This is a genomic window from Sphingopyxis sp. MC1, assembly GCF_000371385.1.
In the GTDB taxonomy this organism is placed as follows: domain Bacteria; phylum Pseudomonadota; class Alphaproteobacteria; order Sphingomonadales; family Sphingomonadaceae; genus Sphingopyxis; species Sphingopyxis terrae.
In genome coordinates this window covers 1-55,134 of the sequence record NZ_AOUN01000007.1, presented here as the reverse complement: position 1 = coordinate 55,134, position 55,134 = coordinate 1, and the positions used below count along the sequence as shown (strand labels likewise).

The window sequence follows — 55,134 nt, the reverse complement described above, 5'->3', positions numbered from 1 at the left end:
GCATCGTGGAGCGCATGGCGGCGTGCAACAAATTGCGATCTTCCGACGTTGCCGCCCAAGTCACTGGGACTTGGCGACCGTTAAGTGCTTCCACGATGTGAGTGCGCCTAGCTCCCGACAGCCGGTCAGCGATCTGGACGACGAGCAATGCAAACAGGCGCGGCATTTCGCGCATAACGAGGGCCGTGACATACGCGGCAATGACTACAGCAGTTAGTTCAACGATAAACATTCTATTTTCTCCTCCGACCTTCAGATCACCCTCTCCGCTCAATTTCTCTCCTGTTCTGGTTTGAAGACTTCGCTATCCGATCCTTCTGAAGCCAGAACAGGCAATGCGATATTCAGGGTGTTCGGCACCGGGCGTTACCGGTGCTCGGTGCCGACCCGATCTCAGCGGGATTTTTGCGCTGTCGCTGCCATGACATATTCGGGCGGGACGATTCCAGTACGGTCCCACCAACGCTCGGCGAGGCGCTTGCGAGAGTTGTCCGTCCGCAGCCAGTTCTGGCGAACCTTGCCGTAATCGCGGTGCTCCGGGTCATATCCTCGCAAGGTAATGAGGAAATGCACGTGCGGTGCGATTTCGGGCTGATCGTCGGTTTCCGCTTGGTGATGGATCGCCCAGTCGACGACCATGCCGCGGGCCACGAGATAGTCCTCGGCAAAGCCTTCGATCAGATTGCGCCAGAAGGCGAGGTCCTCATGGCGCGGCAGACTGCCAACGCAATGCGCGATGGTCGGCTCGTCGGGCCGATACCGGGCCGCATTCTCGTCCGCTTGTGCCCACAGCGCAATTCCCCCCAGCTTGGGTCCAGCGGCGCGGGCAGGAGCACATCGGCCCGCCGCCGCGAGGTCGGAGCGCGACGCCCAGTTCGGCGTCGGCCCCCATTCGTCGACGCTATTCTGGCGGTTGATGTAAGCGTAGCTCGCCTGCGCGGTTCGGTGCGTGCGCAAGAGTTCGGGGGTATAACGGCTTGAGCGTTCCCGGATCACATAGCGGGTGTTGAACGGGCGGATGTTGTGGATGGTCGTCATTTGGTACGTCTTTCTACAAAGGACAAAGGGACCGCATCGCAGCGGTCCGCTTGCTGATTTGGGTTTGATGGAGGGACGGAGAGACGGCGCCGCAACGGCTGCTGGACGTCGATTCACCGGATATTTAAAGCTGGTCGCTAGTCCGCGCCCTGACGGGCATGACAGCGGCTCGTCGCATGCGAAGCGTTGTGCATATGCACGCTCGCAGGCCTCGCTGCTCGCGCGACCCGAGCAGCGAGGCCATTTTGTCGTTCCATGGTGGGCTTACGAGTACGCTCGCTCATGTGTGGAACAGCCCGTCTTCGAAGCTAACCCATCTCGCGCTTTCGTCGCCCGCTGCAAGGCGTTGGCGATAGTCGCGATAATGATGCGCGAACGAGTCTGCACGGCGGATGGGGCGAGAGTTCCCGATATCGGCGAGCGCGGCTGTCAGATACTCGCTGGCATCGATCCAGTTGCGCAGCGCCAGCATCGTTTCGAAAAAGGGTTCCGGTCGCGCGCTGCGGAACGCCTCGACATGCGCCCACAGCATTAGCCGCGCGGTCGCGACGCGAAGCGCATGGTCTTCTGCTGCCGTCGGCGCGGAGCGCGACCAGGCAAGCTCGATGTCCACATCGCCGATCTCGGGCATCGGGATGGAGAAACGACGGCACGCAGTTCGCTCATCGAACCCATGGTCACCCATTGCGACGGGATCGATAGCTGTCTTGCCAAAGCAGAGTTCTGCAAGAGCCGGCTCGACGAAGAAGCGCCGGCTCATCGCGTCCATCGCCAACGTCATGCGATCGGCCGTGGACACGATCTGGACTGCGGCCGGCAACAGCGTCTTGTCGAGCAAGTGCGGCAATGGGATTTCCGACTTGCGCGCGTCGGAGACACAGATCGTGCTGACCCAGCGATGACCATCTTCTTGATCGACCATCGTCAGGACCGCCGCCGCAACCGGCCTGCGTGCCAGCGCCGGATGCTCGTCTGGTATGTCGTTGACAGGAATGCATGCCAGACCGATCACCTGCAAGCATTTGGGAAGTTGATACTCGTTCACGATATTCTCCTTTCGGAGGATCAGGGATCCGAGACAGAACTCCTGCCTCTTTTCCTTTCACCCTGTTCCTCGCTTCCCGCGTCAGCGTCTCCATTGTTCAGCGGGCGCGAAGGCGCGTCCCGCTTTTCCATCCGGCGGACATGCGAGGTCGGTCTGAGGCTGCGCCGCAGGCGTGATCGTCATTTTAAGAGAAGCAGACCCTCCCTGAGGGCCTGCCGATCAGCGTCCGCGGCCGCCGGGTTCTCGGCCGGGCAGCCCGCGAGCGGGCGAATGAAGGCGCTTCGACGACTTCGACCGCTTCGTCTTTTGCTTCGCTGTTCGCCGCTTGATCTCGAGCGACATGATCACCCCGGCGGCCGCCATATCCCCACCGGACCGCGCCGATGCCAGCGCGCGCTTCAACCGATCCGCCTCCTTCGGCGGATCGAACCGCACCGAACCGCGCTTGACCAGCAGCCACTCTTCGTCGAGCAGCGGATCGCCCATGTGCCGAAAGCGGTCCGCTTCGTTTGCCCGCGGCGGCGCTGCGGGCAGCAAGCCGGAATCGACCATAAGATCATGCAGGATATCGCTCCGCGTTTCCTGCTGAACCAACCAGGCGGCTCTGGTGCGGGCGCGTATGTCAGGCCGTGTCAGCCAATCGGCGCGGGGTCCGAGGGTGTTGCGCAGCGACTCCACTGTGTCCGGTGCCTTGGCATCCGCACGCCGCGCGAACAGGAAAGGGACAGGCGCAAGGCGCCACAGGGCGGCAGGGTCGGTTTCCTGATATGTGTCCATCAATTCGGCAGGGACCGGCGCGAGGTGCGTGGCAGGTCGATCAAGCCAAGATGCCCGTCGCTTCTGCTCCACGTCCCAAGCCGTTGGCCGGCGCGCCGGATCGATATCGGGCAGGTTCCTGAACATTTGCGCCCGCCTATCGACAATCGCAGAAAGCAGGTTCTGTCCCGCCTCGCTCCGGATGTAAGGGGTGTCGAACCACCCGCGGGGGTCGTCGTGCAGGTCGATCCGAAACGCGCCGCGCCAGTGCGCGATGCGGACAGGATAGGTCTCGATGACCGATTTTAGCGCTTGGAGCTGGTCGTTGGTCGGTCTGTCGGGAAATGGCCCATTGACTGGCGAGGCGGCGAGCCGCTCGTATAGATTGTCAAACTGTTCCCGCCCGTTGTTATGGATAGATAGATAATCGTCAGGGCGAACATCGCGTAGGGTCTTGGTCTGCTGCGCTGCGACAGGAACATATTCGTCGGCGGGAATATCATATTGTCGCGGCAGTTCTGCACGGGACGAAAGCTTGGCTGGCACTGGCTTTGGTTCGCGGCCGGGTGTGATCTCACCCAACCCCACCATGGCGAACCCGCGTGCGCCGAGCGATGCCATCGTCGGCAAGGGCTGATCGAGCGCGCGTGGCGGCGACAGCGCAAATTCTTGGTCGGCATCCCGAAGGCGGCCTGACGCGATTTCGCGGGTCGCCTGAATGCGCAGATCGCGCAATTTGATCCGCCGCCCAATCTCGGGAGTATCGCGCCAGCGCCTCACCGCCGCTTGCAGCCACGCGCTTTTGTCGACGAGATTATCATCATCCAAACCTGCCGGCCCGCGCTTGGTCAGCAACGCGCCGACTTGGGCGAGTTCCTTCTGCTGGGTATCGCGGATCGCCGGGAGCCGCTTTCGATAGGGTGCGGCATTCAAATCGACGCCGTGGATCAAATCCTGAGGATCGTCGACAGGAAGCACGACCAGGCGTCCATCGACTTCGCTGAGCAGGAGCGGCGTCTCGGCGATGCGCTTCATCACCGCATTGGGATCCAGCATCGTTGCGGAGCTGACCTCGTTGGACAGCATTGCGTCGACAACGCGGGTCGGCTCAGGGTTCTGGATCGCAAGTCCCAGGTCTCGATCGAGCCGTTCGCGAAGATCGGCGGCGGCGCGTTCGAGAAACTTCGCCTGCTCGCGGCGCTCGGCTATCGCGGCCTGTTCAACGACCAACTCCAGTTCGAGTTCATCGAGATAGGCTTCGGCCTCGTTACCCCGCCGGGTCCAGGCGTGCGACAGATAGGTATCGTGTCCGTCCTTACGCGCCTTGTCGGCATAGCCCGGGGCAAATCTCGCAACGATACGCGGATGGCTGCGCGCCATAGCGCACAGCGTTTCGATCTCGGCGGCCTCGGCGCGCAGCCGGATCGCGGCATGCTCGCGATCGCGAAGGTCGAGCGATAACCGCTCCAGCCGGTCGCGGTCGTCCGAAGTGCGGACTTCGCGCACGCGCGCTTCGCGTAATTCGAAAGCCGTATCGGCGTCCGCCAAATCTGCATCGCGCTTTGCTAACTGCCGCGCGAGCACGCGCGCCCAGCCAATCGCTGCATTGTCGAGCGACACATCCGGCGCGTCCCCGGCGCGTTCGAGTACGGTGGCCTTGCCGCCGACCTTACGCATGGTTTGCGCATCCAGCCCCATCTTCGCATAGGTTTCTGGCGAGAGGCGGTAATCAGCGTCAAACGCATCGAGTTCGACATTGACGAGACGGGCGATCTCGCACCGGAAGGGTTTCATGAAGCTGGTCGCTATTCGCGGCACGACGTGAACGTCGAACGCCAGTGCACCGTCGTCATCGATGGTTACCGCGCGCTTGCCGACCTGGAAATGCAGGTGCCAGTTCGTCAGATTATTGAGCGCGTCGGGTTCATGCCGCACGAACAGGGCGGGCACGACCCGATTTGCGTCAGCATCGCCGCTTTCGGATTTGGCGAGCGATTGCACCCAAGCGTTCGCGCCAACGAGAATGCGTTCGTGCGCCGCGCCGTCAAGATCGGCGGGCAGCTCCGCCTCGCCCGCGATGACCGCATAGCTGCCGCGACCTTCGCTGAGCTTCACCGGCGGATCCGCATCCGGCCAGCCGGGCAGCGCCGCGAGCCACTTCAGCGCGGCAGGCGCCTCCGGATCGATCCACGGCACACCAACCGACTGGCGCTTTTTGCCGAGCGCCTTGCCGCCATCCACCCGCCTCTGCTCGGCGTTGAGAATGTGACGCAGACCTTCGGGACAATCGGCGCGAAGCGCAGCGCCCGCCAGAAAAGCAGGCGCGATTTCATATTTGATGTTGAGACGCGGCGGCCCGGCGGATTTGTTCTGGCGCCGCCCAAACTCGTGCGCTTCGACCGCGTCCCACTGCCTGGCTCGCTTGACCGGATCCGGATCGAGCGTGGTGACAAGGATCTGGCGATGGTCATGGCCATGATCCTGCGTGTAGCGGTCGAACGTCGCAGCGGGCCGCTCCTCTGCCGCTATTTCCGGCTCCGCATTCGCATCGCCGATCTTACCGGTCGCATAATCATCGAACGCGGCCGCCGCTCGCTCGCGGGTTACGTTGCGCGCCAGGTGGAAGCTGCGCTCCCCCGCCGCGCTCGTTAGCCGGGATATGTCCGGCACGCTCGGAATGCCGAACCAGGCGCGCCGGGCGGGAGCTGCTTTCCCGCGCTCCCAGCGCTGCGCGGAATCGAGACTTGCCCGAACCTTGCCGCGCAGGAGCCCCAACGGATCATCGAGTTCGGTCTCCGCCAGGTCGAGCGGCAAGTCGCGGATGATCCGCTTTGCTGCGCGCCTGCGAAAAGTTCCGATCGGATCCATGATCTCCAGTCCACGCTTCCAAAGGCGGGCTGTGCCCGTCCTACCAGCCCGCGGCAGGCGCCCGCTCGGGAAGTCCCGAGCGAAACCGACCTTCCTAATCCGAAGGATATCATGTTGATGTTAGCTTCCACAATCGAAGAATGGGCAGCTAACCTATTTCGCAAAAAATATTCAGTTACTCCCGATATATTCTCGATATCTTATTCAGATATTATAGATACATTACCGATATTCCGAAAGCTATTTAGATAAGAGATTTTGAACTCGAACCGGATATCTCTCAGCATGAGAGAATATCGGCTTCAGATACTATCTGACTTGCAACGATACCGATCTCGGTGGCGGCGAAATCGTTCCAATATCCGGTATTTGGATATTTAAATGCTCGTTGTAATATCCATGCACCAATTTGCAGTGGAACAACGAGCTTGAATGTCAGGTTTTGGCGACGAACCGTGCCTTATCAGCGACAGAATGGCTCGTTGCCCATCGGGGCTCCAACCTACCAACCAAGCAAGGAGATAATCATGAAAAACTTGCTTGCAGAGGCCATAGCGCGCGTAATCGCTGAAGGTCTGACTGCGCATTCTGCTCAGATAGAAAAATTGACGCGCGAGCTTGAAGTCGCCATCATCCAAGCCGCCCAAGCGAGTGGCAAACCCGTCACGATCGAAACCATGTTCGCGGGCCAGGATCTGAATGGACCGGCTTTCGCCGACCTCCGCAAGACCTTGCGCAACCCTGGCCTGAAGCCTGAGGCGACGATCAGTGAATTGCGCAGGGCTGAAGGCTACTTCATACGAGCGCACGACGAATATATCGCCAAATATTCCGACGATCGGGCGAACGCCCTGCGTTGGGCGGAGCTCCGGCTTGCGATCGCACGACTCTTCTATGATGAGATGATCCGATCTTTACCTACTGCTTCACGTCCCCAAGCGCGGCCGAAGGCGGAGCGCTCAACAAGCGTCATCGGGTTCGAAATGGATGCTTTCTCTGCCGATGAGCAGGAAGCGCTTCGTCAAGCGATCAGTAATCGCGAGGATGCAATCAGGCAGTTGGAGACCATCATCCGCCGAGGCGACGCGACGTCGGACACTACGCACCTCATCTGTAGTTATTTGCGCGATCCGAACAAGATCGAGCAGGTAAACCGCTGGCTCACCGCCGAGCAGAGCAAGGCGCACCATAGCAACCCGGAACCTGAAAATGACGTCCAGCCGATGGCTGCCGTTGCCGAGCCGCTGCAGATGGACACTCCGCCGACCCGCAATGGTCAAGACAATGAAAAGCTGTGGCCGCCACGTCGGGAAGCACCTCGAACAGATCCGGTCGTTGCCCAGAAACTTGTCGAGTGGCTCCGGGTCGGCCCCAATAAGATTCGGAAACTGTACGCGCGGTCGTCTGCAGGGGATATTCGGCTTAACGCCCGACCGGACGCACCATCGGTCGCCGGCATGTTCGAGACCGCAGTTGACCACCCGTTGGTTCAAAATGAACTATCAGCAATATGCGCGCGTCTTGAGCTATAACACCCCTCGTTCGGCGCGGGTTGGGTCCTTTCACATACTTGCCTCTTTTGGAATTGGGCCGAGGCTGCCTAAGCTAGCGGGCGCGCAAAGTGATAGCGGCGCCTGCTTGTCGTGATAACGCCAAGACAGCACTAATTGCGCTACCGGATAGGGTTCAGCGAGACAGACCGCCCGCACCGATGATCGCCGACAACAGATGGCTTGTAAGCGCAGCCGCGCTCCTTCGGTAGGCGATTTCACCCCAATCATCCCAACGATGCACCCGCTCGGCGAGCCAAGCGAAGAGGTCATCACGCGATTTTGCATCGGCGAAGGACTGCGACCACGCGATATTGCGCGTCGGCATCCGCGCGCCAACCTTAAGTCCGGTCAACGTCACCAGGTATCGACTTCCCAAATCTTCGCGCGCGAACAGATGGCGACGAAACCCAACCTGCTGCTCAAAGGTGATCAGCGCCCGCTCTCGTGCCTCGGCGTCGAGCCCCTTGCTCGCACTGACCGCCGCCACAACCGCCGACATCGGCAGGCGCTCGAATTCCGGCTCGCGCGTGGCCTGCAGCATCATGAGGACCGACTTCCCCAATGAGCTCAATCCCCCATCGAAGACGTTCCTCCCCTCCGATGTCTCGACCATACCGATGCTGGCGAGCCAGCACTGATAGAATCGCCAGAACATCATGTCCCCGCCGAAAACATCGTGGTTGCTCTCCGTGCCAAACCAGCTCGCATTGATCGCGGTCATTACCCTCAGCATCAGTTCATGCTGTTCGGGTGCGAAGTGGACCGGCGGGAAGCCAAGTTCTCCTTCCCAGAAGGCGTCCCTGACGCTCGACCAATGGCGTCCCGCTGCATCCTCGTAGCCGCGCGGATTGGCTCGAAACCACCATCCCCATGGGAGCTCGCTGGCGTGGCGATCAAAGTCGGCCACGGCCACCTCCGCGACTGGGATCGAGGCCGATCGGCGGCGGCTGGTCGTCGCGCTGGGGCGCTGCGTCCCCCTCCGCGATCGCGCGCAGCTGGGCAGCGAGCGCAACCGTTTCCCGGACAACATAGGCATCGTCGCGATAGGTCCGTGCGAGTTCCGATGACTTGGGCCTGGAGGAACCCTGCGCATGCCTGGGAATGAGATCGTACGCATGATCGCAACTGAAGCCGAACCACCATGCGTGCGGGTCTTCGACCCGGTGATCGGTAGCGTGCGTTACCGGATGGTAGACCGCCGGGCGTAATGTCACGTGGCAGATACGGCGCGCCTCGACGGCTAAACGACGCGCCGGACTCGGCCCTTCCTCGCACAGTCTTGAATAGGTCAAACCGCCATGCACCTCGATCCCGATGTCCGACGGAACTGCGCCATTATCCCAGCCCCAGAGTGGGTGGTCGTGGGGAATGCCGACATATCCGGACAGAAAACCATCTTCCGTGTCACGCAAGATGATGCAGTCATAGCCACTCGCCTCGTCGCGCCAGCTGATCTTGTCCGCCTCTCCGAGCCACGGCCCCTTGCCATCGGGCCGCGCTGCCTGATCATAGAATATTTCTTCCGCGGGAACGACGCACGCGCGGGTCGCATAAGCGCGACCGGTTACGAGAACGACGCCGCCCTCTCGCATGACATCGCCTCCGTCGCCGATCAGCTTCGCCAGAGCGAGGTCGGAGCCGAGGATCGGCAGCAGTGTGCCGTCCGTGGCCGGCGCAACGGCAACCGTGGCTGCCTTTCGCATCACGGACGTCTTGCGCTGCCCAGCGGGCACTAGCGCCTTGGACTTGGTGGTTTTAGCCATTTCTTCTCTCCAGCTTAATCTGCGGCACGGATGCTGATCGCTTCCGGCTACGCGTCATGGTGCTGCCCCCGGGGCGGTCTCCGAGTGCGTATCATTTTCGCATGTCGGCCAAGCGATGATCGGTCCGAGACCCCAGGTTTCGCTGCCGAGTGGACTGCCCAGATGCGAGGGTGGGGAATGGTATCCCGACGGTGGTTCATGCGATGCCATCAGTAAGATTCGTAGTTACGTTATCGTTCGCTATATCAGACAACGACTAGAGTCAATCGGTCGGACGAAGTCGTTCGTTTGACCGAACGCTCTTTGATTCCTATGGCGTTGCTCTCATGTTAGGTTGTGTCGAGGGAGGTCATGGACATGTCGTTGGCGATGAGGCTGCAGAACCTTCGCACGGCAAAGCGGCAATCGCTTCAAACAGTGGCTGACGCCATCGGTGCGTCGAAGGCGCATATCTGGGAGCTTGAGAAAGGCACCGCCAAGAATCCGTCGATCGAACTTGTCCGAAAGCTCGCCGATCATTTTGAGGTATCTATCGCAAGCCTTGTCGGGGAGAAGCCGGACGAAGATAGCGATGACGAGCATTTGCTCGTCATGTACCGTGATCTGAAATCTCTCGATCACCAAGATCGCTTGGTTCTTGGAGACATTATAAAGGGAATGCAGAACCGTCGGTCCGGGCGGTAGCGGAGCGGGCGCTCTTAGCACTGGTTCTAATGCCCTACCCATACCGTCGTGGTCGTCACCGGCGCCACGTCCGCAGCAAAGGAGTTCGGCGCGGTCGGCGCTTTGGTCGATTCGGCTATTGCCGGTTCTGTCAGCCGGTCTTTGGGACGAATATTCGCATAGCGGACATTCGGCTCGATCGATCGAGGATGTTCAAGAAATTGGTAAGTTAACCGCGCTAGAATCCTTCCCATGAAATGGCTTTTTGTAATCGCACTCGCGCTGACCCCGCTTTCCGCGTCCGCGCAGGACATTAGTGGAACGGGCCGTGCAAAGGACGGCGACTCCCTCGACATGGCAGGGATTGCCGTCCGCTTACATGGCGTCGATGCCCCCGAGCTTTATCAGACATGTTCGCGGCAGGGTCAAAGCTGGGCATGTGGGAAAGAAGCGATGGCGAAATTGGGGCAATTGGTGAATGGTGCCGAATTGCGCTGTGAGCAGCGCGATGTTGATGACTATGACCGGATCGTCGCCAGCTGCACCGCGCGGCAGATAGATCTAGGCCAAGCCATGGTCGAAGCGGGCCTTGCAGTTGCGTTGCCTCAGTTTAGCGATCGCTATCTCGGCGCCGAGGCGCGCGCCAAGGCCCTCAAACTAGGCATCTGGAGTTCCGACTTCCAAAAGCCAGCGGACTATCGGGCCGCCAATCCCAGGGCACATCGGCCCAAGCCGCAGGCATCCGCCGTGCGTCAGCCTATTGCATCACCGGCGCCGTCCGGCGTCTATTACCGCAATTGCAATGCGGCATGGGCAGCGGGTGCTGCGCCGTTATACCGCGGTCAGCCGGGATATCGGCCAGAAATGGATGGCGACGGTGACGGGGTGGCTTGCGAGCCATTTCGGCGGCGCTGAGCATTTAGGCTGGGTTGAAAGGCCTTCATCCAAAGTTTCTGGCGCGGTGTTGCGACTTTGGGTAGGCCAACGACATGATGATGATCGGCACGAGAATCGAAGAGACGGGAACCTTGCTCCGCGACGCGGGCGGATTCTCGCTTCGCCGTGACCTTGGCGGTCGGTGGCGCCTCGACCTCCACCGCGTTCCGGTCGACCATATCGAAAAGCGTGTTCGCATTACCGGCATCGTGGTCGGTGAAGACCTGGTCGATGTCGACGGTGTGGCTCCCGAGAATATTGCTTCTTCGCCGCTGGCGGCCGGCGCGTAGCCCCACTGCACCACCTGCACCGCTAGAACAAATATTTGAGCGCCTGCCATGCCCCGACGAGGAATGAGCCACCCATCAACGCGGTCGCAATCCAGAATTCGATAGCGAGCGCCCGGTCGCGCCATTTGGTTCCGCGTACTTGCATAGGCTCGGCATGACAGCGCGAAATATTGTAGGAAAGCGATTAATCCACGCTTGGTGGCGACAAAATCCTACGGAATAGGCGACACCCCCCGAACTCACATTCAGGCGTGCGATACCGCCGACTCTGGCCGTTTTCGGTCAGGCCGCTTTCAGTCTGAACCGAAGAGAAGCGGACGTTCGCCGTGCGCCGGCTGGCCATGGGCGACTGCGGCTCGCACAAGCGATTCTCGATCTGGCGATTTCATCCGGGCGAAGATTTTGCGTTGCATATACCCCGTAGGTTGAGCAGCTCGCGCTCAACGTCGTCGGTCGAGCAACGACCAGCATACTCATTAGCTGAACGGCACATAAATTGTCGAAAACATTGAACCAACCAATAAAATCACTTAGTTCAATGGGTTATATAAAAATTATAGGCCTTCAAACTATTGAAACTATACCGACCGGCTATTGGACATCTCTCCCACGATGCTGGATGATCAGATACCATATATTGATTTCAAGAAGAGGACGGGTGCCGTGACTCCAGTCTATAATCAATCGTTTTTGAGCGTCGCGAGTGCGGCTTTCCTGCTATCGACACTTTCGGCTTGCGGCGGCGCATCAGGGGAAGGCGAGAAATCCGACAGTGCGGAACCGCGAACGCAAGCGGCCGTCGCTCGCGACCCCAATTATCCCGAGATCGATATCCCGCCCGTTTGGGATGCCAAAGGACAGCTGGTCCAACCAAAAGACTTTCGCGAGTTGGTCTTCCTCGGGGCGCCGCTGACACCGCACGGTCTTAACGGCGGGAAAGCGTCTTTTCCCGAGTTCCACAATGTCTACACGCAGCCAGCAGCCTTCAAGGCCTATCGGGCGACCGGCAAATGGCCTGAAGGCACCATGATGATCAAGGAACTACAGCTCGTCAGTGATCCGAAAGGCGAATTTCCTGACGGATCAACGACGGCACCATCCGGGCGAGGATATTTTCCCGGTCCGCCCAATGGCCTCGACGTTTCAGTCAAGGACAGCAAACGGTTCGCCGATTCAAATGGCTGGGGCTATTTCAACTTCAATCATTCCGCTCCGCCCTATCTGGCCACGGCAGCGCTCAAATCCGTCGACGAATGCGCGGGGTGCCACATCGCCAATGCAGAAGACATGGTCTACATCAAATTCTACAAGCCCATACTCGATCCGCTACCGCTCCCCCGCGGTTGACATGACGCTGCTGCAGCCATCGGCGTCTGCGGCGCGACAGGCGATGCAAGAGCAGCGGCCATGCTCAGTGCTCATAGGAACGACGATTTGCTGACCGGGAAGACCATTGCGGTCATCTGCGCCGTCGCGCTGTTCACCACAGCCTGCGGCAAAAAGAGCGATGCGGGTGCGCCCGACGATACTTACGCGTCGCTGGTCAACAAAGATGGGACGATCTCCTTTCCCGCAGACTTCCCCGAGAGTTACATGTTCATTGGCACCTGGTCGGTCACGGCGCCCTCGGGAGAGGCAGAAATTCATTCCGTCTATTCCCGACCGGCGGATGTTGACGCCTTTCGGAGCGCGGGGAAATTTCCTGACGGCGCAGTCTTGATCAAGGAAGTCACAATTGCGAAGAGCGCCGACCTCGTCACAGGCCGCGCATCCTGGGCCGGTGATCGCAAGATTTGGTTCCTCATGGTGAAGGATCGCAAGGGACGGTTCGCGGGCAACCCCCTCTGGGGTGACGGGTGGGGCTGGGCGCAATTCGACCCGACCGACACCAAGAAGCAAACGGCGACGAATTACCAAACCGACTGCAAATCATGCCACATTCCGGCCAAGTCATCCGAATGGGTTTACACCTATGCCTACCCAGCGCTGGGTGAGAAAGGCCAAGTCGGCCTGCCGGTGAATTCACATAGAGGTAACCCGCCCGGGATAGTTCCCGCCGTCGCAACGCAGGCCATGACGAGCGGCGTGGCTTCAGGCAAGATGGCTTTCGACAAGACTTGCAGGGCATGCCACTCCATAAACCCTGGTGGTGCCGGCATCGGACCAACGCTGGCTGGCGTCGTCGGCCGCAAGGCGGGCACCGTGCCAAACTTTGATTATTCGGACCAGATACGGAATTCCGGCATAACCTGGACAGCCGACAATATTGACAAACATATCGAGGCGCCAAAATCCTTCATTCCCGGGAATCGCATGGGAAATCTCTTCCCCAACGGGATCAAGGATCCGGGTCAGCGCCGCGATATCATCGTCTATCTGAAAAGCGTCGCACAGTAGTCGACGGCGGCTTCCCGCTCGCGAGCGGCGGTAAGACGCATGAGCCACTGAAGGTGGCTAGTCAGATTGATGCTTGAGGCACAAAACAACTCAACGGACTATTCAGCCAAGGGCGATTTTTTGCCAAGGCCCGAATGTCCTCAATCAAAGGAATGACACATGGCCAAACGTGATGCGGTTTTCCCCGCAAACCGACATGCTCTCTACGAAGAGCATGGATATTCCGCAGCGATCCGGTCGGATCGTTTGCTTTTCGTATCCGGCCAGGTCGGAAGTCGTGAAGACGGTTCGCCGGAACCAGAGTTCGCGGAGCAGGTTCGGCTGGCCTTCGCAAATCTGGAAGCGACCCTGCTGGCTGCGGGATGCGGATTTGACGACATCGTCGATCTAACGACTTTCCATACCGATCCCGAAAATCAGTTCGAAACGATTATGGCCGTGAAGAGCAAGATCTTCACTGAAGCGCCTTATCCGAACTGGACAGCACTTGGTGTGAACTGGCTGGCCGGATTCGATTTCGAGATCAAGGTAATCGCCCGCATTCCAGACTGACCGCAACCCGTGCTAGGCCAGTAAAATCCGAAACGAAAGAAAGTCGCGTCATCGCTGATTTCCTCGGAGCTGGCCTTTGGGGCCTGTTTACAGCCAGCGGCCTTTTGATCGGTGCCGTTGTCGCGGACCTGTTTTCAAACCGGCTGTCTCATCGCCTCATCGCGACCGTGATGGGGTTTGGCGGCGGCGTGCTTATCGCCATTGTCGCTGTCGAGCTTATGGGGAACGCAATCAAAACTGGCATGTCCGCCGCTGCGATCACAGCGTTGCTGGGAGGGGCGGCAATCTTCAGCGGCATCAACTGGTATCTCGCCACAAGCGGCGCGAAAAATAGGAAACGTTGCGGCGAATGCGTGAAGCAAACGACCGAAAATGAGCATGCCGGAAGCGGCGTCGCGATTGCTGTTGGGACGGTTCTTGACGGCATTCCCGAAGCACTCGTGATCGGCCTGTCTATGGTTGGCGGCGGGAAGATCGGGATGGGCGTCGTCGCCGGGTTTTTCCTCGCCAACATTCCTCAGGGACTCTCAAGCGCCTCGGGGATGAAGCTGGCTGGACGATCACGACGCTACATTTACGCGATCTGGGCGGGCATCCCGCTCCTGATAGGGCTCACAGCCGCCTTCGGGAATTTTGCTTTGGGATCAGTCTCAACCGACGCAACGACGGTCATTCTCTGTTTCGCTGCAGGCACGGTGCTGGCGATGCTCGCGGAAACCATGATCCCGGAAGCCTTCGATCACGCGCCGCCGATGATCGGTTTGATTACCGTGACGGGCTTTCTTTCGGCGTTTCTGCTGGTGCAACATCATGTTTGATATGCGGGGCGGGCTTGAATAGCAGATCTTACTGCAGCTTCATCCTTAGGTCAGGCCAGTTGGAAATACATCGCCGGCAGCGTAACTCGCTACGATAACAGCCTCAGGTGACGGCCCTTGGACCGCTGTAATATTGGAGATGGAAATTGGGACCGCATTCGGAGCGCAAGGAACAACGGCTTCTCCTGTTCTCCGCCACCGGCACCCTCGCCCTTTCCCTTGTTGGCATCGCTATTGGCCTGTTGAGCGGCGCAAAGTCGATCTTGTTCGACGGTGTGTACAGCCTTGCCGACGCAGGGCTTACGCTGGCCGCCTTTTTCGCCGCGCGGCTGATCGCGCGTGGCGCAGACCGCCGGTTCCAATATGGCTACTGGCACATCGAGCCGATGCTTGGGTTCGTCAACGGCAGCGTTCTGCTCCTCGCCTGCGCCTATGCATTGATTGACGGAGTAGACACCGTGATGATGGGAGGACGGAACGTGAGTTTCGGGCCCGGTATCGGATATGCCGGCGCGAGCGCGCTCATCGGCTTCGGGATGTATATTTATATCCGGCGCCGCGCTCGCGGCCTCGGGTCCTCGCTTCTGAATATCGACGCGGCCGCGTGGCTTTTCGGCGCACTTCTCAACGCCGGGCTGAGCGCCGCATTTGTCACCGCGGTCGTGCTCGAGGGAACGCAGGCGGAGAAGCTCTCGGCCTATTTCGATCCGGCAATCCTCATCCTCCTTGCAATCTTCCTGGCTCCGCTTCCCCTTCGGGCCTTGGCAGCGGCCGGTCGCGAGATACTGCAGATCGCGCCAGCCGATCTCGATGCGCAGGTCAGCAGCATCGCACGCGAAGTCGCGGCACGGCACGGCTTCGTCGAGCATCAATCCTATGTGACCCAGGTCGGCCGCGCAGGGTTTATCGAGATCGGCTTTGTCGGTGTCGCGGCATCGACCACGATGACGCTTGGCGAGCAGGACGCCATTCGTCAGGAATTTGCGGACGCGATGGGCGGGCTGCGCCCCGGATATTGGCTCACGATCGACTTCACGGCCGATCGCCGTTGGCTCTAAGCGCGAGCAACTCCGGGGCGGCTCACGGTAACGCGCAAACGGGCGCCCGCTGTTCGGCGGACGCCCGTTAGTTTCAGACGAGCATCTTTTCGCGCAGCAGCAAATCGAGGCCGCCGTCGGCATCGAGCGCCACCAGATCATCCGACCCGCCCACATGCGTACCGTTGATGAAGATCTGCGGAACCGTCCTGCGTCCACCAGACGCTGTCTGCATTGCACGGAACTGCACCGGATCATCTTCGACGTCGATTTCGATCCAGTCGGTCACCCCCTTGGCGCGAAGATGCGCCTTGGCCCGGTGACAAAAGGGGCAATAGTCCTTGGTATAGAGGGTTATGTTCGGTTTCATTTCATGTCTCCGATCAAGCTGCCTCAGACTGCTCGCCGGCCGATGGAAGGACCCAGGCGGCGCGCGGAAAGTGGCAGGTGTAACCATTGGGACGGCGCTCCAGATAATCCTGGTGCTCCGGCTCCGCCTCCCAGAAGGGGCCAATCGGCTCCAACTCGCTCGCTACCTTTCCCGGCCAGAGGCCGGATGCGTTGACGTCCGCGATCGTCTGCAACGCGGTTTCACGCTGCGCTTCGTCGGCATAATAGATCGCCGAGCGATAGCTCCCGCCGCGGTCGTTGCCCTGGCGATTGCGCGTGGTCGGATCGTGGATCTGGAAGAAAAATTCGAGGATCCGGCGGTAGCTGATCTGATCGGGATCGAAATTGATCTCGATCGCCTCGGCGTGCGTGCCGTGGTTGCGATAGGTCGCGTTCGGCACATCGCCGCCGCTGTAACCGACACGGGTGCTGACGACGCCGGGGAGTTTGCGGATCAGGTCCTGCATGCCCCAGAAGCAGCCGCCGGCAAGGATGGAACGTTCGGTCATGATCAATTCTCCTCGATCTGGTTCAGAAATTCGGAATAGCCCTCGGCTTCCATGTCATCGCGGTGGACGAAGCGGAGTGAAGCCGAGTTGATGCAGTAGCGCTGGCCGCCACGGTCGCGCGGACCGTCGGGAAACACATGTCCCAAGTGGCTGTCGCCATGAGCCGAGCGCACCTCGGTGCGGATCATCCCGTAGCTGTCGTCGCGTATTTCATCGACATTGGCGGGGACGATGGGCTTGGTGAAGCTCGGCCATCCACTGCCGGAATCGAATTTGTCGGTCGAGGCGAACAAGGGCTCGCCGCTGACGATATCGACGTAGATGCCGGGCTCCTTATTGTGCAGCAGTTCCCCACTGCCGGCACGCTCGGTGCCGCCTTCCTGGGTGACATGGCGCTGTTGGGGCGTCAGCTTCGCAATGGCTTCGCTGGTCTTGAGGTAGGTCATTCGATATCTCCTTTGTCTGACAGTTGCGGCACGTCTTTCCACCCCGGTGCGCCGCATGCGCGCCGGTGGAGACAGTCCCGAAATTCGAAATTTGGCTCAGAGGCGGTCGAGGATGCTCATGAGAACCGCCGGGTCGAGCCGGTTGCGATAATTGGGATCGAGAAAACTATATCTGATGATCCCGTCGGTACTGATCACATAGGTTGCCGGCATCGGAATGCGCCAGTCGGCGCCGTCGTCGCCTGCGACCATCCCGTCCGCAAGCGCCGCCCGGCGCATACTCTCGGGCAGTTCGAAGGCGAGGCCATAATCGCTCGCGACCGTCATTCCGCGATCGGCGAGCAACGGAAGCGTCATTTCCTCGGCCCGCGCCATTGCGATGCTGTCGGCGAGCGGCTGCGGGGAGATCGCGAGCAGGCTCGCTCCTCTATCCTCGACCGCTTGCGCCGCCTTCGACATCGCCCGAAGTTCGGCGCGGCAGAAGGGGCACCATCCGCCGCGAAAGAAACTCAGGACCACTGGTCCGCCAATCAATCGGCCACGCAGCGAGACTGTGCCGCCGAGGGCGTTTTCCAGCAGGAACTCCGGCGCGACATCTCCGGCCTGGACAGCCGAGACCTCGATGCCCATGGCCAGGATCTGCCGATCGCCTTCGGCGATTGCCACCCTCCCCTCGTCGCCGGCTGCCTGGAAATAGGCTTGCTCGATCATGCTCATGTCCGTTCGGAAGTTCATTCGACTCTTCTGCATCGAAAATTGGGGAGGGGAAAGGCTGGCGCGGCTCGCGCCAGCCTTTCCTTCAATGTCCACCTCGAGCCGGGCGCCGGGAGTCACGCCCAGCCCAAGGTGGATCGAGCGAAGCGACGAAGCCGGGAAGGGGAATTACCGGCTCGGACGTCGCGTCCGGGCTCGAGGCTTTTGCGGCGGTAAGGGAAGGCCGCCGCAACCCGCAAGGAAACGGACCCCGCGATCCAGGGCCGCGAAAGCGGCGTCGGTTCTGATCTGGCATTCATGATGGTCATCTCAAAACTCCAGGAGGCTTTGTCTCGGGTCCGTTTTTGCGGATGAGCCGTATTTAGGCTGTAGCGATTGCTTGCGGCAGATGGGTTGAGTCGATAGGACCTATTCCGCAGGGGAATGAAATGGATCGACTTGCCGTCATGGAGCAGTTCCTCGCCGTGGCCGAGGCGGGTTCCTTTTCCGCGGCGGCGCGACGGCTCAATGTCGGTCAGCCATCGATTTCGAAAGCCGTGGCGCAGCTTGAGGCCTATCTCGGCGTCCGGCTGTTCCAGCGCTCAACCCGCAGCCTGACGCTCACCGAGGCGGGCCGTCGCTACCGCGACGGCGCCGAGCGTGCGATTGCAGCCGCCGCCGCCGCGGAGATTGCCGCCAAGGAAGACGGGGGCCGTCTCGCCGGACCGGTGCGCGTCGTGGTCCCGACTTGCCTTGCCCGGCTGCATCTCGTGCCGTGTCTCCGGGAATTCTCTGATCGCTTTCCCGAAGTCACGCTCGATCTGGAGATCACCGATCGCGAAACCGATGTCGTGGCATCGGGCGTGGATATCGCGCTGCGAATTGGCACGCTCGCCGACACCGCGCTCGTCGCCTCTCGCATGGCGCGCACGCGGATGGCGCTGGTCGCGAACAAGGCCGAAAATGGTCTCGACGCCCCGCACAATTTCATGGGGCAGCCCGCGATCATCTCGCGCCTTCATCATGCGAAGAATAGCTGGGTCTTCCGCGATGGCAGCGCGCGCATCGCGATCATGGTGCATCCTGCGCTCATTCTCGACAGCGACGACGCAGCCCGGTCGGCAGCGCTTGCCGGTCTCGGCTATGCGATGTTGCCCCGGCCCTTCGTCGCCGATCTGATCGATACCGGCGATCTTGTCGAGTTGCTGCCCAACCATATGCTCGAAGACATTGATCTATGGGCCCTGCTGCCGGCTGGCCGCGACCAGACCGCGAGAGTGCGCGCTTTTCTCGACTGGCTCCGCCCGCAGATGAACGCGATCTTTGCCGATGAGCGACCCGGCTTGCTCTCATGAACGCTATTGCGGTTGCCATCGCTGCTTCGATGCTGAGTTTTGCGATGGGTTTCGCGATCAGGCGGGGGACGGTCTGCGTGGTCGTTGCGGCGCAGGATCTTGTCGTGCGGCGCCGACCCGACAAGTTCATCGGGTTCGCGACGGCGGCTTGCTGGTCAGGGCTTCTGCTTGTTCCACTGGCATGGACCGCACCAGCTGTTTTCCATCTGTCCCCGGGCTACGACCAGCTGATCCAGGCTTTCCTGTTCGGGTGTCTTTACGGGATCGGCGCGTGGGCGAACCAGGCTTGCGGCTTTGGAACACTCGCGCATTTGACCGGCGGCAGGCTCGGATATCTTCTGACCCTCGCCGGCTGGGTAATCGGCGCCTCGTTCATATCCAAAGTCTACAGGCCCCAGCAAATTCCCGAGCCCTCGCTGCTTGCGACGTCACCGCTCGCCGCGATAGCGGCGTGGCTGGCCTTCGCCGCAGTCTGCTGGTGGAGCTGGCCGCGCCTGCGACTGTTGCGCCGCCGGTCGCGCTGGCGCAAGATGCTGCTTGGACGCGCGCGGATGCGTCCCTTCGAGGCCATGCTCATCATCGGCATCGGCGGCGGCCTGCTGTACGCCTGCGCCGGGAGCTGGACCTATCTGGGCCTCCTGTCCAGCTACGCCTCGCAGCTCGTCATGCACGATTTCGCCCCGATTTCTCCTTTGCCGGCGCTTTTGGGCACCGCGATGATGATCGGCGGCGGACTATTTGCAGCCGTCCGCTCCGCCAGCTTCCGGTTGCGCGGCACCAACTGGCGTCAAGGCTCGCGGCATCTCGTCGGCGGCACCATCATGGGGTTGGCCACCCAGCTCATCCCGGGCGGCAATGGGGTCATCATCGTCTACGGGCTGCCCTCCTTCGCTCCCCATGCCCTGACCGCCTATTTCGGGATGACATTGACCCTCATGCTCATCTTCGCCGCCACAAACTATTCCCGCAGGGCATAGAAACCATGCCCACGGGCCAACTGTTTTTGCGCGCTCGATGCGCGCAATATGCGCATCGTGTAATCAGGAAGGGACAGCGGGATGACCGATTTCGACTATGACGTGGCGATAATCGGCGCGGGCACCGCTGGAATGTCGGCGTACCGGGAAGCGCTCAAATATAGCGATCGCGTCGTCATGATCGATGGCGGCCCCTTGGGGACCACATGCGCCCGCGTTGGCTGCATGCCCTCCAAATTGCTGATCGCTGCGGCAGAGGCGCGCCACCGTGCCGAAAGCGTCGGCCTGTTCGGACTTCGCGCCGGACCCGTCGAGGTCGATGGTGTGCAGGTCATGAACCGCGTCCGCGCCGAGCGCGACCACTTTGTTAGCTTCGCCACCGAGGCGATTGCGGGGTTTGCACCCGGAGGCCTGCTTCGCGAGCAGGCGCGTTTTGTCGATGACAATCGGCTCGAACTTGCGAGCGGCAAGCAGATCAGCGCGCGCAGCATCGTGATCGCAACGGGCTCGCGGCCGGTCGTACCCGCAGGCCTGGAACCGGCGGGCGATCGGCTGATTTTCAACGACCAACTGTTCGACTGGACCGATCTGCCGTCCTCGGTTGCAGTCTTCGGCACCGGCGCGATCGGGTTGGAGCTCGGGCAGGCTTTGCATCGCCTCGGTGTCCGCACCCATATCTATGGGCGCGGCGGCAGCGTCGGCCCGCTCACCGATCCCGACGTCGCGGCTTATGCGGCGGCACAGTTCTCGAGCGAAATTCCTATCGACTGGATGGCAGCCGATGCAAGCGTCGCGCGCGACGGGGACGCTGTGATCGTCCGGTCAGCGGGGGGCGAGGAGCGGTTCGATTATCTCCTCGCGGCCGCAGGCCGACGGGCCAATGTCGACAATCTCGGACTGGAAAACACCTCGCTCACGCTCGATGCCCATGGCGTCCCCACTTATGATCACCTGTCGATGCGCGCCAGTTACAGCGACATCTTCATCGCGGGCGACTCGGCGGTCGATCTCTCGCTCCTTCACGAGGCCGCGGACGAAGGCCGGGTGGCAGGCGAAAATGCCGCGCGCTATCCGCACAGCTATCGCCGCGCGCGCCGGACCCCGTTGACGATCGTCTTCACCGATCCCCAGATCGCCATCGCCGGGCGCAGCCATGCCGACCTTCTTCGCGACCGGATGGATTTCGCCATCGGCGAAGTGTCGTTCGAAGACCAGGGACGGGCTCGCATATTGGGGCTCAACCGGGGATTGCTGCGCGTCTATGGCGATCGGCCGAGCGGGTTGCTGCTTGGCGCCGAAATCTTCGGTCCAGCGGCGGAACATCTCGCTCATCTCCTCGCCTGGTCGATCGAGAGCCGGCTCACCGTCGCCGAATTGCTCGAACGACCCTTCTATCATCCTGTCATTGAGGAAGGGCTGCGCACCGCGCTTCGCCACCTCAACCACCATCTCGGGTTCGGACCGAATCCGCCGCTGCGCTGCATCGACTGTGGTCCGGGAGGCTAGGCCAAGCGGTGCCCGCCTTCGGCTCGGATAGAATATCGGCACCTTGCAACGGTGCAAATCCGGCAGAGCCTTTGCCCGAGCCTGGATCGCGCACGGCCGAGGGGGAGATCCGCCCTGATTCCTGCTCGCGCGAGCGAAGCATAGCGTTCCGGCCTCACCTCCCCGGTGGGGCGGAAAGCCCGCGAGGATCGATGAGCAAGCTCGCGGCGCCTGTCGCTGGGGGAGCCTCACGCTCCCCGCCACAGGTCCGCATCGTAACTTGCGGTTTGTTGGTGCCTTAGACCTGGGCGTCGGCAGGCTTTTTCCGTCGGATAGCCGCCGAGAGTAATACCAGCGAAGCGGCAAGCAGAACGGCGTCTTTCAACAGAAATTGCCCGGGGATGGCCGAAATGGCCGGGAACCCGCCGGCGGTCGGCTCTGCGACACCAGGCGTTGACAAGAAGAATGTCAAGGTGATGGTATAGGTCGCCACCGACATGGCGCCGCCGAGGACCGAGAAAATCGGTTTGAATGCACCGAGGATCAGGGCAGCGGCCGTGGCGAGTTCCATCGTGCCGATGAACTGGCTGGCGCCCTGGACGCCGAACAGCGGGTGAAGCCAGCTCATAAGCGGGCTGTGTTCGATGAATGGGGCAATGCCTTGCGCCTCATAAGCCGTGAATTTCATGCCGCCGAACCACAGAAAGACAATGACTAGGGCCCATCGCAGCAGAGCGAGTTCGCGCATTTGATGCTCGGGGACGCTGAATGAATATTTCTCCAATAAGCTCATAATCAATGCCCTTTTTGTTGATGGAAATGTGGCGAGAGGCGTCAGTTTGTAATTCCGGGACCGACGATGTCGGTCGGACAGTTGGTGCACTTCTCTTCGTCGCAGAAACGGCAGGTCGTGCGCGCGCGCACTTCGTCGCGCGGCAATGACGCGAGGATGGTTTCCGCGACGCGCTCCAGCGCAGCGCGGTCCTTCTCGCCGACCGCAGCGAGCAACCCGGTGATCGCTGTGCTGCGCAGATTCAGGAGCGCCCTGCGTTCCGTCTCGCCGCCGGACGTCAACGACACGTGCATGACGCGGCGATCGCCGGGGGATTGCGATTTCGAGACGAAATTCTGAGCGACCAGCCGTTCGACCACGCGGGCAGCACCGGCATGCGACAGGCGCAGGGCCTTGCCGATCTGGTCGATCGAAAGGCCCGGTTCATGGCCGATGAGGCTCAATGCCGCCGCGGTCTCCCCGCCGGCCGGAAAGCGCTGTGATATCGCACCGCGCATCTCATCCGACACCCCCTGCGCGAGGGCGCCGAAGAGATTGATCAGCCGATCGGAAGGTGAAGCGTCCTTGGTCAATCGCATTCCAGTATATATGCGTCGCGCATATAAATAGCGCAGCGGCTGGAGAATGCAAGAGGCGATGCGAGCTTCAGAGCTTGAGCCTCTCCTTCATGGGCTCGCGATCCGTCTGTTCGATGGGGTACCAGCGGTAGCCGGATCCGTCGGCGGCAATGTGACCCACCCCCGGGAACGGAAGATGGGGCGCCGCAATCATCATACGGTCGCGAGCGAAGCGGGTGAACGCGGCTTTCCGCACGGCGCGCGCCTCGTCCTAGCGAACATCGAAAGTGATCGTCACGTCGGGGCGTGGAAATTGAACCGCGCCGGCGTGGATGACATCGCCGACGAAGACGATACTCTGCCCCTTGCTGGTCAAGGTGTAGAAGGCGGTGCCCGGGGTGTGCCCAGGCTGCAGTTCGGCACGAATGCCCGGCACGACTTCGCCATCGGTATCGATCGGCTTCACCCGGCCGGCCGTGACATAGGGCGTCAGCGTCTGCTCGGTCTGGGTCCAGAAGCGCTTGTCGATCCCGCTTTTAGCCGCGTTGGCAACATCGGAGAAAAAGCGAATATCTGCACCGCCGGCATAGACCGTCGCGCGCGGGAAGACGATCTTGCCCGCCTTCGTGAGACCGCCGCTATGGTCGCTGTGGACATGGGTGATGAGTATGTCGGTGATTGTCTCCGGCGCGGCCCCAGCTGCTGCCAGCGCTTCGAGCAGCCTGCCGCCGTTGCCTAGGCCGAAAAGATCGCCGGCACCGACATCGACAAGGATCCGCCGCCCGTTGAAGTCGATCAGATAAGCGTTGATCGAAGCCTCTGCGGGATTAGCTAGGAAACTGCGGGCAAGAATTTCGTCGATCGTTTGCGCCGAGACGCCGCGCAGCAACTGGTGCAGGTCCAGCGGGACCGACCCATCCGACAATGCCGTTATCTGGGCATCGCCAATCGTAAATCGATAAATTGCGGGAGCGGTCTGGCGGACGGTCCCGGCTATGGTGTCGGGCACCGCGGCGGGCGTCGGAGCCGCTAAACCGGGAGAAGAGGATATCGGGCCAAGCAGCGCCAGGGCGAGAGGGAGAATAGTGAATGGCTTTTTGATCATCATGGCGACGTCCTTGATTGAGTTGCGATGGATGAAGAACTGTCAGTCATTATCCCAGCGCTGGCGGGGTCTTGCGAGACATTGTCGCGATCGACAGCGTGCTCGGCGACAGAGTTCGGTTCAGGCAGGGCCACTTCCGAAAAATGCTGCCGAATATAGTCCAGCTTGGGATCGATGAAGCGGCGGCAGAAGGGTCGGCTCGGATCGGTTCGATAATAGTTCTGGTAACGCTCGTCCGAAGCCTTGAAGCTTCTGAACGGCAGAACCAGGGTATGCGCCGTATTGCCGAATTCCTCGGCAAATCGGACGATCGCCAATTCGGCCTCATGCCGCTGGTTGTCATCGAAAATATAGATCGCGCTGCGGTACTTGTCGCTAGGAGAGCGGGCCCGGGTGGCTGAATGCGTTCTCAGATGCACCTCGCACAGCGTTGCCAACGGAATGATTGAAGGATCGAAGGTGACGATCACCCCTTCTGACCAGCTATCTGCCGGAGCGTCCGATTGGACAAAGCCCTGGTCGACCTGCGCAACGCCGCGCAGCGCCTGGAACACCCCTTCGGTGCACCAATGGCACCCCCCTCCAAAGCCGATCTTCGCCATCTTCACCTCTCGCGCCTAGACGTATTTCTTTCCGCGGATCAGCGCCGTCTCGCGCGCCTGAGCCTTCTGGCTGCGGACGCAATCAATGTAAGCATCAGCGCGCCGATAAGAACGCCCAGTAGCAGTGGACTGTGGACATGCATCATCGCTGGGCGCAAATACAGGCCGACTAACCCGAGGATCACGAAAGCGACCGATGCAAGTCGCAATGCGCGCCAAGCACGGGGTTTGTTGTCTTTGAACCAAAGGGAAGTTCCGAAGATATTGATCATAAATGGTTGCCTTCCGGCAGCAAGGTTCAAGGTACGCAGTAAGTCAGAGCGGCCGTGCACATTCCGAACGAAGCCAGGTTTCCTGCACGCTGCTGAAGCCGGCCTCGCGTAATGTCTGGGTCGCCGCAGCCAACCGCTGGCCCCGCCGATGCAGGAGGTTAACGAACGCGCGGAGTATTTCGAGCCGGGGATCAGCGAGTGTCCCATTTGCACGCCGTCCCGGGAGAAGTTGATGTTTCTTGAAGAGGGCCTGCGCGAGACCGGCTCGCGATCCGAACCTTTGGCCTTTCTCGCTCCGCGCCAGTGCGATTACCGTCAGTTCCATCGGCGTGAAGATGAAGGCGCCGGATGGAAGTATCTCTGGCTCGATGAGGTGCAGCACTGTGGCGCGAGCTCCCTTGTTCTCTTCATCGTCTTCGCGGCCGTACCTATTTTAACGAACCGCGGCGCCGTTGAAGATTGTCCGTTCGGCTAAGACGCTCTCATTCATCCTGGGGCGCAGCGTCAGGCACGCCGTCGCTTCTGTGTCAGCCGTTGCGCCGACTATCGCAGTGAGCCAGACGTTTTTCCAATAGGCTGTGCCTATAGTTTTCATAGCGCCGGATAGCGTGACGCGTCACTTATTGCGGCATCTCGACATGCCCACCGAAGCCAAAGCGCATCGCCGAGAGAAGCTTGTCGCCAAAAGTGTGGTCGACGCGGCTGCGGTAGCGCGCAAACAAGGCGGCCGAAAGGACATAGGCCGGGACGGCTTCTTCCATTGCCGCATCGATCGTCCACCGGCCCTCGCCAGAGTCCGAGACCTGGCCGGTGAATTGCTCGAGCATCGGATCCCTGGCCAGGCCGATCGCGCAAAGGTCGAGCAGCCAGGACGAGATGACACTGCCGCGACGCCAGACTTCGGCCACGTCGGTCAGGTTGATGTCGAAGCGTTCATCAGGCTCGAGCCGTTCGGAGGACTTGCCCTTGAGAATGTCGAAGCCCTCGGCATAGGCCTGCATCAGGCCATATTCGATTCCGTTGTGGACCATCTTGACGAAATGCCCGGCGCCGGTTGGGCCGGCGTGGATATAGCCGCGCTCGGCGCGACTGTCGGGCGCGTCGCGTCCAATGGTGCGGACGATCGAACCATAGCCCGGCGCGAGCGTATCGAAGATGGGATCCAGCAGATCGACGATCTCCTTGTCGCCGCCGATCATCATGCAATAACCGCGTTCGAGCCCCCATATCCCGCCTGATGTGCCAACATCGATATAATGGAGCCCCTTGTCCCTTGCCGCAGCACCACATTTGATGTCGTCTTTGTAGAAGCTGTTGCCGCCATCGATGATGATGTCGCCGGGCTCCGACAATTCCATCAGCTTGTCGACCGTGTCTTGGGTGGGAGCGCCCGCCGGGAGCATTACCCAGAAGATCCGCGGCGCAGTGAGTTTGGCGACGACATCTTCAAGCGAATTCGCTCCGATGGCACCTTCACCGGCGAGCTGAGTAACCGCGGCCGGATCGCGATTGAAGGCGACGACCTCGTGGCCGCCGCGCATCAGCCGACGCGCGATATTGGCACCCATGCGGCCGAGGCCGATCATTGCAAGACGCATTGTTCAAATCCTTCTGTCAGAAGTTCACCCGGCGCGGACAGTTCCGACCAACGCCCCGCCGTCACGATCCAACGAGACCGCACCGCTCGCTGGCAGGTTACCATGAGTATGCAAATTTCGCCGCGCCTTGGCACTGAATGGAGGATGAGTTCATCGCCAGACGAAGTCCAATAACCAGGCGCTATAGTTTCGATACCCATTTAGCGACATGCGCAGTGCCGGGGCGGACATTGCGAACAGAGCAGCGACTGCGACACCCTCAGTCCGGTTGGAAGCCAAGCACGAAATCCACGACCTTTTTCGCAGACATCTCGCACGGCTTGAGCGATGTTTTGCCTGATGTGAACCGATACAGGTTGAAGCTGACGATGTCGGTCCCAGCCAACTCCCTGGCAAACAGGCTGTTGCGGCGCCCGTCGTCGGACCGCCGGACGATCAAGCCGAAACGCCGGCCTTCGTGAATGCCTTCGCTATGACCCTCGGGAAGCCTTTTGAAGGCAGCGTCGAAATCGGTAAGCTCCATCTCGTTCCACCAGTATCAGAAGACGCACAGCATGTTCGGGCCCGCCAACTCTGGCGCGCGCAACGAGCCCCAGGAACAAGCGCGCATTCGACTAGGCCCTCTCCATCTCATGTGTCGGTTCAACCCCCATCAGCGCCAGGCCGTTGCGGATGACCTGCCCGATCGCGGCGGCCAGGAACAACCGCGCGCGGCTAACCGGCAGGTTTTCCGGGTAGGCGAAGCGGCGCGTCGGGTCGGCATTTCCTGTGTTCCACAGCGCATGGAATTCCGCGGCCAGCCCCTCAAGGAAGAAGGCGATCCGGTGCGGCTCGCGCGCTGCCGCAGCCGCCTCGACGATGCGGGGGAATTCTGCCGCACGCTTCACAAGCGTAAGGCTCGGACCGTCCAGAAGAGCGAGATCGGGCGGGTCGCCCAACTCGATACCCGCTTCGGCCGCGCGGCTTGCTAGCGAGCAAATCCGCGCATGGGCATATTGCACATAGAAGACCGGATTATCCTTCGATGCCTCGACGACGGTCGCAAAGTCGAAGTCCATGGACGCTTCCGCTTTGCGGGTCAGCATCATGAAGCGAACGACGTCCTTTCCGACTTCTCGAATGACATCGGCCAGCGTGACGAAATTGCCTGCGCGCTTGGACATCTTGACCGGCTCACCCGCGCGCAGCAGCCGCACGATCTGCACCAGCTTGACGTCGAACCGCTTCCTGCCTTCGGTTAGAGCTTCGGCGGCGGCAACGATGCGCATCACGGTCCCGGCATGATCGGCGCCCCAGATGTCGATCAGTTCGTCGGCATCGCGCGCCTTCTCGAAATGATAGGCCAGATCCACGCCGAAATAGGTCCAGCTCCCATCCGGTTTACGGATAGGACGGTCCTGGTCATCGCCAAATTTCGTCGACCGGAACAGCGGCAGCGCGATCGGCTCCCAGTCCTTGGAGACTTCACCCTTCGGAGGTTCGAGAACGCCGTCATAGACAAGATCGCGCTCGCGCAGCCAGGCCTCGGCATCATCCGGCTTTCCGGCAGCGACGAGGTCCGCCTCCGACGCGAAGCGGTCGTGACTTATGCCGAGCAGCGCCAGATCTTCGCGGATCGTCTCCATCATCGCGGCAACGGTCCGCGCACGAAAGATTGCGAGCCAGTCCGTCTCCGGGGCGTCGGCATAGCGGCCCCCAAAATCGGCGGCCAGCGCCTCCCCGACCGGCTTCAGATAATCGCCCGGGTATAGACCTTCCGCTATCTCGCCGAGGCTCTCGCCCAACGCCTCGCGATATCTCTGGTGTGCCGAGCGAGCGAGAATATCGACCTGCCCGCCGGCATCATTGATATAATATTCGCGGATGACGCGATGGCCGGTGAAAGCGAGCAGGTTGGCGAGCGCATCTCCGACCACTGCCCCTCGGCAGTGCCCCATATGCATCGGACCGGTCGGGTTGGCCGAGACAAACTCTATATTCACCGTCTTACCCGCGCCGACGGGCGACATGCCGTAGCGGTCCTTCTGGTCCGCAATCACCGCCAGCTCGTTTTGCCAGGCCTGGTCGGTCAGCCGGATATTTACAAAGCCCGGGCCAGCGACGGCCACGTCTGCAACATCCTCCAACATGGCCAACCGGCCCGCCAACTTCTCAGCGAGTTGGCGCGGATGCGTGCCGGTAAGTTTTGCCAGGACCATCGCCGCGTTGGTCGACAGATCGCCATGCGCCGGGTCGTGCGGACGCTCCACGGTCAGCCCCGCCCGGTCGAGGCCCGCAGGAACGTCCCCCGCCACCTGCAGATCGCCAATTACCCGCGCGAGATGATCAAGGATGCGCGCATGAAGCGACACAGCCATCAGCGAAGGCCCGCTGCGCCTTGGCTGCTATCCAACCTCTACGCCTTTCCAGAAAGCGATGTGATCCCGGATGGCTTCCGCAACCGGATTCGGATCGGGATATGACCAAGCCGCGTCCGCGTTGAGCGCGCTGCCTACGCGGATATGGAAGTATCTCGCGGTGCCCTTGATCGGGCAGACAGAAGTGTGTGCGCTCGCTTCAAGGAGCTCCTGATTGACCGCGGAAGGTGGGAAATAGTGGTTTCCCTCGACGACGATTGTCTCGTCGCTTGCGGCGATGGTGGTGTCGTTCCAAACTGCTGAGACCAACGGAATATCCTCTCATATTGTCAATGGCACGGCGTTCGCAGCGGCCCGTGAATCAGGGGCGTTCGAGGAGTGCGACGGTGCCTTGGCCGCCGTCGGCGCAGATGCTGACGATTGCCCGTGATCCGCTCGGCATGTCCCAGAGCTCCTTCACTGCCTGGCTGAGGTCGCGCGCGCCTGTCGCGCCGAAGGGATGACCGATTGCTACCGAGCCCCCGTTGGGATTGACGCGGTCCCAGTCGAAGTCGCCCAAATCCGACTGGACACCGGCGGTTTCGCGCACCCACTCCCGGTCGGTGATGGCCGCGACATTCGCCAGGACCTGGGCGGCGAAGGCTTCGTGGATTTCCCAAAGAGCGATATCGGAGAAGCTTAGTTGATGCCGCGCGAGCAGACGTGGAATGCCATAGGAGGGTGCCATCAACAGACCCTCGGTGTGGAAATCGACGGCCGACACCTCGTAATCGATGAGCCGCGCGTAGGGGGTGCCCGCCGGCAGTCGTGCCACGCCGGCTTCGTTTGCCACCCAGCAACCGGCGGCGCCATCCGTTATCGGCGAGCTGTTGCCGGCAGTCAGCGTTCCCCTGCCACTGTCGCGATCGAAGACGGGCTTGAGTGCGGCAAGCCGTTCGGGCGACGTATCGGCGCGGGGGTTCGCATCGCGCGCCAGTTCAGGAAGGGAAATCGCGAGATCGTCGAAGAAACCTCGCTCCCAACCAGCGACCGACCGCTGGTGGCTCTTTAGCGCCCAATCGTCCTGCGCCTCGCGCGAGATCCGCCAGGCCTTGGCGGTGTCCTCCATATGATCGCCCATTGTCCTGCCGGTGATCCGGTTGGCCCATCCCTTGGTCGGGAGCACATAGTCGTGGAGGGCAAGAGACTGGAGGGCCGCAAGCGCCGCCGCTGGATCTTGCGCAAAGAGGTCGGTGAGCCGCTTCGATGCATCGGCCGTCAAAGCGATGGGAGGTCGGCTCATGACTTCGGCACCGCCCACCATCGTGAGATCGGTTCCTCCGCCCAGCATCCCTGCCGCAGCGAAAGTCGCCGTCATGCTGGTAGAGCATGCCAAAACGACCGAAAATGCGGGGACATTCGGATTGAGCTTGGCGTCAAGCCAGGTCTCGCGAGCAATGTTGCTCCAACCCAAATTCGGGATCACGGTACCCCAGATGAGAAGATCCGGCTCTGCTTGCGCCGCCATCGCCTGCACAAGAGGGACGGACAAAGAGACGGCATCATAAGCAGCCAAAGCCCCTCCGCCGCGGCCGAAGGGAGTGCGAAGGCCGGCGGCAACAAAGACGGGTTCAGCAAAGCGGCTCATGACGATCTCCAAATATTATCCGCAGGGTGAAAGGTGGGGCGCGACGGAGTATGCGCCGCTAACCACCATAGCGCTCGGTCTTGATTATCGAGGGGTCGACCCCGGCCAGCAGCGCGCCCTCGGTCGCAATGTTGACGAAATCGTTGGATCCGCAAACGAATATCTGTGTGGGCTTTCGGTGAAGCCGGGCGAGAACCTCTTCGACCATGGCGCTGTCGATCCGCCGCCCGAAATCCGATGCGCGGATCGGATCTTCGCGCGTGATCGCCAGCGCCAGGACAAATGCGGCATCGTTGATCTCGACGGAATGTAGTTCTTCCGAAAACAGAACATCCTCAGCGGTGCGCGCGGACAGGAGCAACGCGGTTGGCACGGCCGGGTCTTGTGTGCGGCGATGCCGGATCATCGCCATCAACGGCACGAGCCCGGAGCCTGCTCCGATCAACAGCACCGCGTCTACGGCAGGTTCAGGCCATAGGAAGTGCCCGCCGAGCGGACCGCGAAGCTCGATCTCATCGCCGACTATCGCGATATCGTGAAAATAGGCCGACACCTCGCCATCGGGCAGGCGTTCGACAGCGAGCTCGATGATCGGGGACGAGGCTGCCGATGACGCGATCGAGTAACTGCGCATCGCGCTATAGCCATCAGGCGCGGTCAGCCGGACATCGACATGTTGGCCTGCGATGTGCGCGAACGGCCTGCTCAATCGGAGGAAGAAGCTTTTGATGCTCGGCGTCTGCTGGACGATTTCCTCGATCACGCATGATTGCCATGACGCGGTTTGCGTGCCGTTGTCAGTCATCGGTGTATCGTTGCTCGCGCCACGGATCGCCGTAAATATGATAGCCGCGCAGCTCCCAGAAGCCGGCCTCGTCACGGGTTGTGAATTGCAGCGCCTTCACCCATTTGGCGGACTTCCAGAAGTACAGATGCGGAACCAGCAGACGCGCCGGCCCGCCATGATCGCGGGTAATCGGCTGGCCGGCAAATTTGAGAGCGACCATCGCTTTCCCGGACAGCAGGTCCGCCAGCGGGACGTTTGTCGAATAATCGTCGTAGGAATGCGCCAGGACGAAATCAGTGGGCCGGTCGAGCCCTGCATCCGCAAGGATGTCTTCAATGAGGACGCCCTCCCATATGGTATCCAGCTTGGACCAAGAGGTCACACAGTGAATATCCTTGGTCACCTTGGTCTTTGGCAGGGCGTTAAACTCGCTCCAGTTCCACACTTTGACCGGCTTCGGGCCGACTTTGACGGTGAATTTCCAATCAGCCAGCTCCACGTTCGGCGTCGGCCCCGCCGTGAGAACCGGAAAATTCTCCACGAGATGCTGACCCGGCGGAATCCGGCCGGACTGGTCGCCACTTGAACCGCGACCGGTGAAACCTCTGGTGACCATAGTGCCCCCTTTTTGCTCGATGCGACAGACGATAACCGGCTTCACTTCAGACCTGATACGCGTGGCCGCGGTACGAACCGATGGCTTGAAGCCTGAAACGCCCGATGCTTCATCGGATTTTCGATGATCGCATTTTCGTGAATCGGTGATTTGATGCTTATGGACTATAACGCGACGCCGGGCCGATTTCCCAATACCCTATCGCTATAGTTTTTATAGCTTTGAATAAATTACGCGCGCATCACGTCGGCTGCAGATTTAGGCACGGCATGAGGCTCGGTCCGCCTGCTTTCCAGGTTGGCTGCCGCGCCTCACAGCTTCGTAAGCGCCTCTCAGGGATAGAACGGCAACAAGGTATGGAAACTATGTTCCGCCGCTATTGGAAATAGTCGGTGCACATCTTCATAGTCCTGCGTGCGAAACCCTTGAACCCCGTGCGAATTTTCGAAGAAGTGGCGCTCTGATCGATCGAGACTTCGGGGCGCAGCAAGATGGAGACATTGATGAAAGCCGTTGGTTACAAGGTCCCGGGACCCATCGCCGAGGATGCTGCGCTGGTCGACATCGAGCTGCCCCAGCCTGTCGCGGCAGGATATGATATCCTGGTTGAGGTGAAGGCCGTCTCGGTGAACCCGGTCGACTATAAGGTCCGCGGCAGCTCGCCGCCAGCCGATGGTGAATGGAAGGTGCTGGGGTGGGATGCGTCCGGGATCGTGCGCGAGGTCGGCCCCGACGTGACGCAGTTCCAGCCGGGCGACGAGGTCTATTATGCCGGATCGATTACCCGGCCCGGCACCAATGTCGAGTTCCATCTTGTCGACGCCCGGATCGTCGGTCGCAAACCCGCCTCGCTCGACTGGGCGGAAGCAGCAGCGCTGCCGCTAACGACGTTGACCGCCTGGGAGGCGATGTTCGATCGCCTCGACGTGGCGAAGCCAGTCCCCGGTGCGGCGCCGGCGATCCTCATCATCGGTGGCGCGGGTGGGGTCGGGTCGATCGCGATCCAGATCGCGCGCCAGCGCACAGACCTCACCGTCATCACCACCGCCTCCCGAGCGGAAACCCAGGAGTGGGTGAAGGAGCTTGGCGCGCACCATGTCATCGACCATAGGCGCCCGCTCGCGGCACAGATTGCCGAGCTTGGCATCGGCGCTCCCGCGTTCGTCTTTTCGACCACGCATACAGAGCAGCATGCCGCCGACATCGCCGAGCTGATCGCGCCGCAAGGGCGGTTCGCGCTGATCGACGATCCCAGGGCATTCGACATCATGCTGTTCAAGCGCAAGGCGGTGTCGATACACCATGAGCTGATGTTCACCCGGTCGATCTACGGCACGCCCGATATGCATGAGCAGGGCAAGATCCTCGACGCGCTGGCCGTGCTGGTCGATGAGGGCAAAATCCGTACGACACTGACCGAGCGACTGTCGCCGATCAATGCTGCCAATCTGAAGACAGTGCACGCACTGATCGAAAGTGGCGCGGCGAAAGGCAAGACCGTCCTCGAAGGATTCTGATCTTTTCCAGTCCAAGTAACGCCGGACGATAACGCCGCGGCGAAGGAAATCCCATGACCAAGTCCATTGCCACTGCCTCGATCAACCGTGAAACCGCAGTCGCCCTCATCGACGCAGCGATAACCGCCGCCCGTGCAATCGGCATCCCGGCTGCCGTCGCCGTCGTCGACGCAACCGGGTATCTGCGGGCGTTCGAGCGCACCGACGACGCGCCGTTTCTCACCGTCGATGTTGCCATCGACAAAGCGTGGAGTTCCGCCTCCTTTGGATATCCGACCCATGTCTGGAACGACTATGTGAGCAACGATCCCAAAGTGGCGCCGCTGGCCTATCGCCCCCGGATGGTCGCCGTCGGTGGCGGCTATCCGATCCTTGAGGACGGAAAGCTGATCGGCGGAATCGGCATCTCCGGAGGCACTTATCAGCAGGACCAGGATGCCTGCGTTGAGGCACTCCAGAAAATCGGGTTCGAACTGCCAGCCTGACGACTGTCAGGCCATCGTCGGTGGCGATGGCCGGCAGATCTCACCTTGCGAAGGATCTTATGATGGAAGCGTTTGTCGTATTCACGCGGGAAGACACCACGGATGTGGATGAACTCGCGGCTTATTCTGCCCGCGTCGGCCCGTCGTTCGATGGGCATGACGTCACTTTTCTCGCCGCTTATGGCGCGATGGAGAATTTGGAGGGGTCGCCGATCGAAGGCGCCGTCATCTTGCGGTTCCCCACGATGCAAGCCGCGCATGACTGGTATCATAGCCCCGCCTACCAAGCTGTTGCTGCGCATCGCTTCGCCGGTGCCCGCTACCGCGGGTTTATCGTCGAGGGGCTGCGTTGACTCCCCCGCATTATAATGGCGGTACTGACCAAGAGCTGTGCGCCCAAACACCAACACCGGGAGTTTCTAAATGATCGAGGCCGAGGCACGCATCGCTACGATCGAATCGAGTCGATATCTGACGAGACTCGCTGAGGCGTGGGTTCATACTTACCCGGTTCGATATGACGCGCTGACAGCCGAAATCCAGCTTCCGGGCGGCGAGCTTATATTAACTGCGGACGGCGACAGCCTCTCCTTGAGGCTCGTGGGCAAAGATCGCGAACGTTTCGATGCAACCAAGCAATCGGTCGCCACGCTTGTTGATCGCGTCGCGGAGCACGACACCGGGGTCCGATGCGTTTGGAATGACATATCATGATAGCGCGCACCACAATTCGCCGCGGTTCTTCATCGCGCTGGAGGATCAGATGAGCATGCTCGAACCCCAAGCGCCGGATCTTCGGGTGCAGAAATGGATCGGCGCGGACGGAGAAAGCACCGGGCCGCTCAAGCTGTCGGATCTCGGCTCCGGCCCAAAGATCCTGTTCGCCTTCCAGCACTGGTGCCGCGGCTGCCATGTGCATGGCTTCCCGACGCTACAAAGATTGCATAGTGCATTGAGCCCCAGGGGCGTGGGATTTGCGGTGATCCAGACCGTCTTCGAAGGTGCGGATGAAAACACCTTCGAGAAGTTGCGTGTGAACCAGCTCGAATATGCGCTTCCTGTCGCCTTCGGCCATGATGAACCACTGGTCGGCGCGACGCTGCCTACCTTCATGGAGGATTATCGCACGCGAGGAACGCCCTGGTTCTCGATCATTGACGCTGGCGGCCGTATCGTCTTCTCGGACTTCCATCTCGACGCGGACAGGATCGTAAAGGATCTGGAGCTGGTGTAATCCGTGCGGCCTTGGCTCTTCCTGACCGCCAGCCACCTCGCAATGCTCGGCATTGGTTTTGCGGCCGGCATTTACACGCTGCCAATCCTCACCGCGGCCAGGCCGCCGAAGCCGGCAGCCTATCAGGCCATCGTCGACGTGCCTGTCGGGATCGATGTTCGCGACTACAACACGGTCGTCATCTGGTGCGAAGCGTTCGACCAGTTCATCAGCGCGGCAGCGTATCGACCGTCGCGTCAGGCGCTAAAATGAGCCCGGCGATGGATAGCATGCGGTCGGCGGGCCGACGTGGCCTCAAGCTCGCACCGGTGGCGGCGTTGCTGGCGAGCGTCGCGGCTCTGCTGCTGGGTAATGGTTTGCTGGGCACGCTCCTGATCGTCAGGGCCGGCCAGGAGGGCTTCTCGTCCGGCGCGATCAGCGCGATGATGTCGTTCTACTTCGCCGGTTTCACGATCGGCGCGCTCATGTTGCCGCGGATCATCGTCGCCGTGGGTCATGTCAGAACCTTTGCTGGCTTTGCGGCGATCGCCTCGATGACTGCCCTTCTCCATGTTGCGCTCGTGGAACCGATCGCCTGGATACCGCTTCGCCTGATCACGGGCTTCGCCTACGCGGGCATGATCCTCGCAACGGAGAGCTGGCTCAACGCCCATGCAGTGCCATCCACGCGCGGCCAACTCCTGTCGATCTTCGGAGTCGTCTCGATGGGCTCATGGGCCATCGGCCAGGCCTTGCTCAACGTCGCCCCGCCCGCCGACATGACCTTGTTCCTTATCGTGTCGCTGTTAATTTCCGCGGCGGTGGTTCCGATCACCTTGCTGCCCAGCCATCCGCCGGCGCAGGTGACACAGGAACGGGTCGCGTTCAGCGACCTCGTGCGCGCATCACCGCTCGCTGCGGCTGGCGCTTTCCTCGCTGGCCTGGCTATCGGCGGTTTTTGGGGCATGGGCCCGAACTTCGCCCAGAGGATCGGACTCGATGTCGGCGGCATCTCCGCTTTCATGGCTGCGGTGCTGGGTGGGACGCTCCTATTGCAGTGGCCCCTCGGCTGGCTTTCGGATCGCGTGTCGCGGAACCTTGTCATCGCCGCTGCGGCCCTGGCGTCCGCAGCGGCGGCCGTCGGCGTCGCCCTCGCGGTAGGGGCGCCCCTGCCGCTGCTCCTCGCGGCGGGCGCGCTGTTCGGCGGCTTTGGCATCCCGATCTATTCATTGTGTCTCGCGGTTGCCAACGACGACCTTCCGGCCGGCCGGCTGCTCGGTACCGCCCGCGGGCTTCTGCTGCTCAACGGGATCGGGACAGCCGCCGGACCCCTTATCGGGGGTGCTGCGATGACTATCGCCGGCCCCGGTGGGCTGTTCCTTTATGCGGCCGCATTGCTTGCCATATTGGCGGTGTTGGCTATCGGGAGCAGCCAGCCAAGGCGCCGCATCCACGCCAAGGCTGCCCGCTCTCCAAGCACACCGATGATCACGGGATCTCTTGATGTGATGATATGCATGGAGTCAGAGACGGAGGCCGCCCGGCACTAGCGCGCCTACTGCGACGGGCGTCCTATTCTACATCTTCTACGATGAGGTCCCGGCCGTTGAACTGCACGGTCTCTCCTGTTCGTGCTCCTTCGATCGCCTCGAAGATCGGCGCCATCGTTGAAATGCCCATGAACTCACGCCCATCACAGGTGAACTTGCTCGTTGACACTGCGATCACGAAATGGCGCCCCGACAGTTTGATGACAGCACCCTCCTCCACTGCCGACTTGGGGCCGAAGTCGATCGTCCTGAGCTTTTCAAGTTTATCGGCATAGTCGTGCAATGTGTCGTCAAGCGCTTCAGCCAAGTCGCTCGCGACTTCGGCCTGCGCCTGCTCGTCATTCTCGATCGGCTCGCTCCGATCCAGCTGAGCGATGGAGACATAATCCAGATAATTGGTGCGAGCGCTATGCAGGGCGGCAGTCTCCAGCGAAAGCATGGTTTCGCGGATGTGGCTTTTATTCCAGTTCATCATCACCTCGTTGTGTTTGGATCATTCGAAAGTTCGTGCTTCGGTCCGTCACCGCCGCGGGAGTGCCCCCATTGGGCTCGCCGGCCCGCTACTCGTCGCCTGGGGCGTCATCTCCCTGGTAGGGCGCTCTGATCAGCCGGGAATCCCGGATGATGCTGGTTACAAGCCAGACATAGGATTGCTCGGCGGTATCGAAGCCGAGAATGCTGAAGGCGCCGCCGAAAGGGCATAGCGGGAAGTCTGGAAAGCCCTCGCGCAGCACATAGCGCTCGGGATCGCGCTCAAACTCATTCTTGTAGACTTTGCGCAGGCCGTGCTTGCTCGGAACATCCTCGTCGCCCGCTGGCGTCGTTTGCCGATCCGCGACAAGCCGCTCGGAAAGGTCGCGGTGACAGATTTCGTCGAAGACATCGAAGGCGTCGATCAGCAGACCCTTATGGTTGGTCGCGGGATCGGTAATCGCGTATATGTTGGACGCGTCTTCTCCATCATCCCCGCTTTCGAGGCGCAACGCCGCATCGACGGTTATCGCGCATGGATCGAGCGTTGATCCCAGTTCGAGATCGATGAGATGGCCGTCCTTGACGCGGTACTCGCGGTCGTAGCCCTTCGCGACGAAGGACTGGACTGCTGCTAGGACGTCGGTCACTTGGGATGTCATTGTTGCACCTTGGCTTTGCATGGCATTGGACACGCTCTAATATCAGGGAGGCTGTTGCGGCTCAGCTGACGGAGATGAAAAGCAAACGCGCGCTATTCATATCCACTTGGCCTTCTTGAACCGCACGAACAGGTACAGGCAGAACATCGTCATCAACCCGAGCACGACAAAATAGCCATAGACCGTGTCCAGCTCGGGCATGTTCCTGAAGTTCATGCCATATATCCCGGCGATGGCCGTCGGGACCGCCAATATGGCGGCCCAGGCCGCGAGCTGGCGCGTGGTCACGCCCGTTCTTTGCGCTTCCAACAGGCTGCTGAACTCGAAGACGGTGGACAGAACCTGCAGGAGGCCATCGACCATGGTCTGCACGCGAGCGACATGATCCGCGACGTCGCTGAAATAGGGTCTGACTTCTGAACTGATGCAGGGGAAATGGCCTCGGACGAGTTTCCGGACCAGTTCAGCCATAGCGCCGAGCGTGCGCTGGAAGCGCGTGAGTTCGCTTCTCAGCCCGAAGATGCGGTCGATTTCTGCCCGTCCGAGAAAGTCGTCGAGCGATCGTCTCTCCATCGCCAGAACGTCATCCTCGATCATCTCGAAGATGGGAAGATATTGATCGACGATCCGGTGCAGGATCGCATGCAGCACATAGTCGACACCTTTGCCAAAAAGCGCCGGCGAAGCCTCGAGTTGCTCGCGAAGATTGCCGAGCGCTCCGCCGTTGCCGTGCCGTACGCTGATGAGATGGTTGTGACCGGTGAAGATCGCCATCTTGCCGTAGCGGATCTGGTCTCCATCCAGCTCGGCGGTCTGAGCGACAACATAGAGCTCTTCATTATACGCTTCGAGCTTGGGCGGGCAGAGCGGGTGCATCGCGTTGTCGATTGCCAACGGATGGAGGTTATACGTCGTTTGGATCGCTTTAAGCTCGTCGGCGGTGGGCTCGCGAAGCGCGATCCAGCAAAAGCCGGAGCGATCCTTATCGAGCTGGACCTGCTCGTCGATCGCGATTTCGCGGACCCGCAGGCCCTTGTTGTAATAATAAGCAGCGATGACGCTCATGCCGGTCTCGCAGGGATGCGCAGGCCGCGCTGCACCGCGGGCCGCGCCAGCCCGCGGCGGAGCCATGTCTGGACGTTCGAATATTCGCCGAGGCCGAGGATGTCGCCGGCCGCGTAGACTTCGGCCAGTGCGTTGACCCACCCAAGTGTCGCAATGTCCGCGATCGAATAATCATCGACAAGCCATTCGCGGCCTTCGAGCTGGCGGTCCAGCACCCCCAAGAGACGCTTGGATTCATCGATAAAGCGCTGCCGAGGGCGCTTGTCCTCATAGTCCTTGCCGGCAAATTTCAGGAAAAAACCAAGCTGACCGAAGGTCGGCCCGACGCCGGATACTTGAAAGAATACCCAAGCCAGCGTCTCGTAACGCTGCGCGGGCGCACTCGAATTGAGCTGGCCGGTTTTGTCGGCCAGGTAGAGGAGGATCGCGCCCGATTCCCATATGGCGATAGGGTTGCCGTCAGGACCAGCCGGATCGATGATCGCCGGTATGCGGCCGTTGGGGTTCAACGATACGAACGCTGGATCCTTCGACTCGTTGTTCGAGATATCGACCAGGTGGGGCTCGTACGCCAGGCCGGTCTCCTCGAGCATGATCGAGACCTTGACGCCATTGGGGGTGGGAGCGGCGTAGAGTTGCAGGCGATCGGGATGCAATGCGGGCCAGCGCTGCGTAATAGGAAAGGTCGAGAGGTCTGGCATAAATCTGCGATCCTGTGCTGCGATGGCGACTATATGGACCGACCCGTCTCTCTGAAGCAGGGTTGGATGACCGCGTCGTTGTACGACGCGGTCATGAAGATTGCGAACGGGATCGGCGGAGCGGCAACAGCAGTTAAGCCTATCCCGCTGCCGTCCCCGCCGCGGACTGATCATCATCAACTTTCTGGCGCTTTGGAAGCACCCAGCCGGGACGGACGAAATGGCAGGTGTAGCCGCCCGGGCGTTTCTCGAGATAATCCTGATGGTCCGGCTCGGCCTCCCAGAAATCTCCGACCGGCACGACCTCTGTCACCACCTTGCCATCCCACAGTCCGGAGGCATCCACATCGGCGATCGTGTCCTCGGCGACGCGCTTCTGCTCCTCGTCGACATAATAGATGCCCGACCGGTAGGAGAGCCCGATATCACCGCCTTGGCGATTCTTGGTCGTCGGGTCGTGGATCTGGAAGAAATATTCCAGGATATTGCGGAAGGTCGTCACTGCCGGGTCGAAGATGATCTCGATCCCTTCGGCATGCGTGCCGTGATTGCGATAAGTGGCGTCCGGGACATCGCCGCCGGTGTAGCCGACACGGGTCGATACGATGCCGGGCTGCTTGCGGATCAGATCCTGCATGCCCCAGAAACATCCGCCGGCGAGAATAGCGCGCTGGTGCATGTCAGGCCTCCTCGACCTGATCGAGATATTCGCCATATCCTTCGCTCTCCATCTCGTCGCGCGGAATGAAGCGAAGCGACGCGGAGTTAATGCAGTAGCGCAAACCTCCGCGATCGGAGGGACCGTCCGGGAATACATGACCGAGATGACTGTCGGCGTGCACCGATCTGACTTCCGTCCGCACCATACCGTGCGCGCTGTCGCGCAACTCGTTCACATTTGCTGCAACGATCGGCTTGGTGAAGCTGGGCCAGCCAGAACCCGAGTCGAATTTGTCGGTCGAGGCGAACAAAGGCTCTCCCGACACGATATCGACGTAGATGCCTGGTTCCTTGTTGTCATCATACTCCCCCGTGAAGGGCCGCTCGGTGCCCGACTCCTGGGTGACGTAGCGCTGCTCGGCAGTAAGGAGATCAACAGCTTCCTGCGACTTTTCGAACTTCATGATAGTCTCCGATATTGATCTGAGAGGGCGAAAAAGCCGCCGCTTATCGTGTCAGTCACTGCGCCGACTATCGCAGTGCGCCTAGGATTTATCCAATAGGCTGTGCCTATAGTTTCCATAGCACCGACGCTCTCGCGACGGGGTTTAGTGCCACGCATATCCGGCTGCCAGTTGCGCGATCTTCCGTATCTCGACGGGTGCGGTGGAGCCAGATACCGTCGCGATCACGACTTCGCGCTCCAGGGCAAATCCCTCGATCGGCCGCGTAACAAGACCGGGCGCCGTGGCGGATCGTTCCGGAAGAATGCATATGGCGGTGCCATCGGCGACGAAGTGTTGCACCCAGTCCTCGCGGTCCGATCGAAAGCGGGGCTGCATGAGCAGGTCGTGCCGCGCGAAATGATCGAGGATCTGATCGCGAAACTCGCACTTGAGGCGATCGACGAAAGGAAACTCGAGCAGGTCTTCTCCGCGCACGATTTCGCGGGATGCCAAGGGATGGCTCGCAGAACAGCCCAGTACGAAGCGCTCTCTGAATAGCGGATGCACATCGAGCTTAGGCTCCGGCCTTGTCTCGCGCGGCATGATGCACGCATGATATTTTCCGGACAGAATGTCCGAGGTGTCCTCGTTCGGCTGAAGCGAGTGCAGCTTGATTTCAATGGATGGCACCTCCGCCAACGCGCTCTCGAAAAACGCGGCAAACTCCTGCGGTCCGACAGTCGGCGCGACCGCCACATCCAGAACACGGTGCATCCCCATCGCCCAGTTCTCGGAATGATTGCGGACGCTTCGCATCGCCACCAGCATGCGCCGGAATTCTGTCTCGACGTCCCGGCCAAGGCCGGTCAGGCGACTGTTTTTCCCGTCGCGGTGAATCAGCGGCCCGCCGAGCTCCTCTTCCAAGCGGCGGATTGCGCGGGTCAGGCTCGGCTGCGACACACCGCTCAGGCGAGCGGCCGCTGTAAAATTCAGCGTCTTGGCCAAGTTGATGAAATAGCTGACCTGATTGAGTTCCATAGTCCGTCGATCCATGCGCCTGACTGATGCTTCTTCCGAAAGACCGCGTTCCTGGGAGAGGCGAAATAAGTATGCGCGACGCATATAATCATAGTGTGCAGCTTTGTCTATATGCGCGGCGCATATATTTTATACGCGATGCGATGCGTAGCCGTGGCCGTGGCCGTGCGCTCGGGCTGCCGAAAGGTCTGGGAACACAACGGCGAAGCCTCCAGACGGCGGTCCGACGCATATGACAGCGACAATATTCACGTGTATTCGCGAGGCTGGCTCTTAGCTGTCCGGACACCTCGAGGCGTCTGAAGAACTAGATTGATCTAAAGCTTGCGCCGCCTTGCTCTGCGACGGGGCCCTATGCGCCGCCCCTCCGCGCCCGGATCTCGGCGGGATCGAACTGATACAGGATACGGCCCGCAGGCATATAATTTAGGGTCATCAGTGCGCCGTTACGCACCTTGAGGAAATGCAGCGTGTCGCGCGCCGCGCAAACCCAGCCCAAACCCTGCCAATCGCCGGGCCCGGCGAGCTCCACCGCATCATCGACCGGAATCACCAGATCGATCTCACCATAGGGATGGCCGTGACAATGACCAACGAATATCGTGTCGGCGCCCGGCTGCCGGCCAGCCACCACCTCGGTACCGTGGTCTCATTCTTAGCGGACGGGTCACCGTCAGCCTGATTGGCGCCCCTGATATGCCTCTCTGTGAGCGGCGAGGAAGGCGGTCAGCTTGGTTGGCATGCGTCCCGTTATTTGCTCGACCTCTGTTGTGGTCCTGTCCTCCGACCCATATGAGATCGCGTCGTCCATGCGCGCGAGCGTGTCCGCATATCCCTCAGGAATGCCGAACCCGGCGTAGCGGCGTGCAAGCTGCTCCACCGATAACCGGCAGTGGTGGACGGGGCGCTGGGCCACGGCGGTGATTCGGTCCGCAACCTCGTCATATGAGAGAGCTTCAGGACCGGTCAGGATCCTTTCTCCTGACCCGAAAACTGGATCCACCAAGGCTTCGACTGCGACCGCCGCTATGTCGGCTGCGTCGATGAACGGGATACGCCCATGCTTCGTCGCCGAGTAGATGCAACCCTCGTTGATGATCGACGGGAGATGCTGCGTAACGAAGTTCTGCATAAACCAGCTCGGGCGCAGTATCGTCCAGCGAGGCGCGTTGGCGTTGAGCCACCCATGAACCTCACCCATCATCGGCCCGCCCTCGTCGATAGACGATGCGCTCAGCAGCACCAGCTGGGCCACTCCTTGTGCCACGGCCTGTTCCAGCAGCGGGCGCATGACGGTCAGGTGGTCCGTTCGGTCGGTAGGAGCGACCAAGTAGATCGCGTCCACACCCTCGAGCGCGGTACGGTGGGAGGCAACGTCGCCCCACTCGAAGCGAACCTGCTCCGGCATCGTGGCGTTGCGGGTTGCGATGCGGGGTTCGACACCGCGTGCCGTAAGCTGCTGCGCAACCAGCGCGCCCGTCTTGCCCGTGCCCCCAGTCACCAAGACCCGATCAACCATGGTCTGACGCTCCGCCGACAAGGGCATCGACAACCGCGCTGCCGCGAAGCGCGCGCAGCACCACCAGCGGGTTCCAGTAATCGCGATAGTGCATAATCCGCCCGGCGTCCGTCCGGATCACGGATATGTAGCGTTGGTCATAGGATTCCCCGGTCGCAACGCCGCTTCCGAAGCCTTCGAACTCGACAATGGTAACATCGGGGTCGGTCGTGGCGTGAATGGTCGGCTCACCCATGCGGTCGAAGGCTATCATGTCACCAAGGCTTTCAAGGTGACGCGCGATAGCAGCCTTTCCAACCAACCGGGTCGGAAGGCCTGGCGGCGAATAAGGAAATTCCATCACCCCATTTTCAGCCACCATGTCGAGAAAGGTGGCAGCATCGGGAGCGAGACGATCACCCAATGCCTTTCGAAGCATCGCTGAAAAGCTTTCCACACTGTCTGTCATGAACTAATCCCAATCGGTTGGAACGGTAGCGTTCCGCTGAGATATATAGGAAGGCATCGATGGAACACAAGCGTTCCGACGGAAATCCGAAAGCAGCCCGTGTTCTCAGCGGAGCAGCGGTCATGCGTGCTGACGTAACGAATGCACTGACGCGCAGCTTCTTCGAAGAATGGGCAAGGACTGGCTATGCGGGTCTGAGCCTCGAACGGGTGGCGCGAACTGCAGGGGTCGGCAAGGCTGCGCTTTACCGCCGCTGGCCGGACAAGGTGTCGATGGCCAGCGATTTGCTGTCGCATGTCGGGTTGACGATGACCGATGTGGAAGAGCACGGCTCGCTGGAGGCTGATCTGCAAGCGGTGCTCCTCGCCATCCGCCGCGTTCTGAGGCATCCCAAGGTGCGACGGATTCTGACCGACCTTCATGGCGAGATCGAGCGGACGCCGGCATTGGAAATGGCGATCCGGCCTTTCCAGCGCGCACGGCGCGAGCGGATCAATGGCCTGATTAATCGGGCGATCAAACGCCGGGAAGTGTCGCCCTTGGTGGACCGTGAGATGGCGGCCGACCTCATCGCAGCCCCGTTATACTGGCGGATCGCGGTATTGGGGGGACGATCGGATCGCGCCTACATCAAGCGGCTTGCCCTCGTCACGGGCGCCGCGCTTCGCGCAAGCGCGCCTTCGTAATTTGCCTTCCAGATCGGCCCATCACGTCCGCAAATTGCGAGCCCTACCCGTCGCCACTTTTCCCGCGTTCCACCCCCCGTTCGTGCAATTCGGCGTCGATGGGGCAGTTGGTGCAGCCTTCATAGCAGCACAGGCGGCAGATGCGGTAGGAATGCTCCAGGTTTTCCAGGCGATCGCGCAGGACGCGTTCAGCCATGTCGCATAGGATTTTCAGTTCGTCGGGCTTCAGGATCGATAATCCTTCGGCAATCACCTCGTCGCGCGAAGCAAGAACCTCGTCGCTCGCAATCTTTCCGGTTGGAGTGAGGTAGAGGGCCCGCGTGCGCCCATCTGACGAATGCTCCCTGCGTTCGATCAATCCCTCGGTAGCCAATCGATCCACCAGGCGAACCGTCCCTGCATGGGAAAGGCCTACCCCGACCGCAAGCATGCGGATCGAGAGCCCGGGCTGGTGCGCGAGTAGCGCCAGCGCTGAGGCGGCGGGGCCAGCTTCCGGTGCCCGCGATGAACTAGCGCGAACGATGTCGTCGCTGATCATCAGTGCGAACGCCCCAAATATATTGCGGTCTCGAGGTCCATCCATCGGCGCGTCTATATGTGCGCGGGGCATAGACAGCAAGTCATAGACTAGCCTCCTTTTATCCGCGCGTCCGGCGAGGAAATCTCGGTTTTAAAAGGGTTTTGATTCCACCGACTGATAGCGCGCGCCAAAAAAATCACTTCCATCTTATCAAGGCGCCGGGCTGGATTGATACCTTGGGGCTATGGCGCGCGACGAACGGGTTAAAAAAATGCCCGAGGTCGCGGCTAAGAATGTGTCAGCGCCGCCATCGACGCCGCGCAGGTGATGATATGCAAGACCTCAAGCTTCACCCCGGTGTCGCACCTCCACCATGTCACCGCGCGCAATCATGATTGTATCGATTTCATCCAAGAACAGTCCATGCTCCAGGACGCCCGGGATTGTGGTGATCGCGGCGGCGATCTCGCGCGGCCTTGGTATCTCATCCAAAGCTGCGTCCAGGATGTAATTGCCCTGGTCCGTGAGGAAGGGCGTCCCACCCGCTTCGCGAACAGTAACACGGGCTCCGAGTGCGGACAGGCGTGCACGAACAAACTCGGTGGCGAAAGGAACCACCTCCACGGGCAGAGGGAATTTGCCGAGCTGCGCAACAAGCTTGCTGGAATCGGCGATGATGATCACGCGCGTGGATGCGGACTCGGTGATTTTCTCGCGAAGCAGGGCGCCGCCTCCCCCTTTGATGGCTTGGAAGCGGTCATCGATTTCATCGGCGCCGTCGATCGTCAGGTCGACAGCGCTAAGCTGTTGAAAGGGAACAAGCGGCACCGCAAGACGGAGAGCTAGAGCTTCGGTCGCTTGGGATGTGGCGACCGCGGTGATGCGAAGGCCGTGCTTGATGCGCTCGCTGAGGCTTTTCACGGCATAAGCGGCGGTGCTTCCGGTCCCTAACCCGACAAGCATGCCATCGCGAACCTCATCGACTGCTCTCACCGCCGCGATCGATTTCTCAGCGACGAAGTTGGACATGGAGCGAGACCCCTCCTTTCTGGCCGAGCGGCCAGCCTTAATACCTGCGGAATGCAGTCGCGCGAACAAGGTTTGACGCTTCCAACTCGGTAGGCCGTTACCACTTCCTCTCTAAATTGTCGCGCTGCCGCCCATGAGGTGCACGGATACGTATATGAATGGCGCATATATCTGTTTTGCGTTTTATGCCTTCGATCTCACCGTCTGACGTTCCGCGCCCATGTTCAACTGCGCCGCGCGGACGCAGGGCGCAGATGCAGGACTGATTCTGCAAAGCAAGGGAAGACGCGAACAGTTATGTGCATCCGTGCGACCCAAATGGAGGGCTCTTCAACCAAAACTGGAACCGAAAATCGATGCAATTGGAACTTAGCCTTTTCGGATTACGACACGATTGAGCCGGCTCTGGAATCACTTCGCGATAGCCCCGCTCGCATTGTATTGCGAACCGCCCTCACTAGATTAGACCCATGCAACAAAATCTAGTTTCCTTGCGCGAGCATCGCGAGCTCGGCGACGTCGCCTGGCTGCGCGATCTGGACGCCGGTCTCGCGGTCGCAGCCGAGCAGAGAAAACCGGTTCTGCTGCTCTTTCAGGAGGTGCCGGGCTGCTCGACGTGCGTGCGTTTCGGGCAGGATGTACTGACCCATCCCTTGATGGTGGAACTTATCGCAGATCGGTTCGTGCCCGTGGCCATCTTCAACAACCGCCCGGGGGCGGACGCCGAGATCCTGCGCCGCTTCGACGAGCCATCATGGAATAATCCCGTGGTGCGGTTTCTCGGGCCCGATGGCGCCGAGTTGCTGCCCAAGCTCGCCGATCGTTATGATGCGCCGGCTCTGCACCAAAAGATCGTCGCCGTGCTGGAATTGCTCGGCGGCGACGTTCCTGGCTACTTCCGCCTGTTGGGGCGCGACCTGCTGATCGAAAATGGCCTCAGCAAATCGGCGACCTACACGACGCCGTGCTTCTGGTCGGGCGAAACGAGCCTCGCGCAGCATCCGGCGGTCATCACGACCGACGCTGGCTGGATCGATGGCGAGGAAGTGGTGCAGGTCCATTTCGATCCCCGCGCGGCGGCGCGTTCCGAACTCGATGCTTATGCCCACGAGGAGGGATTTGGCGCGATCGACAGTGGCGGGTTCGCGCTTGACGGTGAACCGCAATTCTATCTGCGCAAAAATGCGGCGCGCCATCTGCCGCTGACGCCGGCTCAGCGCACGCAGATCAACCTCGCTATACCCTATCGCACACCGCTCGCGGACTTTCTCAGCCCGCAACAATGCGCGTGGCTAGCCAATCCGCGGCTAGAAGCACCGGGCGAGAATGAAGCCTATCGCAAGGACATTCGCGAAAGCCGGCCCGTGCTGGCGCAGCGGCTTGGTTTGGTCGAAAAGGAGACATGATCATGGATATTGCTGCCATCGGCCTCATCGAAGACGAAGATATCCTGCTCGACCTGGCATCGCTCGCTCTCAGCCAACTCGATCATGAAAATGCGGACATCGCCCATTATCTCGACATGCTCGAAGATATTGAGGACCGGGTGTGCGCTGAAGGCCGAAGCGCGTTCCTTCCGGAAGAACGGGCCGCGGCGCTTTCGCGCGTTCTGCACGGCGAACTGGGGTTCGTTGGCGACGATGAAACTTATGATGCACCCGTCAACGCGGACTTCATCAGGGTGCTGGACCGAAAGCGCGGCCTGCCGATTGCACTGTCGATCCTCTATGTCGCCATGGCCCGCCGGACGGGCTGGAGCGCCTATGTGCTCAATCTCCCCGGCAAGGTGCTTGTCCAGCTGGGCGAGAAGAATCCGGTGGTGCTCGATCCGTTTGCCGGAGGCGCTGTGCTGTCAGCGGGACAAGTTGCAGCGGTGTACCGTGCGAGTCTAGGCCAGGAAGGCGGCGCCGCCGCACTCAGCGCCGTGCGGATGAGCAATCGCGATGTGCTGGCCCGGCTGCTGAACAATCAGGGAATCCGCGCAGAGCAGGAAAAGGATCATCAGCGGGGTCTCGCAATTTATCAGCGGATAACCAGGGTCGCACCGAGGCGCCTCGAGGCCTGGCAAAATCTGGCGCGTCTGCAGTTGCAATCCCGCGATGTCGAGGGCGCCAAGGCAAGCCTGTTCGCCATGTCGGAAGTTGCACCTGACAGGCGGACTCGTGACCGGATCATGGAAGCATTTGAAGCCCTGACCTAGACGAGGCCTGACACATCACATGTCGCTGCGCGCCGTTGCGCTCCTCTCCGGGGAGTCGACGTCGATGGCGATGTCCTTGGCTTCGAAGGGCGTCCCTACAAGCGGTGCGGCCTCGATAAAGACATGCCGCGAAATGTCGCAGGGCTGCTCCCCGAAAGGCGGCTCGACCGCGCCGATCGCGCGAAAACGACTGACCACCCGCCGCCGGCATCAAAAAACCATGTTGAAGCCATAGAGGTGGAGAGCGAGCGTCACCCAGACAAACGTGACCCCAGCGAGGACCAGCAAAGTCGCGCCGAGCTTCACAGTCCATCGGCGCTTGTCCCTGATACTCAGCAAGAGATGCCAGAATGCTGTCGCGAGCAAGTAGCGGCAGATCCGCTCTTTCGTGTAGATTCGCGTATAGAGCACTTATTCCGCCCACATGGCATTGAACCGCTGGATGGACATATCTGCTGACCGTAAGTCAGGGCTTGCTCACGGCCAAATCTTGCCATTTAAGGCGCGACCGTCGGCAAAGGGGGCGGTCTTGCGACCGTCCCCTGCTCCACCTCAGGCACCAAATGCGCCGTCGATCGTGTGCATGGCGCCAGTGACAAAACCCGCTTCGGGGCCAGCCAGCCAAGCAACCATGCCAGCGACCTCTTCGGGCCGCCCGTGGCGCTTGATCGCCATGAAGCTGTGCATCAGCTCGCGCATCGGTCCGTCCTCGGGGTTGGCGTCGGTATCGATCGGGCCGGGCTGCACGATATTGATCGTGATTCCGCGCGGTCCGAAATCGCGGGCCAGTCCGCGCGCCATGCCCTGCAGCGCCGATTTGCTCAGTGCATAGGAGGCCATGCCGGGGAGAGGCATGCGGTCGCCGTTTACCGAACCGATCACGATGATGCGGCCGCCGTCGGGCATCTGCCGCGCGGCCTCGACCGACGCATGATAGGGGGCGGTGACGTTGACGCGGATCAGCCGGTCGACGTCGTCGGGATCGAGGTCGAGCGCGTCGCCGAACAGCGCGAAGCCGGCGTTGACGACCAGTATGTCGAGCGGGCCGCTCTCGCGCACGCGTGCAATCACTGCGTCGCGGTCGCCGCTGTCGGTCGCTACCGCGCTGGTGCCGGTTTCGGTCGCCAGCTGCTCGGCCGCCTCGCGCGATCCGTTGTAGGTGAAGACGACCTTGGCGCCGTCGGACGCAAAACGGCGGACGATCGCCGCGCCGATTCCGCGGCTGCCGCCGAGGACCAGAACGGATTTTCCTTGAAAGTTGGACATCGGGAGACTCCTTGCTTATTAATGTATCGTCCACTACATAATATCGCGAAAGCCATCGTCAAGGCATTTTGTAATGGTTACTACAAATAGATCCCGCACGCGTGGCCGTCCACGTAAGTTCGATCCCGAGGCAGCGGTGGCGACTGCGCAGCAACTTTTCCATGAACGCGGTTATGACGCCGTCAGCGTCGCCGATGTCACCGACGCGCTCGGCATCAATCCGCCAAGCTTTTACGCCGCTTTCGGCAGCAAAGCCGGACTTTACCAGCGCGTGCTCGATTATTGGACGGACACCGAAGCGATTCCGCTCGCGGACATTCTGCGTCCCGACGTCCCCGTCGCCGATGCCGTTGCGGCTATGCTGGAGGAGGCCGCGCGTCGCTATGCGTTCAACCCGGCGGCAGGCGGGTGCCTTGTACTCGAAGGCACGCGTTGCAACGACGACGATGCGCGCGAAGCCGCTCGCGCGCTCAACCTCGGTGCGGAAACGTTCATCCATGACTATATCGCGGCGCGCCATCCGGAGGCGGCCGATCAAGTGACCGATTTTGTCGCCACGACGATGTCCGGGCTTTCGGCAAAGGCGCGAAGCGGACACGACCTATCGCGCCTCCTCGCTACAGCGCGGCTTGCAGGCAGCGTTCTCACGCAGGTGCTGCCGGCTTGATAGCAGCATGATCAGAAGGTGGTGAATAAACCGGCCGATTAGAGCTAGCACGATTGACCGAAGATGCCCCTGATGCGCCCTGTGGACAGTACTGGCCGTTGCACGAACCGCTCCGCGGATTGGCGCTAGCCTCGATGTAAAGCGGCACGACGAACGCCGCGCCTGATTGAACGTCTGCGGTCAGAGGCAGACCCTTTCGACTCCTTCAACTGAGGAGTCGAACGATGAACGAGCTTATCCAGATTGGCCCGATCAGCCCGCTGCGCCAGCGACTGATCGACGATATGACCTTGCGCGGGTTCTCCACGGAGACGCAGCGTAACTATCTTCGCGACGTCGGACGGTTCGCGACCTGGCTGCGTCGCTCGCCCCACACCGCGAGCACCGAGGATATCCGGCAGTTCCAGTTCGAGCAGCAGCAGGCGGGCGTGCCGGCGCCGACGATGAACAGCATCGTCGGCGCGCTGAGGTTCTTCTTTACCCACACGCTCGACCGCCCCGATCTCGTGCGTAAGCTGATCCGCACCAAGCAGGTCCGCAAGATCCCGGTCGTTCTGACCATGGCCGAGGTGAAGCGGCTGCTCGATGCCACACGCTCGCTCAAGCATCAGGCGGCGCTGTCGGTCGCTTATGGCGCGGGCCTGCGGGTGGCCGAGGTGGCAGCGCTCAAGATCAGCGACGTCGACAGCAAGCGGATGCTGCTCCGGATCGAGCGCGGTAAAGGCGGACGCTACCGCAACGCGATGCTGCCCGAAGGCCTGCTCCTGCTGCTCCGCGACTGGTGGCGCGCCGGACGGCAACAGGGCTTCCTCGTTCCCGATGGCTGGCTCTTCCCCGGACAGAGCGCTTCGGCTCCGATCAGCACGCGCCAGCTCTACCGCGTCGTCGTCGAGGCCGCTGAGGCCGCGGACATCGACAAGCGCGTCGGACCGCACACCCTGCGGCACAGCTTCGCCACCCATCTTCTCGAAGATGGTGTCGATATCCGCGTCATCCAGGTCCTGCTTGGCCACGCCGCGCTAAATACGACCGCCTTTTACACGAAGGTCGCCACCAAGACGATGCGCGCGGTGACCAGTCCGCTCGACAGGCTCGCGCTCGCATCGCCGAGCAAGGAAGCCCCTGACGGCTGAGGCGGGATGCGCGCCTCACTCGAGGTCGCCGACATCTTCCGCGCTGCCGGGCCAACCTACCGCGCCGCCCATGTCGGACATCTGAGCCTGCATCAGCTCAAGATCATGTCGGCGATCGAGCATTGCCGCACCGCCGCGCTCGGCGGTCACGTCGAGGCCTGTACCGACTGCGGGCACTGGCGGATCGCCTATAACAATCTCCTCAATCGCGGCGCGGCCTGGTCGATCATGCGGCGCGACGGTGTCCTTCCCCCCGACGCCCCTCGCCTCGGCGATACGATCGAAACCGACCTTGCCGAACATGGTTTCTCGCTGCTGCGCGCGGGGCTCGCTCTCCGCGAAGCCGAAGGGTCGTCCGAAATCGTGCGCAAAGCCTTCGAACGCGCGGCCGCGGCGTTCGAAGCCTTGGTGCAAAATGGCGATCTCGACGACCACAGCTACCCCTTTTATCGCACGCTGGCGGCCGCCGCCTATCATCTGGCAGGATTCTCGGCGATTGCCTATTCGCTTTTCGGTGAGGAGCGCCGGGCGTTCAACGAAGCGCCTGCCGAGATCGCTCTGTCATTTCTGATCCTGCGCGATTTCAACGCGCTTCGCGAGTTTGTCCGGTCCTGGCTCCGCAACGATAATCTTGACGACGCGGGGCTTTCCTTCGCGCTCGAGCAGGATCACATCGCATCCGAGGACGCTGTGTCCTCGATCCTTACCGTCAGCCTCTGCCGCGCCTTGGCCTATTTTGATTTCGCGCTGCAGACCGGGGAAGCTGGACTTGTCGATGAGGCGCTGACGATCCTGGAAACGGCCCAAAGCTTGGCGGCCAATGCCGGGATCGTGCCGCTTTGGTGGATTATTCGAATCTGCCGCGGGCTGCTCGGCGATCTCTGGTCGCATTCGCTCCATGTGACGCTTCCCACTCTGCCTCCGACGAGCGGGGGCAGCGATTATAGCGAGCTGCGACAATTGTTCATCGCGACGCTCTACCATCGCAAGACGAGCGAGGTTGAACTCTGGCCATCGCAGCGCGAGGCGGCGAAGCGGTCGACCGATATCTCCGACGATCTTGTCGTGGCGTTGCCGACAAGTGCCGGCAAGACCCGCGTCGCCGAAATTGCGGCGCTGATGACGCTGTCGACGCGTCGCCGCGTGCTCATCGTGACGCCGCTTCGCGCACTCTCCGCTCAGACTGAACGCACGTTCCGCAAGACGTTCGCGCCGCTCGGGTTCACCGTCTCGTCACTTTACGGGGCGGCCGGTGTGTCGCAGGGCGACGAAGATGCGCTGCGGAGCCGCGATATCGTCATTGCAACCCCTGAAAAGCTCGACTTCGCCTTGCGCAGCGACGCTTCACTCATTGACGATATTGGCCTTATAATATTGGATGAGGGCCATCTGATCGGGCCGTCCGAGCGCGAAATCCGTTATGAGACGCTCGTCCAGCGCCTGCTGCGCCGCGCCGATGCCGCGGAGCGCCGGATCGTCTGTCTATCGGCGATCCTGCCCGATGGCGAACAGCTCGACGATCTCACAGCCTGGATACGAAGCGATGCTCCGGGCGATCCCGTTCGATCGATCTGGCGCCCGACCCGGCAGCGCTTCGGAATGATCCGCTGGCAAGGGAAGGGCGCCAAACTCAGTTTCGATCTCGACGATGATGGCCCGTACCTGACGCGTTTCATCGATGAGGCACCGCCCCGAGGGCGTGATCGCAAGGCACGCCCCACCGATAACAAGGAACTGACCCTCTTCTCAGCTTGGGAATTTGCCGAACAGGGCAAGCGCACGCTGATCTTCAGCACCCAGGCCAATTGGGTGGAAGGCTATGGCGAGACCGTCGTCTCCCTGACCAAGGCAGGCTATCTACCATCGCTTCTGGACGACGAGGCCGATATCGCGCGTGCCGTCGAGATAGGCACCGAGTGGCTCGGCGCGGCGCATCCCGCGGTCCAATGTCTCAAAGTCGGGGTTGCGATTCATCATGGCCGCCTGCCCAACGCCTTTTTGCGCGAACTTGAGCTTCTTCTCTCGCAGGGGGTGCTGAAGGTAACCGTCGCTTCCCCGACGCTCTCGCAAGGTCTCAATCTCAACGCCGCGGTTCTGCTGGCGCCAGTGCTCTACAGGGCCGGGAAGGAAATCACCGGCGAGGAGTTTGCCAATGTGGCCGGGCGGGCGGGACGGGCGTTTGTCGATGTCGAAGGCTTGGTGGCCCATGTCATGTACGAACCTTTGCAATGGCGCGTCGACCATTGGCGCGGGCTGGTTGCTTCAGCCAAATCGCGTGCGCTCGAAAGCGGGCTGATCCAGATCATCGACGAGATCATTCGCCGCATGACGACGATGGGGACACTCGCGCGAGAGGATGCCTACGAGTTTCTCGCCAACGCCCGCGAAGCATGGGTCGACCCCGAAGAAACCCGAGCTGATGCCGATGAAGACGAAAGCGAGGATGCCGAGGACGAGGTCGATGCCGAACCCTTTTCACATCTGATCGAAAAGCTCGATGCGACCGTCATTGGCTTGGTCGAGGCTTTGGACGCCGACGCAGCGGATCTGCCGAGACTTCTCGATGAAGCATTGCTCGGGTCGCTATGGGCACGGCAGATGGCGCGGCGCGAGGAGACCGACGCTGCGTGGCACCGCTTCCTCCTTGCCTCGCGTGCGCGCCTCATTTGGAATCACAGCACCGCCTTGCAGCGGCGGGGGCATTTCGCGATGGGCGTCGGCCTCGATACGGGGCTCATTCTCGATGGGCTCGCCGATATCCTCATTCCGCTCATCGACCGCGCCGACATGGCGGCCCTTGCCGGTGAGCCCGACGAGCTCGCCGATGCGCTGATCGAGCTTGCCGAGCGGCTGTTGGCGGTGCGCCCCTTTGTTCCTGATCGCGCCATTCCGCCGAACTGGAAAACCATCTTGCGCGCTTGGGTCAGCGGCAAGCCCGTTACCGCGATCGGCACCGACAATATGCGGTTCATCGAGGATGCCTTTGCCTATCGCATGGTTTGGGCGCTCGAAGCCTTGCGCGCGCGCCGCCAGACCCTTGGCGGTGAATCGCCGACGATCGCGGGAGGCGCGGCGGCGGCGCTCGAAACCGGCGTTCCCAAATATCAAATGGCGATGCTTGTTCGGGCAGGCCTTCCTTCGCGCCGAGCCGCCATCGCAGCGGTCGAAACAACCGACGCCGATTTTCTGAGTGCCTCCGATATGCGCGATTGGATCGCGAGCGACGATATTCTCGATCGCGCTGCGGCAGGGGACTGGCCGACTGCCGATACAGCCGACTTATGGAACAGATTCTCCGAAGAGTCGCTTCGCGTCGCGACGCCGCGGTGGCGCGTTCATGAAGAAAACTTGATTTTGCGGGACATCGAACGCGATGAATATGCGGGCTTTTGTCGACTGGAACAGAGCGACGATGGCGAGCTTTCCGTTCTCACACCCGATTTCCGGAATATTGCCAGCCTCGAAGGCCGGATGCAGTTCTCCGGCTCCAGCCTCGCGCGGGCGCGTCTCGACCTACCATGGCCATTCGCTTGGCTGGAGCGACTGGGGCCAGGGCAGCAAGCGTAGTGGCAGTCGCATGACGCAGCCAACCAGAGCTGAATTCTGGGAGACGAACTGTCGTGCGCATGAAGTCTGACAGGTTGCTGCCTATGTTGAACGTCTCGCCCCGCGATGGCATTTCGCGAAGACACTCGTGCCTTTGCCTTCGCGGCGGCGGCCACGAGATACGTGCCCAGTTTTCCCTGGCGGGGCTGTCTGCAGCGGGTTCATATCGGCGAAGGCGATCTGTGAAGCGGCTAAGCTTCGAGATCGGGCGCAAGACAGCGCACAGCGCTAGCCAACCTATAACTTCATCTGCTGGAGGCGCAGGATAATAACCTTCACCTCTGGCGGCGAGCGTGTCCGTTTTCAGGAAAGCAGCACAGTAGCTTCAACGACCGACATCAGGCGTATTCTGTTGAAGAAGTCGCCC

General features: G+C 61.1%; 61 protein-coding genes and 1 pseudogene (1 of these 62 only partly in view). 27 read left to right on the top strand and 35 right to left on the bottom strand.

The genetic code is table 11. The annotated features are described in order from the left end of the window. The 4 genes from EBMC1_RS11000 to EBMC1_RS10985 form a co-directional block, all read right to left on the bottom strand. A protein-coding gene (locus EBMC1_RS11000) for a hypothetical protein (protein ID WP_003045088.1) crosses the window boundary here: on the bottom strand, positions 1-232 show its 5' portion. It extends 65 nt beyond the left edge of the window; the window shows 232 of its 297 coding nt (coding positions 1-232); it begins with the start codon at positions 230-232; its stop codon lies off the left edge, out of view. Positions 233-393: 161 nt separating this feature from the next. Continuing rightward, the gene (locus EBMC1_RS10995) at positions 394-1,038 is read right to left on the bottom strand and encodes a MobA/MobL family protein (protein ID WP_003045084.1); all 645 of its coding nucleotides are present in this window, start codon (positions 1,036-1,038) and stop codon (positions 394-396) included. A gap of 280 nt (positions 1,039-1,318) precedes the next feature. Continuing rightward, positions 1,319-2,083, bottom strand: a complete 765-nt coding sequence (locus EBMC1_RS10990) for a hypothetical protein (protein WP_003045082.1) — start codon at positions 2,081-2,083, stop codon at positions 1,319-1,321. Positions 2,084-2,302: 219 nt separating this feature from the next. Next, complete coding sequence (locus EBMC1_RS10985) at positions 2,303-5,653, bottom strand: hypothetical protein (RefSeq protein WP_231292905.1); 3,351 nt, start codon at positions 5,651-5,653, stop codon at positions 2,303-2,305. Between the two features lie 581 nt (positions 5,654-6,234). Between EBMC1_RS10985 and EBMC1_RS10980 the strand changes: the two genes are divergently transcribed. Continuing rightward, the gene (locus EBMC1_RS10980; protein WP_003045075.1) at positions 6,235-7,239 is read left to right on the top strand and encodes a hypothetical protein; all 1,005 of its coding nucleotides are present in this window, start codon (positions 6,235-6,237) and stop codon (positions 7,237-7,239) included. 154 nt (positions 7,240-7,393) lie between these two features. On the opposite strand, the gene EBMC1_RS10975 is transcribed toward EBMC1_RS10980, so the two are convergent. Next, complete coding sequence (locus EBMC1_RS10975) at positions 7,394-8,167, bottom strand: hypothetical protein (protein WP_040590200.1); 774 nt, start codon at positions 8,165-8,167, stop codon at positions 7,394-7,396. Further along, a complete protein-coding gene (locus EBMC1_RS10970; protein ID WP_040590188.1) occupies positions 8,154-9,023 on the bottom strand; it encodes a hypothetical protein in 870 nt (289 codons plus the stop codon). The genes EBMC1_RS10975 and EBMC1_RS10970 overlap by 14 nt, the downstream gene beginning before the upstream one ends. Positions 9,024-9,374: 351 nt before the next feature. On the opposite strand from EBMC1_RS10970, the gene EBMC1_RS10965 reads away from it, so the two are divergent. The 3 genes from EBMC1_RS10965 to EBMC1_RS10955 all read left to right on the top strand — a co-directional run bounded on the left by EBMC1_RS10965 (position 9,375) and on the right by EBMC1_RS10955 (position 10,912). Then, on the top strand, positions 9,375-9,707 hold the full coding sequence (locus EBMC1_RS10965; protein WP_003045066.1) for a helix-turn-helix domain-containing protein: 333 nt from the start codon (positions 9,375-9,377) through the stop codon (positions 9,705-9,707). A 231-nt stretch (positions 9,708-9,938) separates the two neighbouring features. Then, entirely contained in the window at positions 9,939-10,601 is a 663-nt protein-coding gene (locus tag EBMC1_RS10960) for a thermonuclease family protein (protein ID WP_003045064.1), read from the top strand. A 74-nt stretch (positions 10,602-10,675) separates the two neighbouring features. Further along, entirely contained in the window at positions 10,676-10,912 is a 237-nt protein-coding gene (locus EBMC1_RS10955) for a DUF5818 domain-containing protein (protein WP_049754565.1), read from the top strand. Between the two features lie 22 nt (positions 10,913-10,934). Here EBMC1_RS10955 and EBMC1_RS18940 read toward each other — a convergent pair whose 3' ends face one another. Next, positions 10,935-11,057 carry a hypothetical protein gene (locus tag EBMC1_RS18940; protein ID WP_268801421.1) on the bottom strand — a complete coding sequence of 41 codons (123 nt, stop codon included), beginning with the start codon at positions 11,055-11,057 and terminating at the stop codon, positions 10,935-10,937. 467 nt (positions 11,058-11,524) lie between these two features. On the opposite strand from EBMC1_RS18940, the gene EBMC1_RS10950 reads away from it, so the two are divergent. The 5 genes from EBMC1_RS10950 to EBMC1_RS10930 all read left to right on the top strand — a co-directional run bounded on the left by EBMC1_RS10950 (position 11,525) and on the right by EBMC1_RS10930 (position 15,737). Next, positions 11,525-12,259, top strand: coding sequence for a cytochrome P460 family protein (locus tag EBMC1_RS10950; protein WP_081611190.1), 735 nt, complete (start codon positions 11,525-11,527; stop codon positions 12,257-12,259). Between the two features lie 60 nt (positions 12,260-12,319). Continuing rightward, positions 12,320-13,309: a cytochrome P460 family protein gene (locus tag EBMC1_RS10945; protein WP_003045056.1), complete on the top strand. Its 990-nt coding sequence runs from the start codon at positions 12,320-12,322 to the stop codon at positions 13,307-13,309. Between the two features lie 159 nt (positions 13,310-13,468). After that, positions 13,469-13,861 (top strand): RidA family protein, encoded by a 393-nt coding sequence (locus EBMC1_RS10940; protein ID WP_003045053.1) that lies wholly within the window; start codon positions 13,469-13,471, stop codon positions 13,859-13,861. Between the two features lie 104 nt (positions 13,862-13,965). Next, positions 13,966-14,679 (top strand): ZIP family metal transporter, encoded by a 714-nt coding sequence (locus EBMC1_RS10935; protein ID WP_003045050.1) that lies wholly within the window; start codon positions 13,966-13,968, stop codon positions 14,677-14,679. 146 nt (positions 14,680-14,825) lie between these two features. Next, a complete protein-coding gene (locus EBMC1_RS10930) occupies positions 14,826-15,737 on the top strand; it encodes a cation diffusion facilitator family transporter (RefSeq protein ID WP_003045047.1) in 912 nt (303 codons plus the stop codon). A 73-nt stretch (positions 15,738-15,810) separates the two neighbouring features. Here the strand turns inward: EBMC1_RS10930 and grxC are convergent, their stop codons facing one another. The 4 genes from grxC to EBMC1_RS10910 form a co-directional block, all read right to left on the bottom strand. Further along, complete coding sequence (gene grxC / locus EBMC1_RS10925; protein ID WP_003045043.1) at positions 15,811-16,086, bottom strand: glutaredoxin 3; 276 nt, start codon at positions 16,084-16,086, stop codon at positions 15,811-15,813. Between the two features lie 13 nt (positions 16,087-16,099). Beyond that, a complete protein-coding gene (gene msrA, locus EBMC1_RS10920) occupies positions 16,100-16,615 on the bottom strand; it encodes a peptide-methionine (S)-S-oxide reductase MsrA (RefSeq protein WP_003045039.1) in 516 nt (171 codons plus the stop codon). Positions 16,616-16,617: 2 nt separating this feature from the next. Beyond that, entirely contained in the window at positions 16,618-17,061 is a 444-nt protein-coding gene (gene msrB / locus EBMC1_RS10915) for a peptide-methionine (R)-S-oxide reductase MsrB (protein ID WP_003045036.1), read from the bottom strand. A 96-nt stretch (positions 17,062-17,157) separates the two neighbouring features. Then, complete coding sequence (locus EBMC1_RS10910; RefSeq protein ID WP_160328030.1) at positions 17,158-17,796, bottom strand: peroxiredoxin-like family protein; 639 nt, start codon at positions 17,794-17,796, stop codon at positions 17,158-17,160. 407 nt (positions 17,797-18,203) lie between these two features. On the opposite strand from EBMC1_RS10910, the gene EBMC1_RS10905 reads away from it, so the two are divergent. The 3 genes from EBMC1_RS10905 to EBMC1_RS10895 all read left to right on the top strand — a co-directional run bounded on the left by EBMC1_RS10905 (position 18,204) and on the right by EBMC1_RS10895 (position 21,592). Beyond that, positions 18,204-19,109, top strand: coding sequence for a LysR family transcriptional regulator (locus EBMC1_RS10905; RefSeq protein WP_040590183.1), 906 nt, complete (start codon positions 18,204-18,206; stop codon positions 19,107-19,109). After that, complete coding sequence (locus EBMC1_RS10900; protein ID WP_003045029.1) at positions 19,106-20,086, top strand: YeeE/YedE thiosulfate transporter family protein; 981 nt, start codon at positions 19,106-19,108, stop codon at positions 20,084-20,086. The genes EBMC1_RS10905 and EBMC1_RS10900 overlap by 4 nt, the downstream gene beginning before the upstream one ends. 81 nt (positions 20,087-20,167) lie before the next feature. After that, positions 20,168-21,592 (top strand): dihydrolipoyl dehydrogenase, encoded by a 1,425-nt coding sequence (locus EBMC1_RS10895; RefSeq protein WP_003045026.1) that lies wholly within the window; start codon positions 20,168-20,170, stop codon positions 21,590-21,592. A gap of 277 nt (positions 21,593-21,869) precedes the next feature. Here the strand turns inward: EBMC1_RS10895 and EBMC1_RS10890 are convergent, their stop codons facing one another. The 4 genes from EBMC1_RS10890 to EBMC1_RS10875 all read right to left on the bottom strand — a co-directional run bounded on the left by EBMC1_RS10890 (position 21,870) and on the right by EBMC1_RS10875 (position 24,628). Next, on the bottom strand, positions 21,870-22,364 hold the full coding sequence (locus EBMC1_RS10890) for a YkgB family protein (protein WP_003045023.1): 495 nt from the start codon (positions 22,362-22,364) through the stop codon (positions 21,870-21,872). 41 nt (positions 22,365-22,405) lie between these two features. Then, positions 22,406-22,942 carry a MarR family winged helix-turn-helix transcriptional regulator gene (locus tag EBMC1_RS10885; protein WP_003045020.1) on the bottom strand — a complete coding sequence of 179 codons (537 nt, stop codon included), beginning with the start codon at positions 22,940-22,942 and terminating at the stop codon, positions 22,406-22,408. Positions 22,943-23,192: 250 nt separating this feature from the next. Then, positions 23,193-24,029 carry an MBL fold metallo-hydrolase gene (locus tag EBMC1_RS10880; RefSeq protein WP_196795411.1) on the bottom strand — a complete coding sequence of 279 codons (837 nt, stop codon included), beginning with the start codon at positions 24,027-24,029 and terminating at the stop codon, positions 23,193-23,195. Further along, positions 24,026-24,628, bottom strand: a complete 603-nt coding sequence (locus EBMC1_RS10875; RefSeq protein WP_011540442.1) for a peptide-methionine (S)-S-oxide reductase — start codon at positions 24,626-24,628, stop codon at positions 24,026-24,028. Before EBMC1_RS10875 ends, EBMC1_RS10880 begins: the two co-directional genes overlap by 4 nt. Positions 24,629-25,048: 420 nt before the next feature. Between EBMC1_RS10875 and EBMC1_RS10870 the strand changes: the two genes are divergently transcribed. Further along, positions 25,049-25,375, top strand: a complete 327-nt coding sequence (locus tag EBMC1_RS10870; protein WP_040590181.1) for a hypothetical protein — start codon at positions 25,049-25,051, stop codon at positions 25,373-25,375. A gap of 145 nt (positions 25,376-25,520) precedes the next feature. Here the strand turns inward: EBMC1_RS10870 and gnd are convergent, their stop codons facing one another. The 7 genes from gnd to EBMC1_RS10835 all read right to left on the bottom strand — a co-directional run bounded on the left by gnd (position 25,521) and on the right by EBMC1_RS10835 (position 31,885). Next, positions 25,521-26,498, bottom strand: coding sequence for a phosphogluconate dehydrogenase (NAD(+)-dependent, decarboxylating) (gnd, locus tag EBMC1_RS10865; protein ID WP_003045013.1), 978 nt, complete (start codon positions 26,496-26,498; stop codon positions 25,521-25,523). A 259-nt stretch (positions 26,499-26,757) separates the two neighbouring features. Further along, a complete protein-coding gene (locus tag EBMC1_RS10860; protein ID WP_003045008.1) occupies positions 26,758-27,021 on the bottom strand; it encodes a hypothetical protein in 264 nt (87 codons plus the stop codon). A gap of 91 nt (positions 27,022-27,112) precedes the next feature. Continuing rightward, entirely contained in the window at positions 27,113-28,849 is a 1,737-nt protein-coding gene (gene argS, locus EBMC1_RS10855) for an arginine--tRNA ligase (RefSeq protein ID WP_040590197.1), read from the bottom strand. Positions 28,850-28,882: 33 nt separating this feature from the next. Continuing rightward, positions 28,883-29,164 (bottom strand): DUF427 domain-containing protein, encoded by a 282-nt coding sequence (locus EBMC1_RS10850; RefSeq protein WP_003045002.1) that lies wholly within the window; start codon positions 29,162-29,164, stop codon positions 28,883-28,885. A 52-nt stretch (positions 29,165-29,216) separates the two neighbouring features. Continuing rightward, on the bottom strand, positions 29,217-30,482 hold the full coding sequence (locus EBMC1_RS10845; RefSeq protein ID WP_011540440.1) for a thiolase family protein: 1,266 nt from the start codon (positions 30,480-30,482) through the stop codon (positions 29,217-29,219). A 58-nt stretch (positions 30,483-30,540) separates the two neighbouring features. After that, the gene (locus tag EBMC1_RS10840; RefSeq protein ID WP_003044996.1) at positions 30,541-31,287 is read right to left on the bottom strand and encodes a ferredoxin reductase; all 747 of its coding nucleotides are present in this window, start codon (positions 31,285-31,287) and stop codon (positions 30,541-30,543) included. Continuing rightward, a complete protein-coding gene (locus EBMC1_RS10835) occupies positions 31,280-31,885 on the bottom strand; it encodes a sulfite oxidase-like oxidoreductase (protein WP_003044992.1) in 606 nt (201 codons plus the stop codon). Before EBMC1_RS10835 ends, EBMC1_RS10840 begins: the two co-directional genes overlap by 8 nt. 503 nt (positions 31,886-32,388) lie before the next feature. Here EBMC1_RS10835 and EBMC1_RS10830 point away from each other — a divergent pair. The 7 genes from EBMC1_RS10830 to EBMC1_RS10800 all read left to right on the top strand — a co-directional run bounded on the left by EBMC1_RS10830 (position 32,389) and on the right by EBMC1_RS10800 (position 36,650). Next, complete coding sequence (locus EBMC1_RS10830; protein ID WP_003044989.1) at positions 32,389-33,402, top strand: zinc-binding alcohol dehydrogenase family protein; 1,014 nt, start codon at positions 32,389-32,391, stop codon at positions 33,400-33,402. Positions 33,403-33,455: 53 nt separating this feature from the next. Continuing rightward, positions 33,456-33,887: a GlcG/HbpS family heme-binding protein gene (locus EBMC1_RS10825; protein WP_003044986.1), complete on the top strand. Its 432-nt coding sequence runs from the start codon at positions 33,456-33,458 to the stop codon at positions 33,885-33,887. A gap of 59 nt (positions 33,888-33,946) precedes the next feature. Continuing rightward, the gene (locus tag EBMC1_RS10820) at positions 33,947-34,240 is read left to right on the top strand and encodes a DUF1330 domain-containing protein (protein ID WP_231292903.1); all 294 of its coding nucleotides are present in this window, start codon (positions 33,947-33,949) and stop codon (positions 34,238-34,240) included. A 70-nt stretch (positions 34,241-34,310) separates the two neighbouring features. Then, positions 34,311-34,601, top strand: coding sequence for a DUF2218 domain-containing protein (locus EBMC1_RS10815; RefSeq protein ID WP_003044977.1), 291 nt, complete (start codon positions 34,311-34,313; stop codon positions 34,599-34,601). 49 nt (positions 34,602-34,650) lie between these two features. Next, positions 34,651-35,121: a peroxiredoxin family protein gene (locus tag EBMC1_RS10810; RefSeq protein WP_011540436.1), complete on the top strand. Its 471-nt coding sequence runs from the start codon at positions 34,651-34,653 to the stop codon at positions 35,119-35,121. 3 nt (positions 35,122-35,124) lie between these two features. Beyond that, positions 35,125-35,373 (top strand): DM13 domain-containing protein, encoded by a 249-nt coding sequence (locus tag EBMC1_RS10805; protein WP_003044972.1) that lies wholly within the window; start codon positions 35,125-35,127, stop codon positions 35,371-35,373. Beyond that, on the top strand, positions 35,370-36,650 hold the full coding sequence (locus tag EBMC1_RS10800; protein WP_011540435.1) for an MFS transporter: 1,281 nt from the start codon (positions 35,370-35,372) through the stop codon (positions 36,648-36,650). The genes EBMC1_RS10805 and EBMC1_RS10800 overlap by 4 nt, the downstream gene beginning before the upstream one ends. Positions 36,651-36,672: 22 nt before the next feature. Here EBMC1_RS10800 and EBMC1_RS10795 read toward each other — a convergent pair whose 3' ends face one another. From EBMC1_RS10795 to EBMC1_RS10750, 10 genes are all read right to left on the bottom strand, one after another. Continuing rightward, complete coding sequence (locus tag EBMC1_RS10795; protein ID WP_003044968.1) at positions 36,673-37,125, bottom strand: hypothetical protein; 453 nt, start codon at positions 37,123-37,125, stop codon at positions 36,673-36,675. 85 nt (positions 37,126-37,210) lie between these two features. Further along, positions 37,211-37,771, bottom strand: coding sequence for a hypothetical protein (locus tag EBMC1_RS10790; RefSeq protein WP_003044962.1), 561 nt, complete (start codon positions 37,769-37,771; stop codon positions 37,211-37,213). A gap of 108 nt (positions 37,772-37,879) precedes the next feature. Next, on the bottom strand, positions 37,880-38,848 hold the full coding sequence (locus EBMC1_RS10785; protein WP_003044960.1) for a magnesium and cobalt transport protein CorA: 969 nt from the start codon (positions 38,846-38,848) through the stop codon (positions 37,880-37,882). Continuing rightward, positions 38,845-39,549 (bottom strand): glutathione S-transferase N-terminal domain-containing protein, encoded by a 705-nt coding sequence (locus tag EBMC1_RS10780; RefSeq protein WP_003044957.1) that lies wholly within the window; start codon positions 39,547-39,549, stop codon positions 38,845-38,847. The genes EBMC1_RS10785 and EBMC1_RS10780 overlap by 4 nt, the downstream gene beginning before the upstream one ends. Positions 39,550-39,688: 139 nt before the next feature. Further along, a complete protein-coding gene (gene msrA / locus EBMC1_RS10775; RefSeq protein ID WP_003044954.1) occupies positions 39,689-40,228 on the bottom strand; it encodes a peptide-methionine (S)-S-oxide reductase MsrA in 540 nt (179 codons plus the stop codon). A 1-nt stretch (position 40,229) separates the two neighbouring features. Further along, positions 40,230-40,673 (bottom strand): peptide-methionine (R)-S-oxide reductase MsrB, encoded by a 444-nt coding sequence (gene msrB, locus EBMC1_RS10770; RefSeq protein ID WP_003044951.1) that lies wholly within the window; start codon positions 40,671-40,673, stop codon positions 40,230-40,232. A 144-nt stretch (positions 40,674-40,817) separates the two neighbouring features. After that, the gene (locus tag EBMC1_RS10765) at positions 40,818-41,693 is read right to left on the bottom strand and encodes a LysR family transcriptional regulator (RefSeq protein WP_003044949.1); all 876 of its coding nucleotides are present in this window, start codon (positions 41,691-41,693) and stop codon (positions 40,818-40,820) included. A 352-nt stretch (positions 41,694-42,045) separates the two neighbouring features. Then, positions 42,046-42,324: a 4-hydroxylaminobenzoate lyase gene (locus tag EBMC1_RS10760; protein ID WP_003044946.1), complete on the bottom strand. Its 279-nt coding sequence runs from the start codon at positions 42,322-42,324 to the stop codon at positions 42,046-42,048. A 42-nt stretch (positions 42,325-42,366) separates the two neighbouring features. Next, positions 42,367-43,212 (bottom strand): NmrA family NAD(P)-binding protein, encoded by an 846-nt coding sequence (locus EBMC1_RS10755; protein WP_003044938.1) that lies wholly within the window; start codon positions 43,210-43,212, stop codon positions 42,367-42,369. Further along, positions 43,205-43,660: a nuclear transport factor 2 family protein gene (locus tag EBMC1_RS10750; RefSeq protein ID WP_231292902.1), complete on the bottom strand. Its 456-nt coding sequence runs from the start codon at positions 43,658-43,660 to the stop codon at positions 43,205-43,207. The genes EBMC1_RS10755 and EBMC1_RS10750 overlap by 8 nt, the downstream gene beginning before the upstream one ends. 59 nt (positions 43,661-43,719) lie before the next feature. Here EBMC1_RS10750 and EBMC1_RS10745 point away from each other — a divergent pair, with 59 nt between their 5' ends. Then, on the top strand, positions 43,720-44,346 hold the full coding sequence (locus EBMC1_RS10745) for a TetR/AcrR family transcriptional regulator (protein ID WP_003044933.1): 627 nt from the start codon (positions 43,720-43,722) through the stop codon (positions 44,344-44,346). Between the two features lie 43 nt (positions 44,347-44,389). Here the strand turns inward: EBMC1_RS10745 and EBMC1_RS10740 are convergent, their stop codons facing one another. Further along, the gene (locus EBMC1_RS10740) at positions 44,390-44,884 is read right to left on the bottom strand and encodes a MarR family winged helix-turn-helix transcriptional regulator (protein ID WP_231292901.1); all 495 of its coding nucleotides are present in this window, start codon (positions 44,882-44,884) and stop codon (positions 44,390-44,392) included. A gap of 324 nt (positions 44,885-45,208) precedes the next feature. Further along, positions 45,209-45,895 carry a ribose-5-phosphate isomerase RpiA gene (rpiA, locus tag EBMC1_RS10735; RefSeq protein ID WP_003044927.1) on the bottom strand — a complete coding sequence of 229 codons (687 nt, stop codon included), beginning with the start codon at positions 45,893-45,895 and terminating at the stop codon, positions 45,209-45,211. A gap of 491 nt (positions 45,896-46,386) precedes the next feature. Between rpiA and EBMC1_RS10730 the strand changes: the two genes are divergently transcribed. Together EBMC1_RS10730 and EBMC1_RS10725 are read left to right on the top strand one after the other, a co-directional pair. Continuing rightward, entirely contained in the window at positions 46,387-47,301 is a 915-nt protein-coding gene (locus EBMC1_RS10730) for a VPGUxxT family thioredoxin-like (seleno)protein, type 2 (protein WP_003044924.1), read from the top strand. A gap of 2 nt (positions 47,302-47,303) precedes the next feature. Continuing rightward, positions 47,304-48,095 carry a SirB1 family protein gene (locus EBMC1_RS10725; protein ID WP_011540427.1) on the top strand — a complete coding sequence of 264 codons (792 nt, stop codon included), beginning with the start codon at positions 47,304-47,306 and terminating at the stop codon, positions 48,093-48,095. A 552-nt stretch (positions 48,096-48,647) separates the two neighbouring features. Here the strand turns inward: EBMC1_RS10725 and bdcA are convergent. Further along, positions 48,648-49,361: an SDR family oxidoreductase gene (gene bdcA, locus EBMC1_RS10710; RefSeq protein WP_003044917.1), complete on the bottom strand. Its 714-nt coding sequence runs from the start codon at positions 49,359-49,361 to the stop codon at positions 48,648-48,650. Between the two features lie 73 nt (positions 49,362-49,434). On the opposite strand from bdcA, the gene EBMC1_RS10705 reads away from it, so the two are divergent. The 4 genes and pseudogenes from EBMC1_RS10705 to EBMC1_RS10695 all read left to right on the top strand — a co-directional run bounded on the left by EBMC1_RS10705 (position 49,435) and on the right by EBMC1_RS10695 (position 54,728). Beyond that, complete coding sequence (locus tag EBMC1_RS10705) at positions 49,435-50,028, top strand: TetR/AcrR family transcriptional regulator (RefSeq protein ID WP_011540425.1); 594 nt, start codon at positions 49,435-49,437, stop codon at positions 50,026-50,028. Between the two features lie 224 nt (positions 50,029-50,252). Continuing rightward, the gene (locus EBMC1_RS10700; RefSeq protein ID WP_003044904.1) at positions 50,253-51,161 is read left to right on the top strand and encodes a tyrosine-type recombinase/integrase; all 909 of its coding nucleotides are present in this window, start codon (positions 50,253-50,255) and stop codon (positions 51,159-51,161) included. A 6-nt stretch (positions 51,162-51,167) separates the two neighbouring features. Next, positions 51,168-51,363 (top strand): annotated as a pseudogene (locus tag EBMC1_RS18800) (transposase zinc-binding domain-containing protein); the annotation flags it as partial. Between the two features lie 26 nt (positions 51,364-51,389). Then, on the top strand, positions 51,390-54,728 hold the full coding sequence (locus EBMC1_RS10695) for a DEAD/DEAH box helicase (RefSeq protein ID WP_231292906.1): 3,339 nt from the start codon (positions 51,390-51,392) through the stop codon (positions 54,726-54,728). Positions 54,729-55,134 lie beyond the last annotated feature (406 nt).

Bases quoted from the DNA above. Each gene is read 5' to 3' on its own strand.
- EBMC1_RS10845 (WP_011540440.1), bottom strand. From the start codon at position 30,482: ATGAGCCGCTTTGCTGAACCCGTCTTTGTTGCCGCCGGCCTTCGCACT.
- EBMC1_RS10725 (WP_011540427.1), top strand. From the start codon at position 47,304: ATGGATATTGCTGCCATCGGCCTCATCGAAGACGAAGATATCCTGCTC.
- EBMC1_RS10755 (WP_003044938.1), bottom strand. From the start codon at position 43,212: ATGGTTGATCGGGTCTTGGTGACTGGGGGCACGGGCAAGACGGGCGCG.
- EBMC1_RS10740 (WP_231292901.1), bottom strand. From the start codon at position 44,884: ATGATCAGCGACGACATCGTTCGCGCTAGTTCATCGCGGGCACCGGAA.
- EBMC1_RS10900 (WP_003045029.1), top strand. From the start codon at position 19,106: ATGAACGCTATTGCGGTTGCCATCGCTGCTTCGATGCTGAGTTTTGCG.
- msrA (WP_003045039.1), bottom strand. From the start codon at position 16,615: ATGACCGAACGTTCCATCCTTGCCGGCGGCTGCTTCTGGGGCATGCAG.
- msrA (WP_003044954.1), bottom strand. From the start codon at position 40,228: ATGCACCAGCGCGCTATTCTCGCCGGCGGATGTTTCTGGGGCATGCAG.
- msrB (WP_003044951.1), bottom strand. From the start codon at position 40,673: ATGAAGTTCGAAAAGTCGCAGGAAGCTGTTGATCTCCTTACTGCCGAG.
- EBMC1_RS10890 (WP_003045023.1), bottom strand. From the start codon at position 22,364: ATGAGCTTATTGGAGAAATATTCATTCAGCGTCCCCGAGCATCAAATG.
- EBMC1_RS10905 (WP_040590183.1), top strand. From the start codon at position 18,204: ATGGATCGACTTGCCGTCATGGAGCAGTTCCTCGCCGTGGCCGAGGCG.
- grxC (WP_003045043.1), bottom strand. From the start codon at position 16,086: ATGAAACCGAACATAACCCTCTATACCAAGGACTATTGCCCCTTTTGT.
- EBMC1_RS10980 (WP_003045075.1), top strand. From the start codon at position 6,235: ATGAAAAACTTGCTTGCAGAGGCCATAGCGCGCGTAATCGCTGAAGGT.
- EBMC1_RS10795 (WP_003044968.1), bottom strand. From the start codon at position 37,125: ATGATGAACTGGAATAAAAGCCACATCCGCGAAACCATGCTTTCGCTG.
- EBMC1_RS10815 (WP_003044977.1), top strand. From the start codon at position 34,311: ATGATCGAGGCCGAGGCACGCATCGCTACGATCGAATCGAGTCGATAT.
- EBMC1_RS10875 (WP_011540442.1), bottom strand. From the start codon at position 24,628: ATGGCGAAGATCGGCTTTGGAGGGGGGTGCCATTGGTGCACCGAAGGG.
- EBMC1_RS10750 (WP_231292902.1), bottom strand. From the start codon at position 43,660: ATGACAGACAGTGTGGAAAGCTTTTCAGCGATGCTTCGAAAGGCATTG.
- EBMC1_RS10810 (WP_011540436.1), top strand. From the start codon at position 34,651: ATGAGCATGCTCGAACCCCAAGCGCCGGATCTTCGGGTGCAGAAATGG.
- EBMC1_RS10965 (WP_003045066.1), top strand. From the start codon at position 9,375: ATGGACATGTCGTTGGCGATGAGGCTGCAGAACCTTCGCACGGCAAAG.
- EBMC1_RS10995 (WP_003045084.1), bottom strand. From the start codon at position 1,038: ATGACGACCATCCACAACATCCGCCCGTTCAACACCCGCTATGTGATC.
- EBMC1_RS10765 (WP_003044949.1), bottom strand. From the start codon at position 41,693: ATGGAACTCAATCAGGTCAGCTATTTCATCAACTTGGCCAAGACGCTG.
- EBMC1_RS10785 (WP_003044960.1), bottom strand. From the start codon at position 38,848: ATGAGCGTCATCGCTGCTTATTATTACAACAAGGGCCTGCGGGTCCGC.
- EBMC1_RS10910 (WP_160328030.1), bottom strand. From the start codon at position 17,796: ATGAACTTCCGAACGGACATGAGCATGATCGAGCAAGCCTATTTCCAG.
- EBMC1_RS10970 (WP_040590188.1), bottom strand. From the start codon at position 9,023: ATGGCTAAAACCACCAAGTCCAAGGCGCTAGTGCCCGCTGGGCAGCGC.
- EBMC1_RS10820 (WP_231292903.1), top strand. From the start codon at position 33,947: ATGATGGAAGCGTTTGTCGTATTCACGCGGGAAGACACCACGGATGTG.
- EBMC1_RS10870 (WP_040590181.1), top strand. From the start codon at position 25,049: ATGCAGGAGGTTAACGAACGCGCGGAGTATTTCGAGCCGGGGATCAGC.
- bdcA (WP_003044917.1), bottom strand. From the start codon at position 49,361: ATGTCCAACTTTCAAGGAAAATCCGTTCTGGTCCTCGGCGGCAGCCGC.
- EBMC1_RS18940 (WP_268801421.1), bottom strand. From the start codon at position 11,057: ATGCAAGTACGCGGAACCAAATGGCGCGACCGGGCGCTCGCTATCGAA.
- EBMC1_RS10825 (WP_003044986.1), top strand. From the start codon at position 33,456: ATGACCAAGTCCATTGCCACTGCCTCGATCAACCGTGAAACCGCAGTC.
- EBMC1_RS10745 (WP_003044933.1), top strand. From the start codon at position 43,720: ATGGAACACAAGCGTTCCGACGGAAATCCGAAAGCAGCCCGTGTTCTC.
- EBMC1_RS10950 (WP_081611190.1), top strand. From the start codon at position 11,525: ATGCTGGATGATCAGATACCATATATTGATTTCAAGAAGAGGACGGGT.
- EBMC1_RS10885 (WP_003045020.1), bottom strand. From the start codon at position 22,942: ATGCGATTGACCAAGGACGCTTCACCTTCCGATCGGCTGATCAATCTC.
- EBMC1_RS10955 (WP_049754565.1), top strand. From the start codon at position 10,676: ATGATGATGATCGGCACGAGAATCGAAGAGACGGGAACCTTGCTCCGC.
- EBMC1_RS10960 (WP_003045064.1), top strand. From the start codon at position 9,939: ATGAAATGGCTTTTTGTAATCGCACTCGCGCTGACCCCGCTTTCCGCG.
- EBMC1_RS10880 (WP_196795411.1), bottom strand. From the start codon at position 24,029: ATGATGATCAAAAAGCCATTCACTATTCTCCCTCTCGCCCTGGCGCTG.
- gnd (WP_003045013.1), bottom strand. From the start codon at position 26,498: ATGCGTCTTGCAATGATCGGCCTCGGCCGCATGGGTGCCAATATCGCG.
- EBMC1_RS10830 (WP_003044989.1), top strand. From the start codon at position 32,389: ATGAAAGCCGTTGGTTACAAGGTCCCGGGACCCATCGCCGAGGATGCT.
- rpiA (WP_003044927.1), bottom strand. From the start codon at position 45,895: ATGTCCAACTTCGTCGCTGAGAAATCGATCGCGGCGGTGAGAGCAGTC.
- EBMC1_RS10860 (WP_003045008.1), bottom strand. From the start codon at position 27,021: ATGGAGCTTACCGATTTCGACGCTGCCTTCAAAAGGCTTCCCGAGGGT.
- msrB (WP_003045036.1), bottom strand. From the start codon at position 17,061: ATGACCTACCTCAAGACCAGCGAAGCCATTGCGAAGCTGACGCCCCAA.
- EBMC1_RS10780 (WP_003044957.1), bottom strand. From the start codon at position 39,549: ATGCCAGACCTCTCGACCTTTCCTATTACGCAGCGCTGGCCCGCATTG.
- EBMC1_RS10700 (WP_003044904.1), top strand. From the start codon at position 50,253: ATGAACGAGCTTATCCAGATTGGCCCGATCAGCCCGCTGCGCCAGCGA.
- EBMC1_RS10835 (WP_003044992.1), bottom strand. From the start codon at position 31,885: ATGGTCACCAGAGGTTTCACCGGTCGCGGTTCAAGTGGCGACCAGTCC.
- EBMC1_RS10695 (WP_231292906.1), top strand. From the start codon at position 51,390: ATGCGGCGCGACGGTGTCCTTCCCCCCGACGCCCCTCGCCTCGGCGAT.
- EBMC1_RS10840 (WP_003044996.1), bottom strand. From the start codon at position 31,287: ATGACTGACAACGGCACGCAAACCGCGTCATGGCAATCATGCGTGATC.
- EBMC1_RS10945 (WP_003045056.1), top strand. From the start codon at position 12,320: ATGCTCAGTGCTCATAGGAACGACGATTTGCTGACCGGGAAGACCATT.
- EBMC1_RS10800 (WP_011540435.1), top strand. From the start codon at position 35,370: ATGAGCCCGGCGATGGATAGCATGCGGTCGGCGGGCCGACGTGGCCTC.
- EBMC1_RS10895 (WP_003045026.1), top strand. From the start codon at position 20,168: ATGACCGATTTCGACTATGACGTGGCGATAATCGGCGCGGGCACCGCT.
- EBMC1_RS10705 (WP_011540425.1), top strand. From the start codon at position 49,435: ATGGTTACTACAAATAGATCCCGCACGCGTGGCCGTCCACGTAAGTTC.
- EBMC1_RS10940 (WP_003045053.1), top strand. From the start codon at position 13,469: ATGGCCAAACGTGATGCGGTTTTCCCCGCAAACCGACATGCTCTCTAC.